The 56,627-nt window shown below is 60.5% G+C and carries 53 protein-coding genes (2 of these 53 running past the window's edge); 23 read left to right on the top strand and 30 right to left on the bottom strand.

Going from position 1 to position 56,627, the window contains the following annotated elements:
- From RY831_RS11165 to prpB, 5 genes are all read right to left on the bottom strand, one after another.
- Window positions 1–1,857, bottom strand: the 5' portion of a protein-coding gene (locus tag RY831_RS11165; protein WP_326506411.1) for a propionate--CoA ligase. 30 nt of this gene lie to the left of the window's left edge; only the first 1,857 of its 1,887 coding nucleotides appear in the window; it begins with the start codon at window positions 1,855–1,857; its stop codon lies beyond the left edge, outside the window.
- A gap of 150 nt (window positions 1,858–2,007) precedes the next feature.
- Entirely contained in the window at window positions 2,008–3,198 is a 1,191-nt protein-coding gene (gene prpF / locus RY831_RS11160; protein WP_326506410.1) for a 2-methylaconitate cis-trans isomerase PrpF, read from the bottom strand.
- Window positions 3,199–3,442: 244 nt separating this feature from the next.
- A complete protein-coding gene (acnD, locus tag RY831_RS11155) occupies window positions 3,443–6,058 on the bottom strand; it encodes a Fe/S-dependent 2-methylisocitrate dehydratase AcnD (protein ID WP_326506409.1) in 2,616 nt (871 codons plus the stop codon).
- Window positions 6,059–6,139: 81 nt separating this feature from the next.
- Window positions 6,140–7,294 carry a bifunctional 2-methylcitrate synthase/citrate synthase gene (gene prpC / locus RY831_RS11150; protein ID WP_326506408.1) on the bottom strand — a complete coding sequence of 385 codons (1,155 nt, stop codon included), beginning with the start codon at window positions 7,292–7,294 and terminating at the stop codon, window positions 6,140–6,142.
- Window positions 7,295–7,350: 56 nt separating this feature from the next.
- Window positions 7,351–8,241 carry a methylisocitrate lyase gene (prpB, locus tag RY831_RS11145; RefSeq protein WP_326506407.1) on the bottom strand — a complete coding sequence of 297 codons (891 nt, stop codon included), beginning with the start codon at window positions 8,239–8,241 and terminating at the stop codon, window positions 7,351–7,353.
- A gap of 212 nt (window positions 8,242–8,453) precedes the next feature.
- On the opposite strand from prpB, the gene prpR reads away from it, so the two are divergent.
- Together prpR and RY831_RS11135 are read left to right on the top strand one after the other, a co-directional pair.
- Window positions 8,454–10,064, top strand: coding sequence for a propionate catabolism operon regulatory protein PrpR (prpR, locus tag RY831_RS11140; RefSeq protein WP_326506406.1), 1,611 nt, complete (start codon window positions 8,454–8,456; stop codon window positions 10,062–10,064).
- 106 nt (window positions 10,065–10,170) lie between these two features.
- On the top strand, window positions 10,171–10,356 hold the full coding sequence (locus RY831_RS11135; protein ID WP_326506405.1) for a DUF1289 domain-containing protein: 186 nt from the start codon (window positions 10,171–10,173) through the stop codon (window positions 10,354–10,356).
- Window positions 10,357–10,400: 44 nt separating this feature from the next.
- Here RY831_RS11135 and cls read toward each other — a convergent pair whose 3' ends face one another.
- Window positions 10,401–11,681 carry a cardiolipin synthase gene (cls, locus tag RY831_RS11130; RefSeq protein WP_326506404.1) on the bottom strand — a complete coding sequence of 427 codons (1,281 nt, stop codon included), beginning with the start codon at window positions 11,679–11,681 and terminating at the stop codon, window positions 10,401–10,403.
- A gap of 405 nt (window positions 11,682–12,086) precedes the next feature.
- Here cls and RY831_RS11125 point away from each other — a divergent pair, with 405 nt between their 5' ends.
- Entirely contained in the window at window positions 12,087–12,401 is a 315-nt protein-coding gene (locus tag RY831_RS11125) for a DUF6973 domain-containing protein (protein ID WP_326506403.1), read from the top strand.
- Between the two features lie 124 nt (window positions 12,402–12,525).
- Window positions 12,526–12,879 (top strand): hypothetical protein, encoded by a 354-nt coding sequence (locus RY831_RS11120; RefSeq protein WP_326506402.1) that lies wholly within the window; start codon window positions 12,526–12,528, stop codon window positions 12,877–12,879.
- 49 nt (window positions 12,880–12,928) lie between these two features.
- On the opposite strand, the gene RY831_RS11115 is transcribed toward RY831_RS11120, so the two are convergent.
- The 5 genes from RY831_RS11115 to glnA all read right to left on the bottom strand — a co-directional run bounded on the left by RY831_RS11115 (window position 12,929) and on the right by glnA (window position 18,256).
- On the bottom strand, window positions 12,929–13,153 hold the full coding sequence (locus RY831_RS11115) for a hypothetical protein (protein ID WP_326506401.1): 225 nt from the start codon (window positions 13,151–13,153) through the stop codon (window positions 12,929–12,931).
- A 167-nt stretch (window positions 13,154–13,320) separates the two neighbouring features.
- Window positions 13,321–14,937, bottom strand: coding sequence for a nitrogen regulation protein NR(I) (ntrC, locus tag RY831_RS11110; RefSeq protein WP_326506400.1), 1,617 nt, complete (start codon window positions 14,935–14,937; stop codon window positions 13,321–13,323).
- Between the two features lie 59 nt (window positions 14,938–14,996).
- Window positions 14,997–16,079: a nitrogen regulation protein NR(II) gene (gene glnL, locus RY831_RS11105; protein ID WP_326506399.1), complete on the bottom strand. Its 1,083-nt coding sequence runs from the start codon at window positions 16,077–16,079 to the stop codon at window positions 14,997–14,999.
- A gap of 77 nt (window positions 16,080–16,156) precedes the next feature.
- On the bottom strand, window positions 16,157–16,675 hold the full coding sequence (locus RY831_RS11100) for a DUF4124 domain-containing protein (RefSeq protein WP_326506398.1): 519 nt from the start codon (window positions 16,673–16,675) through the stop codon (window positions 16,157–16,159).
- Between the two features lie 165 nt (window positions 16,676–16,840).
- Window positions 16,841–18,256 (bottom strand): type I glutamate--ammonia ligase, encoded by a 1,416-nt coding sequence (gene glnA / locus RY831_RS11095; protein WP_326506397.1) that lies wholly within the window; start codon window positions 18,254–18,256, stop codon window positions 16,841–16,843.
- Window positions 18,257–18,677: 421 nt separating this feature from the next.
- Between glnA and RY831_RS11090 the strand changes: the two genes are divergently transcribed.
- On the top strand, window positions 18,678–19,130 hold the full coding sequence (locus tag RY831_RS11090) for a rhodanese-like domain-containing protein (RefSeq protein ID WP_326506396.1): 453 nt from the start codon (window positions 18,678–18,680) through the stop codon (window positions 19,128–19,130).
- Window positions 19,131–19,156: 26 nt separating this feature from the next.
- Here RY831_RS11090 and RY831_RS11085 read toward each other — a convergent pair whose 3' ends face one another.
- The 4 genes from RY831_RS11085 to orn all read right to left on the bottom strand — a co-directional run bounded on the left by RY831_RS11085 (window position 19,157) and on the right by orn (window position 24,065).
- A complete protein-coding gene (locus tag RY831_RS11085; protein ID WP_326506436.1) occupies window positions 19,157–20,494 on the bottom strand; it encodes a TAXI family TRAP transporter solute-binding subunit in 1,338 nt (445 codons plus the stop codon).
- 136 nt (window positions 20,495–20,630) lie between these two features.
- The gene (locus RY831_RS11080; RefSeq protein WP_326506395.1) at window positions 20,631–21,200 is read right to left on the bottom strand and encodes a hypothetical protein; all 570 of its coding nucleotides are present in this window, start codon (window positions 21,198–21,200) and stop codon (window positions 20,631–20,633) included.
- Between the two features lie 522 nt (window positions 21,201–21,722).
- Window positions 21,723–23,390 carry a peptide chain release factor 3 gene (locus RY831_RS11075; RefSeq protein WP_326506394.1) on the bottom strand — a complete coding sequence of 556 codons (1,668 nt, stop codon included), beginning with the start codon at window positions 23,388–23,390 and terminating at the stop codon, window positions 21,723–21,725.
- A gap of 87 nt (window positions 23,391–23,477) precedes the next feature.
- Complete coding sequence (gene orn / locus RY831_RS11070) at window positions 23,478–24,065, bottom strand: oligoribonuclease (RefSeq protein ID WP_326506393.1); 588 nt, start codon at window positions 24,063–24,065, stop codon at window positions 23,478–23,480.
- Between the two features lie 43 nt (window positions 24,066–24,108).
- Here orn and RY831_RS11065 point away from each other — a divergent pair, with 43 nt between their 5' ends.
- The 5 genes from RY831_RS11065 to ppnP all read left to right on the top strand — a co-directional run bounded on the left by RY831_RS11065 (window position 24,109) and on the right by ppnP (window position 29,062).
- On the top strand, window positions 24,109–25,368 hold the full coding sequence (locus RY831_RS11065; RefSeq protein ID WP_326506392.1) for a M48 family metallopeptidase: 1,260 nt from the start codon (window positions 24,109–24,111) through the stop codon (window positions 25,366–25,368).
- Between the two features lie 9 nt (window positions 25,369–25,377).
- Window positions 25,378–26,268 (top strand): ribosome small subunit-dependent GTPase A, encoded by an 891-nt coding sequence (gene rsgA, locus RY831_RS11060; RefSeq protein WP_326506391.1) that lies wholly within the window; start codon window positions 25,378–25,380, stop codon window positions 26,266–26,268.
- 114 nt (window positions 26,269–26,382) lie between these two features.
- On the top strand, window positions 26,383–27,300 hold the full coding sequence (gene argF / locus RY831_RS11055; protein ID WP_326506390.1) for an ornithine carbamoyltransferase: 918 nt from the start codon (window positions 26,383–26,385) through the stop codon (window positions 27,298–27,300).
- A gap of 78 nt (window positions 27,301–27,378) precedes the next feature.
- Window positions 27,379–28,716 carry an argininosuccinate synthase gene (argG, locus tag RY831_RS11050; protein ID WP_326506389.1) on the top strand — a complete coding sequence of 446 codons (1,338 nt, stop codon included), beginning with the start codon at window positions 27,379–27,381 and terminating at the stop codon, window positions 28,714–28,716.
- Between the two features lie 25 nt (window positions 28,717–28,741).
- Entirely contained in the window at window positions 28,742–29,062 is a 321-nt protein-coding gene (gene ppnP, locus RY831_RS11045; RefSeq protein WP_326506388.1) for a pyrimidine/purine nucleoside phosphorylase, read from the top strand.
- A 75-nt stretch (window positions 29,063–29,137) separates the two neighbouring features.
- On the opposite strand, the gene murB is transcribed toward ppnP, so the two are convergent.
- A complete protein-coding gene (gene murB / locus RY831_RS11040; protein WP_326506387.1) occupies window positions 29,138–30,166 on the bottom strand; it encodes a UDP-N-acetylmuramate dehydrogenase in 1,029 nt (342 codons plus the stop codon).
- A gap of 145 nt (window positions 30,167–30,311) precedes the next feature.
- Between murB and RY831_RS11035 the strand changes: the two genes are divergently transcribed.
- Together RY831_RS11035 and RY831_RS11030 are read left to right on the top strand one after the other, a co-directional pair.
- Window positions 30,312–30,797 (top strand): YajQ family cyclic di-GMP-binding protein, encoded by a 486-nt coding sequence (locus RY831_RS11035; RefSeq protein WP_326506386.1) that lies wholly within the window; start codon window positions 30,312–30,314, stop codon window positions 30,795–30,797.
- Between the two features lie 74 nt (window positions 30,798–30,871).
- Complete coding sequence (locus RY831_RS11030) at window positions 30,872–31,507, top strand: TIGR02281 family clan AA aspartic protease (RefSeq protein WP_326506385.1); 636 nt, start codon at window positions 30,872–30,874, stop codon at window positions 31,505–31,507.
- Between the two features lie 122 nt (window positions 31,508–31,629).
- Here the strand turns inward: RY831_RS11030 and aroG are convergent, their stop codons facing one another.
- Complete coding sequence (aroG, locus tag RY831_RS11025) at window positions 31,630–32,694, bottom strand: 3-deoxy-7-phosphoheptulonate synthase AroG (RefSeq protein WP_326506384.1); 1,065 nt, start codon at window positions 32,692–32,694, stop codon at window positions 31,630–31,632.
- On the opposite strand from aroG, the gene RY831_RS11020 reads away from it, so the two are divergent.
- The 5 genes from RY831_RS11020 (at window position 32,693) to RY831_RS11000 (ending at window position 37,552) form a co-directional block, all read left to right on the top strand.
- Window positions 32,693–32,956 carry a hypothetical protein gene (locus RY831_RS11020; protein WP_326506383.1) on the top strand — a complete coding sequence of 88 codons (264 nt, stop codon included), beginning with the start codon at window positions 32,693–32,695 and terminating at the stop codon, window positions 32,954–32,956. The two genes, aroG and RY831_RS11020, sit on opposite strands and share 2 nt — an antisense overlap.
- Before the next feature lie 1,185 nt (window positions 32,957–34,141).
- Window positions 34,142–35,377: a polyhydroxyalkanoate depolymerase gene (locus tag RY831_RS11015; RefSeq protein WP_326506382.1), complete on the top strand. Its 1,236-nt coding sequence runs from the start codon at window positions 34,142–34,144 to the stop codon at window positions 35,375–35,377.
- A 163-nt stretch (window positions 35,378–35,540) separates the two neighbouring features.
- A complete protein-coding gene (gene rsxB, locus RY831_RS11010; protein WP_437126254.1) occupies window positions 35,541–36,344 on the top strand; it encodes an electron transport complex subunit RsxB in 804 nt (267 codons plus the stop codon).
- Complete coding sequence (gene nth / locus RY831_RS11005; protein ID WP_326506381.1) at window positions 36,341–36,991, top strand: endonuclease III; 651 nt, start codon at window positions 36,341–36,343, stop codon at window positions 36,989–36,991. The genes rsxB and nth overlap by 4 nt, the downstream gene beginning before the upstream one ends.
- 138 nt (window positions 36,992–37,129) lie before the next feature.
- The gene (locus RY831_RS11000; RefSeq protein WP_326506380.1) at window positions 37,130–37,552 is read left to right on the top strand and encodes a DUF1841 family protein; all 423 of its coding nucleotides are present in this window, start codon (window positions 37,130–37,132) and stop codon (window positions 37,550–37,552) included.
- 70 nt (window positions 37,553–37,622) lie between these two features.
- Here RY831_RS11000 and RY831_RS10995 read toward each other — a convergent pair whose 3' ends face one another.
- The 6 genes from RY831_RS10995 to RY831_RS10970 form a co-directional block, all read right to left on the bottom strand.
- Entirely contained in the window at window positions 37,623–38,129 is a 507-nt protein-coding gene (locus RY831_RS10995) for an Hsp20/alpha crystallin family protein (protein ID WP_326506379.1), read from the bottom strand.
- 87 nt (window positions 38,130–38,216) lie between these two features.
- A complete protein-coding gene (locus RY831_RS10990) occupies window positions 38,217–38,600 on the bottom strand; it encodes an Hsp20/alpha crystallin family protein (protein ID WP_326506378.1) in 384 nt (127 codons plus the stop codon).
- A gap of 71 nt (window positions 38,601–38,671) precedes the next feature.
- Complete coding sequence (locus RY831_RS10985; RefSeq protein ID WP_326506377.1) at window positions 38,672–39,112, bottom strand: Hsp20/alpha crystallin family protein; 441 nt, start codon at window positions 39,110–39,112, stop codon at window positions 38,672–38,674.
- 259 nt (window positions 39,113–39,371) lie between these two features.
- Entirely contained in the window at window positions 39,372–39,713 is a 342-nt protein-coding gene (locus RY831_RS10980; protein ID WP_326506376.1) for a c-type cytochrome, read from the bottom strand.
- 12 nt (window positions 39,714–39,725) lie between these two features.
- Complete coding sequence (locus RY831_RS10975) at window positions 39,726–40,046, bottom strand: c-type cytochrome (protein WP_326506375.1); 321 nt, start codon at window positions 40,044–40,046, stop codon at window positions 39,726–39,728.
- A 271-nt stretch (window positions 40,047–40,317) separates the two neighbouring features.
- Window positions 40,318–42,366, bottom strand: coding sequence for a transporter-like protein (locus tag RY831_RS10970; protein ID WP_326506374.1), 2,049 nt, complete (start codon window positions 42,364–42,366; stop codon window positions 40,318–40,320).
- Window positions 42,367–42,598: 232 nt separating this feature from the next.
- Between RY831_RS10970 and RY831_RS10965 the strand changes: the two genes are divergently transcribed.
- From RY831_RS10965 to RY831_RS10955, 3 genes are read left to right on the top strand one after another with little or no spacing between them, the layout of a single operon-like run.
- A complete protein-coding gene (locus RY831_RS10965; RefSeq protein ID WP_326506373.1) occupies window positions 42,599–43,453 on the top strand; it encodes an AAA family ATPase in 855 nt (284 codons plus the stop codon).
- 41 nt (window positions 43,454–43,494) lie between these two features.
- Window positions 43,495–44,118, top strand: a complete 624-nt coding sequence (locus RY831_RS10960; RefSeq protein ID WP_326506372.1) for a GNAT family N-acetyltransferase — start codon at window positions 43,495–43,497, stop codon at window positions 44,116–44,118.
- Window positions 44,108–45,277: a vWA domain-containing protein gene (locus tag RY831_RS10955; protein WP_326506371.1), complete on the top strand. Its 1,170-nt coding sequence runs from the start codon at window positions 44,108–44,110 to the stop codon at window positions 45,275–45,277. Before RY831_RS10960 ends, RY831_RS10955 begins: the two co-directional genes overlap by 11 nt.
- 38 nt (window positions 45,278–45,315) lie before the next feature.
- Here the strand turns inward: RY831_RS10955 and RY831_RS10950 are convergent, their stop codons facing one another.
- Window positions 45,316–46,149, bottom strand: coding sequence for a response regulator (locus tag RY831_RS10950; protein WP_326506370.1), 834 nt, complete (start codon window positions 46,147–46,149; stop codon window positions 45,316–45,318).
- Window positions 46,150–46,476: 327 nt separating this feature from the next.
- Here RY831_RS10950 and RY831_RS10945 point away from each other — a divergent pair, with 327 nt between their 5' ends.
- The 3 genes from RY831_RS10945 to parC are packed head-to-tail and all read left to right on the top strand — an operon-like array spanning window position 46,477 to window position 51,578.
- The gene (locus RY831_RS10945; RefSeq protein WP_326506369.1) at window positions 46,477–48,465 is read left to right on the top strand and encodes a DNA topoisomerase IV subunit B; all 1,989 of its coding nucleotides are present in this window, start codon (window positions 46,477–46,479) and stop codon (window positions 48,463–48,465) included.
- Between the two features lie 10 nt (window positions 48,466–48,475).
- On the top strand, window positions 48,476–49,249 hold the full coding sequence (locus RY831_RS10940; protein WP_326506368.1) for a lytic transglycosylase domain-containing protein: 774 nt from the start codon (window positions 48,476–48,478) through the stop codon (window positions 49,247–49,249).
- A gap of 13 nt (window positions 49,250–49,262) precedes the next feature.
- On the top strand, window positions 49,263–51,578 hold the full coding sequence (parC, locus tag RY831_RS10935; RefSeq protein WP_326506367.1) for a DNA topoisomerase IV subunit A: 2,316 nt from the start codon (window positions 49,263–49,265) through the stop codon (window positions 51,576–51,578).
- Window positions 51,579–51,766: 188 nt separating this feature from the next.
- Here parC and RY831_RS10930 read toward each other — a convergent pair whose 3' ends face one another.
- The 6 genes from RY831_RS10930 to RY831_RS10905 all read right to left on the bottom strand — a co-directional run.
- Window positions 51,767–52,960, bottom strand: coding sequence for an aminotransferase-like domain-containing protein (locus tag RY831_RS10930; protein ID WP_326506366.1), 1,194 nt, complete (start codon window positions 52,958–52,960; stop codon window positions 51,767–51,769).
- Between the two features lie 248 nt (window positions 52,961–53,208).
- Window positions 53,209–54,042 (bottom strand): PhzF family phenazine biosynthesis protein, encoded by an 834-nt coding sequence (locus tag RY831_RS10925; RefSeq protein ID WP_326506365.1) that lies wholly within the window; start codon window positions 54,040–54,042, stop codon window positions 53,209–53,211.
- A 19-nt stretch (window positions 54,043–54,061) separates the two neighbouring features.
- Window positions 54,062–54,520, bottom strand: a complete 459-nt coding sequence (locus RY831_RS10920; RefSeq protein ID WP_326506364.1) for a RidA family protein — start codon at window positions 54,518–54,520, stop codon at window positions 54,062–54,064.
- Window positions 54,521–54,575: 55 nt separating this feature from the next.
- The gene (locus tag RY831_RS10915; RefSeq protein ID WP_326506363.1) at window positions 54,576–55,484 is read right to left on the bottom strand and encodes a DMT family transporter; all 909 of its coding nucleotides are present in this window, start codon (window positions 55,482–55,484) and stop codon (window positions 54,576–54,578) included.
- Between the two features lie 25 nt (window positions 55,485–55,509).
- Window positions 55,510–56,100: a LysE family translocator gene (locus tag RY831_RS10910; RefSeq protein ID WP_326506362.1), complete on the bottom strand. Its 591-nt coding sequence runs from the start codon at window positions 56,098–56,100 to the stop codon at window positions 55,510–55,512.
- Window positions 56,101–56,110: 10 nt separating this feature from the next.
- Window positions 56,111–56,627, bottom strand: partial view of a threonine dehydratase gene (locus tag RY831_RS10905; protein WP_326506361.1) — the 3' portion only. 473 nt of this gene lie beyond the right edge of the window; only the last 517 of its 990 coding nucleotides appear in the window; the start codon falls outside the window, past its right edge — the gene reads right to left on this strand; it ends in the stop codon at window positions 56,111–56,113.

Raw genomic sequence — 56,627 nt, 5'->3', positions numbered from 1 at the left:
CAGGCTGGAGGGATCCTCGATCGTAGTCAGGTCCCCCGGATCGCGGCCTTCGCAGATGGCCTGTATCGAGCGGCGCAGCAGCTTGCCCGAGCGCGTCTTCGGCAGCAGCGACACGAAATGCACCCGCGCCGGCCGCCCGACCGCACCAAGCTGCTTGTCGACCACCGCCATCACTTCTGCTTCCAACGCCTTGCGTCCTTCCGGGGTCGCCGCCGCGTCGGCATTCTTCAGGATCGCGAAGGCCACCGCCACCTGTCCCTTGATCTTGTCCTCGACGCCCACCACCGCGACTTCAGACACGTTCGGATGGCTGGAGATGCTTTCCTCGATTTCGCGCGTGCCGAGCCGGTGGCCGGCGACGTTGATCACGTCGTCGGTACGGCCGAGGATGAAGTAGTAGCCGTCGGCATCGCGAATACCCCAGTCGAAGGTGGAATACACCGGCTCACGGAAATTCGACCAGTAGGTCTTTACGAAACGCTCATCGTCGCCGTACACCGTCTGCATGCAGCCCGGTGGCAGAGGCCCCTCGATGACCACCACGCCCTTTTCGTTCGGCCCGCATTCGGCGCCGGTGGATTCATTGAGCAGCTTGACCTTGTAGCCGAACATCGGCACGCCGGGACTGCCGAGGCGCGTCGGCTTGTCGTCGACGCCCTTGGCCACCGACAGTATGGGCCAGCCGGTCTCGGTCTGCCAGTAGTTGTCGATCACCGGTACGCCGAGTTCATTGGCGATCCAGGACGAGGTCGGTTCATCCAGCGGTTCTCCGGCGAGGTACAGCGCCTTTAGTGAAGACAGGTCATGCTTGCGCATGAACTCGGTCGGCTGCTTCTTCAGGACCCTTACCGCGGTCGGCGCGGAGAACATGCGCGTAACTCTGTATTTCTCGACGATGCTCCACCAGATGCCGGCGTCGGGCCGGATCGGTAAGCCTTCGTACATCACGGTCGCCATGCCGGCGATCAGCGGGCCGTATACGATGTAGGAATGGCCGACCACCCAGCCGATATCCGAGGTGGAAAAATAGGTCTCGCCCGGATTGCCGCAGAAGATGTGCTTCATCGATGCTGCCAGCGCAACCGCATAGCCGCCGACATCGCGCTGCACGCCCTTGGGCTTGCCGGTGGTGCCGGAGGTGTAGAGGATGTAGGACGTCTCGTTCGATTCCAGCCAGGTGACCGGCACCTGCGCCTGCATGTGCCGGTCGCGCAGCGCCGCATAATCGACATCCCGGCCCTCGGTGATCTGCATGCCCGCCAGGCCGCGATCGACCAGCAGCACATGCGCGGGCTTGTGCTGCGCGAGGCGGATCGCTTCGTCGAGCAGGGGCTTGTACTCGACCACCTTGCCGCCGCGCGAACCGGCATCGGCGGACACGATGAGCACCGGCTTCGCATCGTCGATGCGCGTGGCTAGGCTGTTGGCGGCGAAACCGCCGAACACCACCGAATGGATCGCGCCGATGCGCGCGCAGGCCAGCATGGCAAATGCCGCTTCGGCAATCATCGGCATGTAGATCAGCACGCGGTCGCCCCGGCCCACGCCGAGCGATTGCATCATCGCCGCCGCGCGCATGACTTCGCTCTGCAGTTCGCGGAAGCTGTAGACCTTCTCGCTATTGGTTTCGGTGGAGATCGCGATCAGCGCCGGCTTGTCGCCCTGCGTCTGCACCCAGCGGTCGACCGCGTTGTGGCACAGGTTGGTGGTGCCGCCGGCGAACCATTTGGTGAACGGCGGCTTCGAATAATCGAGCACTTTCGAGTAAGGCTGCCGCCAGTCGATCCGCTTCGCTTCCTGATCCCAGAATTGCTCCGGGTGATCGACCGAATGCTGGTAGAAATCTGCAAAGTTCATGGCGTCTCCATCGTGGTTTTATAGTTTCAGTTTGGATGAACCGGCTTACTGCGGACTTACGTGAAAGGCATGCCGGAGGCTCAAGAAAAAAGCGCAGCGGGTTTTGTTTCCGCTGCGCTTTTGTTGATGCCATCCAAGATTCGCCGATGCTCAGAATGCATCGCCCGGCACGCGCACCCAGCCTTCCATCAGCACACGGGCGCTGCGGCTCATGATGGCCTTGGTCACGCTCCATTCGTCATTGATCCGCTCCGCCTGCGCGCCGACACGCAAGGTGCCGGACGGGTGGCCGAAGCGCACCGCCGTGCGTTCGCCGCCGCCTGCCGCGAGATTGACCAGCGTGCCGGGAATCGCCGCCGCGGTACCGATGGCAACCGCCGCCGTGCCCATCATCGCATGGTGCAGTTTGCCCATCGACAGCGCGCGCACCAGCAGGTCGATATCGCTCTCCTTCACTTCCTTGCCGCTCGACGAGACGTAAGCCGCGGGCTTGGCAACGAAGGCCACCTTCGGCGTATGCTGGCGCTTGGCCGCTTCGTCGACATTCTTGATGAGTCCCATGCGCACCGCGCCAAAGGCGCGGATGGTCTCGAACATGGCCAATGCCTTGGCGTCGCCGTTGATCGCATCCTGTAGCTCGGTGCCGGTGTAGCCGATGGCTTCCGCATTCACGAAAATGGTCGGTATGCCGGCATTGATCATGGTCGCCTTCAGCGTGCCGATGCCTGGCACCTCGAGGTCGTCGACCAGATTGCCGGTCGGGAACATCGAACCGCCCGCACCTTCTTCCTCGGCCGCGGGGTCCATGAATTCCAGCTGCACTTCCGCCGCGGGAAACGTCACGCCGTCGAGTTCGAAGTCGCCGGTTTCCTGCACTTCGCCGTTGGTGATCGGCACATGCGAAATGATGGTCTTGCCGATGTTGGCCTGCCAGATGCGTACCGTTGCGACGCCGTTGTGCGGAATGCGTTCGGCGTCGATCAGGCCGTTGCTGATGGCGAATGGCCCGACCGCCGAAGACAGGTTGCCGCAGTTGCCGCTCCAGTCGACGAAGGCCTTGTCGATCGAGACCTGTCCGAACAGGTAATCGACATCATGGTCCGCCCTGCTGCTCTTGGCGACGATCACGGCCTTGCTGGTGCTGGAAGTCGCGGCGCCCATGCCGTCGATCTGCTTGCCGTAGGGATCGGGGCTGCCGATGACGCGCATCAGCAAGGCATCGCGCGCCGCGCCAGGCGCCTGCGCCGATTCCGGCAGGTCCTGCAGGCGGAAGAACACGCCTTTGCTGGTGCCGCCGCGCATGTAGGTGGCGGGGATTTTGATTTGGGGTAGGTGGGGCATGGATGTTGTCCTTCGTAGGGCAGTTTCTCGAGGCGCTGCTGTTGCACCGCTTCTTTCGGATTAGCTAGTTTGATGGGTCAGTGCGCCAAACCAATACAGGCCGCTCCCCTCTCCCGCCTGCGGGAGAGGGGATCCTTTCTCCGTATCTAAAATTTCAAATTCACTACCTGGATCAAAACTCGATCTGCTTTACCTCTGTTCCTTAAAGAGGACGAGTGAAGCGGAGCAAACCAAGCCTGACCAATCAAGCCGCTTTCGCCTCCGACTCCAGGAAGTCCTGCGCAAACCGCTGCAGCACGCCGCCGGCTTCATAGATCGACACTTCCTCGCCGGTATCGAGCCTGCAGGTCACCGGTACTTCCACGCGTTCGCCGTTCTTGCGATAAATAACCAGCGTCAGGTCGGCGCGCGCCTTGCGCTCGCCGATCACGTCGAAGGTCTCGGTGCCGTCGATGCCAAGGGTCAGGCGGTTGACGCCCGGCTTGAACTCCAGCGGCAGCACGCCCATGCCGATCAGGTTGGTGCGGTGGATACGCTCGAAGCCTTCGGCGACGATGGCTTCCACGCCGGCCAGGCGTACGCCCTTGGCTGCCCAGTCGCGAGAAGATCCCTGCCCGTAGTCGGCGCCGGCGATCACGATCAGCGGTTGCTTGCGCTCCATGTAGGTTTCGATCGCTTCCCACATGCGCGTGACCTGGCCTTCCGGCTCGATGCGGGCCAGCGAACCCGGCTTCACCGTGCCGTCGGCATTGCGCACCATCTCGTTCTTCAGCGTCGGATTGGCGAAGGTGGCGCGTTGGGTCGTCAGGTGGTCGCCGCGGTGGGTCGCGTAGGAATTGAAGTCTTCTTCCGGCAGGCCCATCTTCGCCAGGTACTCGCCCGCGGCGCTGCTCGGCAGGATCGCATTCGACGGCGACAGGTGGTCGGTGGTGATGTTGTCGCCGAGGACCGCCAGCGGACGCATGCCCTTGAGCGTGCGCGGATTGGCCGCGAGCGCGCCCTGCCCTTCCTTGTCCCAGTAAGGCGGACGGCGGATGTAGGTGCTCATCGGACGCCAGTCGTACAGGGGCTTGATGCCTTCGGTGACCGCCGCCTTCTTCTCGAACATCGGAATGTAGACGTTGCGGAACTGTTCCGGCTTGACGCTGGATTTGACGATGGCATCGATCTCTTCATCGGTCGGCCAAAGGTCCTTGAGCATAATCGGCTTGCCGTTGGCATCGGTGCCGAAGGCGTCGCGCTCGATGTCGAAGCGGATGGTGCCGGCCAGCGCGTAGGCTACTACCAGCGGCGGCGACGCGAGGAAGGCTTGCTTCGCATACGGATGGATGCGGCCGTCGAAGTTGCGGTTACCGGAAAGCACGGCAGTCGCGTACAGGTCGCGGTCGATGATCTCCTGCTGGATTTTCGGATCGAGCGCGCCCGACATGCCGTTGCAGGTGGTGCAGGCGAAGGCCACGATGCCGAAGCCGAGCTTTTCCAGTTCGCCTTTCAGCCCCGCGTCGTCCAGGTACAGCTCCACGGCCTTCGATCCCGGCGCCAGCGAACTCTTCACCCAGGGCTTGCGGGTCAGGCCGAGGCGGTTGGCGTTGCGCGCCAAGAGACCTGCGGCGATCACGTTGCGCGGATTGCTGGTGTTGGTGCAACTGGTGATGGCGGCGATGATGACCGCGCCGTCCGGCATCTGGCCCGGGACTTCTTCCCACTTGCCGGCGATGCCCTTGACGGCCAGGTCGGTGGTCGCCACCCGCGCATGCGGATTGGACGGGCCGGCCATGTTGCGCACGACGGACGACAGGTCGAACGTGAGCGAGCGCTCGTACTGCGCATTCTTCAGCGTGTCGGACCAGAGCCCGGTTTCCTTCGCATAGATTTCAACCAGCTTCACATTCTCATCCGGGCGGCCGGTGAGTTTCAGGTATTCGAGGGTCTGCTCGTCGATCGAGAACATCGCCGCGGTGGCGCCGTATTCCGGCGCCATGTTGGAGATAGTCGCGCGGTCGCCCAGCGTCAGCGATTTCGCGCCGTCGCCGTGGAACTCGAGGTAGGCGCCGACAACCTTCGACTTGCGCAGGAACTCGGTGAGCGCCAGCACGATGTCGGTGGCGGTGATGCCCGGCTGGCGCTTGCCGGTCAGCTCCACGCCGATGATTTCCGGCAGGCGCATCCAGGAGGCGCGGCCGAGCATGACGTTCTCGGCTTCCAGGCCGCCGACGCCGACCGCGATCACGCCCAGCGCATCGACGTGCGGGGTGTGGCTGTCGGTGCCGACCAGGGTATCTGGGAATGCCACGCCATCCTTCGCATGCACTACCGGCGACATCTTCTCCAGATTGATCTGGTGCATGATGCCGTTGCCGGCGGGGATCACGTCGACGTTCTTGAACGCCAGCTTGGTCCATTCGATGAAATGGAAACGGTCTTCGTTGCGGCGATCCTCGATCGCGCGGTTCTTCTCGAAGGCCTGCGGGTCGAAGCCGCCGCACTCGACCGACAGCGAATGGTCGACGATGAGCTGCACCGGCACCACGGGATTGACCTTGGCGGGGTCGCCGCCCTGCTTGGCGATCGCATCGCGCAGGCCGGCAAGGTCGACCAGCGCGGTCTGTCCCAGGATGTCGTGGCAGACCACGCGCGCGGGGAACCACGGGAAGTCGCGCTCGCGCTTGACCTCGACGATCTGTTTCAGGCAATCGACCAGGATGGTCGGATCGCAGCGGCGCACCAGGTTCTCGGCATGCACGCGCGAGGTATAGGGCAGCTTGTCCCAGGCACCCGGCTGGATGGACTCGACCGCGGCGCGCGCATCGAAATAGTCCAGTGACGTGCCCGGCAGGGGCTTGCGGTAGGCGGTATTCATGGCTGATCTGAGTGAGTGTGTTCTGGATGGGGCGCCAGCAATGAAGTCGCTGCTGGCACCCGCCTTGACTTGAAACCGGATTTACTTGCGTTCGCCGATCGGAACGAACTTCAGGTCTTCCGGGCCGACATAGTTGGCGCTCGGGCGGATGATCTTGTTGTCGATGCGCTGCTCGATGATATGCGCGGCCCAGCCCGAGGTGCGCGCGATGACGAACAGCGGCGTAAACATCGCGGTCGGCACGCCCATCATGTGGTAAGACACGGCGGAAAACCAGTCGAGGTTGGGGAACATCTTCTTGATGTCCCACATCACGCTTTCCAGGCGCTCGGCGATGTCGAACATCTTGGACGAGCCTGCTTCATTCGACAGCTTGCGCGCGACTTCCTTGATCACCTTGTTGCGCGGGTCGGAGATGGTGTACACCGGATGGCCGAAGCCGATCACCACTTCCTTGTTTTCCACGCGGCGGCGGATGTCGGCTTCCGCCTCGTCCGGATTGTCGTAGCGCTTCTGGATCTCGAACGCGACTTCATTGGCGCCGCCGTGCTTGGGGCCGCGCAGCGCGCCGATGGCGCCGGTGATCGCGGAATACATGTCGGAGCCGGTGCCGGCGACGACGCGCCCGGTGAAGGTCGATGCATTGAACTCATGCTCCGCATACAGGATCAGCGAGGTATGCATGGCGCGCTCCCACGACTCGTTCGGCTTGTGGCCGTGCAGCAGGTGCAGGAAATGGCCGCCGATGGAATCATCGTCGGTCTCGGTCTCGATGCGCCGGCCGTTATGGCTGAAGTGATACCAGTACAGCAGCATCGAGCCCAGCGATGCCATCAGGCGGTCGGCGATGTCGCGCGCGCCGGGCGTGTTGTGGTCGTCCTTCTCCGGCAGCACGCATCCCAGCACCGAAACGCCGGTGCGCATCACGTCCATCGGATGCGAGGAAGCCGGCAGCGTTTCGAGCGCTGCCTTCACATTGGCCGGCAGGCCGCGCAGCGACTTGAGCTTGGCCTTGTAGCCCCTCAATTCCGCCTCGGTGGGCAGCTTGCCGTGTACCAGCAGATAGGCAATTTCTTCGAATTCGCAGGCATCGGCGACATCGAGGATGTCATAGCCGCGGTAATGCAGGTCGTTGCCGGTCTTGCCGACCGTGCAGAGCGCGGTGTTGCCCGCGGTGACGCCGGACAGGGCGACGGATTTCTTCGGCTTGAAGCCGGTGGCTTGCTGTTCGCTCATACAAAAGTCTCCAGGGATGGGTTGTACGTTTATTCGATTATTTGGTTATCTGGCGATTATTTCGCTTTTTGCTGCGCGAAGAGCGCATCGAGCTTCTGTTCGAAGTCGTGGTAGTTGATGCGGTCGTAAAGTTCCATGCGGGTCTGCATGGTGTCGACCACATTCTTTTGCGTGCCGTCGCGGCGGATTGCGGCATACACGTTTTCGGCCGCCTTGTTCATCGCGCGGAAGGCCGACAGCGGATACAGCACCAGGCCGACATCCACGCTCTTGAGTTCCTCCACCGTGTACAGCGGCGTCGCGCCGAATTCGGTGATGTTGGCCAGCACCGGCACCTTCACCGCGTCGGCGAAGGTCTTGTACATCTCCAGCTTGGTGATGGCTTCGGGGAAGATCATGTCGGCGCCGGCTTCGACGCAGGCCTGGGCGCGGTCGAGCGCGGCTTCCAGGCCCTCTACGGCGAGCGCATCGGTGCGCGCCATGATCACGAAGTTCTCATCGGTGCGGGCATCGACCGCCGCCTTGATGCGGTCCACCATTTCCTGCTTGGAAACGATTTCCTTGTTCGGGCGATGGCCGCAGCGCTTGGCGCCGACCTGGTCTTCGATATGGATCGCGGCGGCGCCGAACTTGATCATGGACTTCACGGTGCGCGCGACGTTGAAGGCGGAAGAGCCGAATCCGGTATCGACGTCGACCAGCAGCGGCAAGTCGCAGACATCGGTGATGCGGCGCACGTCGGTCAGCACGTCGTCGAGGTTGGAAATGCCGAGGTCGGGCAAGCCGAGCGAACCGGCGGCCACGCCGCCGCCGGACAGGTAGATGGCGCGATAGCCGGCGCGCTTGGCCAGCAGGGCATGGTTGGCATTGATGGCACCGACCACCTGCAACGGGGATTCTTCTTTGACCGCCTTGCGGAAGGCGGCGCCTGCGGATTGGAGACTCATGGATTGATTCACCTGTTGGATGTTTCATGGAACTGCGACTGCATGCTGAATTGCAAAGCCCATGCCATAGTCGAACAGAGTATGCGCCGGTTTATTTTTCATTTAGATTTCAATCGCTTATAAAGCTTTCGTCTTGGATGTGAAAACGTTCATCGCCACTTGCAACGTTTCATTCTGCGTTACACTTGAAACACTGAAACGGAACGAAACACATGCGAACCCGCAGCCATTCCCTCCCCGATCCGAACGACAAGCCGGTCATCTGGACTGTCGCCATTTCCCGCCTGTCCGATCTGTTCCGGGACATCACGCTGGAATTCGACGAACGGGCCAGCATCGAACCCATTCACCTCGGCTTCGAGGATGCGGTACGCCATATCCGCGAGCGCATGGAAAACGAGCGCTGCGACGCCGTGATCGCCGCCGGCTCCAACGCCGCCTACCTGAAGAGCCGCCTGTCGCTGCCGGTGGTCATCGCCAAGGCCAGCGGCTTTGACGTGATGCAGGCGCTGGCCCGCGCCCGCAAGATCACGGCCGATATCGGCATGATCAGCTACCAGGAAACCATGCCGGAACTGAGCGAATTCCAGGACACCTTTGGCCTGAAGATCCTGCAGCGCACCTATGCGACCGAGGAAGATGCGCGGGCCCAGATCAACGAAATGAAGGCCGCCGGCATCAAGGCCATCGTCGGCGCCGGTCTTATCACCGACCTGGCCGAGGAAGCCGGCCTGGCCGGCGTGTTCGTCTATTCCGCGGCATCGATCCGCCGCGCCTTCGAGGATGCGCTGGAAATCGCCCGCTTCACCCGCCTGGAATCCGGCCGCGCCCGCGCCAACCCGCTGGCCGATGCGCTGCGCGCCAAGCATGGCCTGGCCGATCTTCGCGGCGAATCGGCCGCGATGCAGCGGGTGCGGCAAGCCATCGTGCTGTTCGCCAAGTCGCCGGCGACCGTGCTGATCCAGGGCGAGACCGGCACCGGCAAGGAGCTGGCGGCCCAGGCAATACACCGCGAAAGCCAGCGCGCGCGCCAAGCCTTCGTCGCCATCAACTGCGGCGCGGTGGCCGAATCGCTGCTGGAGTCGGAACTGTTCGGCTACGAGGAAGGCGCATTTACCGGTTCGCGCCGCGGCGGGCATGCCGGCCTGTTCGAAGCGGCCAATCGCGGCACGCTGTTCCTCGACGAGATCGGTGAAATGCCGCTGCCCCTGCAGACCCGCCTGCTGCGCGTGCTGGAGGAACGGGAGGTGGTGCGGGTGGGCGGCACGCGGCCGGTTCCGGTGAATGTGCGCATCATCAGCGCGACCCATTGCGACCTCGACCAGCGCGTCAGGGATGGCCGTTTCCGGGCCGACCTGTTCTACCGGCTGGCGGTGCTGCGGCTGACCCTGCCGCCGCTGCGCGAACGCAGGGACGACCTGGTGGCGCTGGCGGAATGGGGCTTGAAGAATGCGCTGGCCGCACTGGGCGCCCGGCCGCATGCCAACCTGCATGCGGAACTGCTCGCCTGCGCCCCGCTACTGGAAAATTACGCCTGGCCGGGCAATGTGCGGGAACTGCGCAACCTGATGGAGCGGCTTGCGCTGTTCCTTGCCGCCGAACCGCTGCAGGCACTGTCGCCGAGTTTCATTGCGGCAGCCGCTCCCGAACTCGGCGCGCCGGCAGTGCCGCCCATGGAAAAGACGGCGGCACAGACTGCGCCGCCATCGGGGGAATCGCTGGCTCAGGTGCTGGCGCGGTTCAACGGCAACCGCGAAGCGGCGGCGAGGCATCTCGGCATCAGCCGCACCACCTTGTGGCGCAGGCTCGGCCGCGGCGAATGAAAACCGGCTCGGACGCAACACCGCAGGCCGGCATGCATCAGCCCGATAGGCGCAGACACCCGGTCCGGGCTATCATTGCCGCTTGATGTCCAAAGGCATTTCTTTCATGCAAAACAAGTCCCGCCCCGACACGCCCTGTGTCGCCGTCTGCTCAACCACCTTCGATGACGTCTGCCGCGGCTGCGGACGCACCGTCGCGGAGGTCGCCAACTGGGTGTTCATGACGGAAGAGGAAAAGGAAAGGGTCTGGACGCGCATCACTGCGGAGGGCTATCCACGCCGCCAGTCATAAAGATCATGCAGGCTGCCTGAGGACAGTCATCGGACCTACCATATCTATAGCTGCTTGCCGAACAGTGACATCGCATGTTCGAAAATCTTTTCCTGCAGCGGCCTCGACTTCCACTCCTCCAGCGTGATGCGGCGCGAACGCGCGACATCCTGCTCGAACTCCGCCGTCATCTCCTCCGCGAAATTCGCGTCGTAGATGTTGAGATTGGCTTCATCATTGAGCCTGAACGAACGGTTGTCGAAATTGGTGGAACCTGTCGACACGAGAAAGCCGTCCACGATCATGATCTTGCAGTGAAACATGGTCGGCTGGTATTCATGGATCTCGATTCCCGCTTCCAGCAGCCTTCCCCAGCGCGCCCGCGATGCGCGCCGCACGATTTCGGTATCGATGTACTTTCCCGGCGTGATGATGCGTATCTTTACGCCACGCCGGGCGGCTGCGACCAGCGCGTCGACAGAAAGATCGTCAGGAACGAAATACGAGTTCGCCAGCAGTATCGTCTGCCGGGCCGATGCGATCGACAGCAGATACATCAGGTGCATGCTTTCGCTGCCGCCGGTCGGTGAGCTGCTGAACATCTGGGCAAGCACCTTCCCCTTGGGCTCGATGTGCGGAAAGTATTCGGCAGCATGCAGGACGCGCCCGTTGGCCTTGACCCAGTTATCGAGAAAGACGGCCTGGAATTCCGATACCGCCGGCCCCTCGACGCGGAAGTGCGAGTCGCGCCAGTGGTCCTTGTCCTGCGCATCGCCGTCCCAAAGGTCGGCGATGCCGACGCCGCCGGTAAAGGCGACCTGTCCGTCGACGACCAGCAGCTTGCGGTGGGTGCGGTTGTTCATGCGGGTGAGATTGGCCCAGTGCGGCTCGTGATAGCGCTCGACCTCGACGCCGCTGTCGCGCAACCGGGCCAGCATCTCGTCATCCATCTTGGCGCTGCCTATCCAGTCGAGCAGCACATGCACCTTCACGCCGGCGCGCGCGCGTTCGCTCAAGGCATCGCTGAAGGCCTTGCCGATATGGCCGGACCAGTAGATATAGGTTTCGAAGGTGATGGTGTGCTTCGCCGAGCGTATCGCCGCCAGCATCGAAGGAAAGATCTCGCGTCCGTTTTCCAGGTGCTCGACCTTGTTGCCTTCCATGATGGTCGGGCCGAGCAGCACGCCCATCGAACGCAGGAACTGCGGATCGGTCACCGCGTACAGGCTTTCGACCTGCGTCTGGATTTTCTTCTCGCCTTCATTGAAATTGGCGACGAGGATCGTCACGACGGCCGTCAGCGCGATCGCAATGATGATGTGGAATATGCTGAAATGCCTTTTCACCTGTCCGCCTTCCTGACGGCGCGGGGAATGCTATCGGCTGCACCTGAAGACAGGCCTGCCGATACTGCCTTATACCAATCCCAAGCTATTCCATAACGTAAGATGGCGTCTTCTTCTGCCGCCAGCGTTGCGCTCGTCTTCCATAGCCCCGCTATGCATTACTGATCCGCACTTCGGCCTTGCTAGACGAGAAAATCCTTCGATCTCATCTGCTATGTCATGACTTTTGATTGGCATTAACCCGACGTACGCCCTCGGTCCAATACAGCGAAATGCTGTGCAGCCATCGTATTACCTTGATTAAATGATTGTGTTGATGATTATCATTCTGATAACATTCAACCCAAAACAAGCTGTCCATATAACAACACAGCTGGATTTCCCGACTCTCCGCAACGAGGCACTATGTCACTATCTGTGTATGACCAATTTAAACAACTTACACCTTCCGAACAACAGTACATCACTGTATATCCCCATCACGCATTTGCGATAAAAAACTCAAAGGAAGCAGCATTTGAAGAGACGAAAAGGCGTTTCGGATTCAATGGTCGCAACGACCAGTCGGATGCGTTTCGCCATTGCTTCTGGTCTGCCGTACTTGCACGTGAAATTGGCTACGCCGGTGCACTCCGGTTCACTACGGCTCATGAATCATCGCCACTCAATTCGAAGATTGAAAAAGAAATGGATCTTCATAATAACGGCGTGGGTCTTTGAATTGGAAGAACTGGAACCTCTAAGTCAATGTTAAGTCAGCGGTGTATGGCAGCGCTGATAAGTGGTCAATTCAAAGTCCTGGCTAAATGAAGGTAGCAAGATGCGATCTAAGTTTTGGAGCCTGTTGGCGACGATAAGCTTGTTTGGATGTTCCCCACCTCCAGTAGCAGAACAAGCAAAGCTTTTGGGTACGAGAGAATTCTCTAAAGAGGAGTGGTCTGTAGCGAGTCAAGAGAAAAGAGGGGAAATGGTATTTTCTTTCCTTTCCCGACACGACTTTAAATCCCTTACGTCCAACAGAGTCAAGGAGCTTCTCGGAACGCCCACTGGATATTACGACTACGAAGAGAATCCTTCATATCTTGTTGGAACAAGCTCCGTCGAAAGCGAATTTGGCAGGGGGTATCTGTTGGCATTTATCGCAGAGAAGACCTCGGGGAAGATTATGGCTGTGAAAATCATCCCCGAACCAAGGTAATCGATCCTGTGTTAGAGCGAGCTGTCAAAAGCTGCAGCTTTACCGTCCGCTATCCGGTTTCATATCGGCACCATGCATAAATACGCTTCTTTTTCGCCTTGGCCGCGTTGCGTTCGTCAATCATGGTTCCGTTACGGATTCCGTCTTGAACTGACATCTTATCCTTGCAGTTCAAGAAACCCATTACTGGATTTGTCATGTGCTGATTAGTATCGGGCGTTAAAGTATCCGCTTTTAAACCTTGTGCATCGGCGATCAGCAGCTTGCAATGCATGTGATCGTTCCATACGCGCGAGATTCGCCCAGTGCGGCTCATAATAGCGCTCGACTTCCACGCCGCTATCGAGAAGCTGGGCAAGCATCTCCTCATTTATCACACCGGACCGTAGCGGCGAACGCACGGCCCGGCAAGAGACCGAACCGGCGCGGGACGCCCCGGCCCTACTCGTCCTTGGCGCCATCGATCCCCAGCTCATGAATCTTCCTGGTGATAGTATTGCGCCCGATGCCGAGACGGATCGCCGCATCGTTCTTGCGGCCGTGCGTATGCTTGAGCGCGGTTTTGATCAACGCGGATTCGAACTGGCGTCCCAATGCATCCATCACTTCCGGTTGCCCCGCCGCCAGCATGCTGGCGGCTTCCGACTCCAGCAGCGCAATCCAGCCCGCCTTGTCCGCGCCGTTGCCGGCGGTGCCGGTGGTGCCTGAGGCGTGACCGTTGAACGGACCGGGTTGATTGGGCGCCGCTGCCGGCACATAAGCACCGGCGCTGAACTGCGGGGCAGCCGGCGCCGAGTCGATCGACAGCGGCGCCGACGGCATCTGCGGCACCGGCAGCGGCACGGATGACGGCGTCGTGTTATTCGCCGCGGCCGATGTTGATGCGGGTGCCGCCGCATATTCCTGGCCATGCGTCAGTTCATGCGGAAGATCCTTGATTTCCACCGTCTGCCCCGGTGCCATCACGGTAATCCAGTTGCACAGGTTTTCCAGCTGGCGGACGTTGCCCGGCAACTCCAGATTGGCGAGGAACTGCATCGCGCCCTCCGACATGCGCTTGGCTTCGACGCCCAATTGTTTGGCGCTCTGCGCCAAAAAGTGGCGCGTCAGAATGGGGATATCCTCGCGCCGCTCCCTCAAACTGGGCAGGCGCAGCCGGATCACGTTGAGGCGGTGATACAAGTCCTCGCGGAACAACCCTTCCTTGACGCGCTGCTCAAGGTTCTGGTGCGTGGCGGCGATGACCCGCACGTTCGCCTTCAGCGGCTGATGTCCGCCGACGCGATAGAAATGCCCGTCGGAGAGCACGCGCAGCAGGCGTGTCTGCAAGTCGAACGGCATGTCGCCGATTTCATCGAGGAATAGCGTGCCGTTTTCCGCCTGCTCGAAGCGTCCGCGCCGCGTCGCCTGCGCACCGGTGAACGCGCCGCGCTCATGGCCGAACAGTTCTGACTCCAGCAGGTCCTTGGGAATGGCGGCGGTATTGAGAGCGATGTAGGGCTGGGTCGCGCGCGGGCTGTGCTTGTGCAGCGCGCGCGCCACCAGCTCCTTGCCCGAGCCCGACTCGCCGGTGATCAGCACCGTCACGTTCGATTGCGAAAGTCGGCCGATGGCGCGGAACACATCCTGCATCGCCGGCGCCTGCCCAAGAATTTCGGGCGTTTCGGCCGATACCTGCTCCACGCCCGACTCGCGCAGGCTTTCTTCAAGCGCCCGGCGAATCAGCTCGACGGCCTTGTCAATGTCGAACGGCTTGGCGAGGTACTCGAATGCGCCGCCCTGGAAAGCGGCGACGGCTGAGTCCAGATCGGAGAATGCGGTGATGACGATGACGGGCAGGCCGGGATGCTTTGCCTTGACGGCCTGCAGCAGTTCCAGGCCGGATTCTCCCGGCATGCGGATGTCGGACACCAGCACCTGCGGCACGCTGGTCTGCAGGGCATCCAGCGCCTCTCGCGCATTGGAGAAACTCTTGGTGGCGAGGTTTTCGCGGGCAAGGGCCTTCTCCAGTACCCAGCGAATTGATTCATCGTCATCGACAATCCAGATTGGCTTCATATAGTCTTATGCGTCCCGCGTGGTAAGGCATTAATCAAAGCCGGCCCCGATGAATGGACTCAGGGCAGCGGTATCAAAATCCTGAAGTCGGTGCATCCCGGTTTGCTCGTGCATTCGATCACTCCCATATGCTGCTGAACGAATGTCTGCGCAAGCGTCAGGCCCAATCCGCTTCCGCCCTCGCGTCCCGAAACCAGCGGATAAAAGATGCGGTCCTGGATGTCAGGCGGGATGCCCGGTCCATTGTCGACAATATGCAAGTCTAATGCCAGCCTGTAACGAATCTTCGCCAGCGTCACCTGGCGCGCGACCCGCGTCTGCAATGTGATTTGTGCATCGCCGCCCTTGATCTGCTTCGACAGTGCCTGCGCCGCGTTGTGGGCGATGTTCAGGACGGCCTGGATCAGCTGCTCCTTGTCGCCGCGGAATTCCGGCACCGACAGATCATAGTCGCGCTTGATGCTCAGCCCCTGAGGGAATTCGGCCATGATCAGGCTGCGCACGCGCTCGCAGACTTCATGGATGTTGACGTCGCCGACGATATGCGGCCGCCTGTGCGGCGCCAGCAGGCGGTCGACCAGGGTCTGCAGCCGGTCGGCCTCCTTGATGATGACCTGCGTGTATTCGCGCAGCTCCTTGAGCTGCCGTTCGGGCAGCTCGAACTCGAGCAGCTGCGCCGCGCCGCGGATGCCACCGAGCGGATTCTTGATTTCATGCGCGAGATTGCGGATGAGCTCCTTGTTGGCCTGGCTCTGGTCGAGCAGCCGCTCTTCCCGGTCCAGCTTGAGCTGCTGCACGTTTTCGCGCAGCTCGATCAGCACCGGCGTTTCCGGATTGTCCACGGCGGTGACGATCACATGCACCTGCAGCGCTTCCCGCCCTGCCCGCTCCAGCGTCAGGTCGAGGCGCTTGTCGGCGAAACGATGCTGGAGCGCTTCCTCGAATACATCGGCGAGATGGTCGCCGTTGAGGAAAAGGTCGCCCAGGCGCTGCGAAACCAGCGCCTTGACCGAACTTTCGAACAGGTTCTCCGCGGCGGCATTGGCATAGACGATGCGGCTGTCGGAGTCGAGGATGATGACTGCGGACGACAGCAGTTCAAGTCCTTCAAGGGAATGGCGGGGAGTGGATTGGGATGTCATGAAAAGTAAAGGGCTGCATTCGCAGCCCCTATTATGCAAACGTCGTACCCGAAAAGCGATACACGATGACGGTCGTCTTACTTGAGGTTGCCGATCTCGCGCTTGAGTGCCTCGATATTCTTTTCCGTGCGGCCGATGTCGTCCTTCATGGCCGCGACCCGCTCCTGGTAGCGGGCGAAGTTGCGCTCATCGCCGCGGCGTTCCGGCTCGCCATTGTTGAAATCCTTCTTCAGGCCGGCCAGCTTCTGTTCCTCGCTGCGCATTTCATCCAGCAGGATCTGGCGCCTGTCGTTGTCCCGGGTTTTCTGGGTATCGCTATCGACCCGAGGAAAATCGGACGGGGAATTCGACGGCTTGGCTGCGGCAGTCGTCTGCACGACCGGCCTGCGCGCCGCGGCGGCGGCGGAGGGCGGCGCCGGAATCATCGTGATACCCGGGAGATCGATCTTCTTGCAGCCCTTGGTCAAGCCGGTGTTCTTGTATTCCTTCTTGCCGGATTCATCCACGCAGAGAAAGACCTCGCTCTGCGCAAAAGCACTTCCAGCGCTTCCGGCAATGCCTGCAGCAAGCCACAGGCCCAAAAATAGTTGTTTCATAATATTTCTGCTTGGAAACAGTAAAGGCAGCTACAAGTTTATGGCAAGAAACAGGCCTTTACAAACATTCGATTCAGAACGTCTTATAGCACAACAGTTCCTGCAAACAAAAAAGGGAAAGCCGAAGCTTTCCCTTTGTTACAACACTTCAATCAGCGTGGCTGATTACAGCGAATAGTACATATCGAACTCGATCGGATGAGTCGTCATGCGGAAGCGCTGGACTTCCTGCATTTTCAGCTCGATGTAGGCATCGATCATTGTGTCGCTGAAGACTCCGCCGCGTGTCAGGAACTCGCGGTCCTTGTCGAGATACTCGAGCGCTTGGTCGAGCGACGAGCAGACGGTCGGGATCAGCTTGTCTTCTTCCGGCGGCAGGTGGTACAGGTCCTTCGATGCTGCCTCGCCCGGGTGAATCTTGTTCTGAACGCCATCCAGGCCGGCCATCATCAGTGCCGAGAAGCACAGGTACGGATTGGACAGCGGGTCCGGGAAGCGTGCTTCCACGCGACGGCCCTTCGGATTGGCGACGTGCGGAATACGGATCGAAGCGGAGCGGTTTTTCGCCGAGTAAGCCAGCTTGACCGGAGCTTCAAAGCCGGGAACCAGACGCTTGTAGGAGTTGGTGCCCGGGTTGGTGATCGCGTTCAGCGCGCGTGCATGCTTGATGATGCCGCCGATGTAGTACAGCGCGAAATCGGACAGGCCGGCATAGCCGTCGCCTGCGAACAGGTTCTGGCCGTCTTTCCAGATCGACTGGTGTACGTGCATGCCCGAGCCGTTGTCGCCGACCAGCGGCTTCGGCATGAAGGTTGCGGTCTTGCCGTAGGTGTGGGCGACGTTCCAGATCACGTACTTCAGGTTCTGTGTCCAGTCCGCGCGCTCGACCAGGGTCGAGAACTTGGTGCCGAGTTCGTTCTGGCCTGCGCCGGCGACTTCGTGGTGGTGAACTTCGACCGGGATGCCCATGGCTTCGAGAATCAGGGACATTTCCGAACGCATGTCCTGGAAGCTGTCGACCGGGGGAACCGGGAAATAGCCGCCCTTGACGGTCGGACGGTGGCCGGTGTTGCCGCCTTCGAGGTCCTTGCCTGTGCTCCAGGAAGCTTCTTCGGAATTGATCTTGACGAAGCAACCGGACATGTCGATCTTCCAGCGGACGCTGTCGAAGATGAAGAATTCGGGTTCCGGGCCGAAGTAGGCTGTGTCGCCCAGGCCGGAAGACTTCAGATACGCTTCGGCGCGCTTGGCGATGGAGCGCGGATCGCGGTCGTAGCCCTTGCCGTCTGCGGGTTCGATGACGTCACACTGCATGAACATCGTCGTCTCTTCCATGAAGGGATCGATGTTGGCTGTGTTCGGATCAGGCATGAGCAGCATGTCGGAAGCTTCGATACCCTTCCAGCCGGCGATGGAGGAGCCGTCGAATGCATGGCCTGCTTCGAACTTGTCCATACCGAACTGCGAAACGGGAACAGTAACGTGCTGCTCCTTGCCTCGGGTGTCTGCAAAACGAAAATCAACGAATTTGACTTCGTTGTCTTTCGCCATCTTCAAGACCTCTGCGGCCGTACGTGCCATGCGAATCTCCTAAAATGAGCAATTGATGCGTTGGTTATGCAATTGGGTTGAGCCGACACTGTTCGCAGTAACGCGAGGGCAGCGGTACACATCGAAGTGCGACCAGAACTCAGCCCGGAATGATAGCAGATTCCATGCCACCAACTTGAGAAATGACAAACCCGCCGCACCGGCATGATGCAGGCTAAATAGCGAAAATAGTGCGCATTTGTAAGCTTTTTCTCAACAAAAATGCTCAAGCATAACTCACCAAAAAAGTGCGCCCCGTCTCCCATGCACGTTTTTGGTGAGAAGTGATTTTACTTGGTTTATTTTTGCACCGTTCGAGTGCATCCAGATGAATGCAATTGCTGCAAAGTCGGAAGGCTGCGCGATTCGATAAAATAGGCAAATTCTCATCTCCGACATCTGGTTCGACATCATGGAAATTCTTGCCAAGGCACGGGAACGCGGCCAGCAAAACGCTCTTCCCTACGCAGGCGCGGTAACGCCGGCCGAAGCTTATGAACTGCTTCGCACCGATCCGCGCGTGAAGCTCGTTGATGTGCGCACCAACGCCGAACGCGACTGGGTCGGCCGGGTTGTCATTCCGGAAACCCAGCATGCGGCAGTGCAATGGAACACCTATCCCGGCAGCGTGCAGAATCCCGCATTCATGGAGGAGCTCTCGCGTGTCGCCGAAAAGGAGAACGTGCTGCTGTTCCTCTGCCGCTCCGGCGTGCGTTCGCGCCACGCCGCCAAGTTGGCCACCGAGAGCGGTTATGCCCATTGCTTCGACATCCTGGAAGGTTTCGAGGGCGACAAGGATGCGGAAGGACACCGCAAGACCGTGGGTGGCTGGTGCAAGGCAGGATTGCCTTGGGCCGGGGCCTGAGTTGATTCGCCGCCGGGTCCGAGGGTTTAGGGTGCCGTCTTTTCCATCAAGCCCGCGATGCGGCGCCGGACGAAATTGATGTGACTGCGCAAGCCATAGAGCTCGTCGGCGAACGACAGCGGTATTGAAATCCGATTGACACGCTCCTCGATGTCGTTGAGGCGCTGCAGCTGCGCCGGATACACTTGCGCATGCTTTTCCGGCGGCACGTCCTCGATTTCCTGCTCCACCGCGCGCAGCTGCCCGTACCAGCGGTACACGCGCGAGCGCACCTTCCAGACATACAGCGGTGGAATGATGCGCGACAGCGGCAGAATGAGCGCGCCCAGCGCGACCACCACCACCCACATCCGTTCGAAGAAATTCGCCAGCCAGAACGGCAGGTAGCGCTGCAGCAGCGGCTGTCCATTTTTATAAAACTTCTCGGCTGCGGGCGATACCGGTATCTCGGTATAGCTGGCCGTCGGAAATTCGCCACGCCTGCTGAACCAGCCCGAATTGCCGTGAATGTCAGCCGCCGACTGCACGAAGAGATTCACCACCGCGGGATGCAGGTCTTCGCGCGCGACCAGGGTCGCCGTCGGCGCGATCAGGTGATAGTCCTTGGGTGGAAGATCGCGCCCGAGATCGACGATGCCTCTTGGCAGAACCACATGCGACAGGAACGGGAAGCGGCGGGTGTAGGCTTCCGCTTGTGAAAAATCGAAGAGCTTGATGCCTGGCGTCTGCAGCAGCATCTGAATGAGAGGCGCATCCGGCGCCGAACTGAACACCAGGCCATCGATGCGGCCTGCCAGCAGTTCCACGGTGGCCGGCGTGTCTTCCAGCATCTCCAAGCGTACGTCACCGGCTTCCATGCCATTCACAGACAGAATCTTTCTAAAGAGTTCGGGCACGCCGGTGCCTTCCGGGCCGACATTGATTCTCAAGCCTTTGAGCTGCGTCAGCTGGTTGACGTTCTTCGCGCTGCGCAGGAAGATCCATACCGGTTCGGTGAACAGGCTTCCGAGCGACACCAGGCCGCTGCGTTCGGCGGCCTGGTGTTCGCCCGATCCGCTTTGAACGAAGGCGATGTCCACTCCCGACTCGGGATCATTGAGGCGCTGCATATTTTCACCGGACCCCAGCGACGGCTTCTGCACGACGCGGATGTCATATCGTGCCAACGCGCCCGCATATTTCTTTCCGAGCGTTTCATAGGCACTGTTTTCCTGTCCGGTTGACAGGGTGACGGCAGATGGCGGCGACGGATCGACCAGCCAGTAGGCGAGCACGCAGGTTGCGAGGATGGCAATGGCTGCCGGACCGGCCGCGATCAGAAAATCACGCAGGGAAAAGCGCGTGAACTTGAGCATCTTGGGCATGCGCGAGCGAAAGGATTTCATGGGGCGACACGATGCCAAGAAACCCCTTCCAACGCAAGCTTCGGAGAACGCAGCCGGTTACCAGATGTGACTTGATCCCGTCATGGGCCGCATGACGGACGCGAAGAAAGTCCGCTTAGTGATAATTCGCGGATGAACGATCGGCATGCATGGATGGCAAGCCGGTGCGCGGCTGGCGGACTTTCCATTGTCTCGATGTCTCCGACAGGCTTTGCGCAGCGATGCCGAACCAGTCCTCGACGGTAAGCAGATGGCGCGCCATCGGCAGCAGTTCGCGTTCCTCGCGATCCAGGCGAGTCGACACATGCCGGCAATACAGTTCCATCGAGTTGCAAAGTTCCCCTGCCCTCGCCAATCCGTGGTCGAACGCGGCGGACAATTGCTCCCCGACCGCGCGCAGGATGCCGGTGGCTTTCGATCCCAGGCTTTCCAGGTCTGCGACCAGCACTTCGGCGTCACGCCCGAAGCGGCGCAGCGTCGGCATCACGTAGCGTTCGATCTTTCGGCTGCGGCAAAAATGCTCGAAATGCATGAGTCTGTTGAACGTCGCATCGAGCGTGGCAAAGTCGAGCCGCTGCATGCCTTTCCATGCGTTCTCCATATGCTGCTGCAGCCGCCCCAGCATATGGCGTGCTTTGTCCTGCTCGGCAGCGATAGCGATAATGGAATAGGTTGCAGTCAGCATGGGGGCCTCTGATGATGTATAGCGGAATAAGCTGTGCTTCTAGCAAGGTGAATGTCGGCTGGACCGATTTTTCGAAGGCCCGATTCAGATAATCGACCCTCGACGCGGCAGTAAATTCATTGCAACCCTGACGCATGTTCTATCGGGTTTAGGAGCCATCCGCCGATGAGCGCCGCAGGGTACCTTCTCGGTCCGAGGCAATGAGAAATTCCAGCACAGGATGCCCGGAAACTTCATGAAAACAAGACACGAAAAAGGCAGGTTTGAAAACGTGCGGTGAGTATAGGGGCCTGCCCTCGCACCTGTTTGATATGCCACAAATTGTGCGCCAAGTTGGAGCTATCTATCGGCATATTCCATTCAACAAATGTTATCTGCCGTGAACGTGTTCAATCGCTGTAGTTTTTCAATGCTTTCATATTGAAAAAACCTGGAATTCGGTTCAAACCGTTTTGACGAGCAATGAAAAAGCCGGCGGTACGTATCGTAGCGCCGGCTTTGCGGTGACTGCGGAAAAGCGGATCAGCCCACTTTCACCGCATGCTCGCGCGTGGCATGGAAGGTCAGTTGCGGCCAGCGCTCCTGCGTCAGCTTCAGGTTGACGCCCGAGGTGGCGAGATAGGCCATGTTATTGGCGGCATCGTAGGCGACATTGGCGCCTGCCGACGACCTTTCAAAATCGGCGAGCGCCTTCTTGTCGTCGCTCGAGATCCAGCGCGCACTGCTGATGCTGGTGCCTTCAAATACCGCGTCCACGCCATACTCGTTGAGCAGGCGGCTCGCCACCACTTCGAACTGCAGCACACCGACTGCGCCCAGGATCAGGTCGCCGCCATGCACCGGCTTGAACACCTGGACCGCACCTTCTTCGCCCAGCTGCTGCAAGCCCTTGTGCAGTTGCTTGATCTTGAGCGGATTGCGGATGCGCACCATGCGGAAGAAATCCGGCGCGAAATATGGAATGCCGGTGAACTGCAGCTGTTCGCCTTCGGAAAAACTGTCACCGATCTGCATATTGCCGTGGTTGGGCAAGCCGATGATGTCGCCCGCAAAAGCCTCTTCCACCTGCTCGCGGCTCGATGCCATGAAGGTCACCACGCTTGACACCTTGATCTCCCGGTTCAGGCGCAGGTGCTTGACCTTCATGCCGCGCTCGAAGCGCCCCGAACAGACTCGCAGGAAGGCGATGCGATCGCGGTGCGCAGGGTCCATGTTGGCCTGGATCTTGAACACGAAGCCCGAGAACGGCGCTTCCACCGGCGTGACGGCACGCACCGAAGCATCGCGCGGGCGCGGCGCCGGCGCCCAGTCAAGCAATGCGTTCAGAATTTCACGCACGCCGAAGTTGTTGATGGCGGAACCGAAGAACACCGGCGTCTGCGTGCCGGCCAGAAAGGCTTCCAGGTCGAACGGATGCGACGCGCCGTGCACCAGTTCGACTTCCATCTTCAGCTGCTCGATTTCAAGCGGGAACATCTCCGACAGCCGCGGATTATCAATGCCCTTGACGACTTCGAATTCCTGGTCTGCCCGTTCCGAGCCCGCCTTGAACAGCAGGATTTCATCGCGCAGAAGGTGATAGACGCCGCGGAAATTCTTGCCCATGCCGATCGGCCAGGTGACCGGCGCGCACTGTATCTTCAGTACCGATTCGACTTCATCGAGCAGTTCCAGCGGATCGCGCGTTTCGCGGTCCATCTTGTTCATGAAGGTCAGGATGGGCGTGGCGCGCATGCGGCAGACGTTGAGCAGCTTGATCGTCTGCTCTTCCACGCCCTTGGCGGCGTCGATCACCATCAGCGCCGAGTCCACTGCTGTCAGCACGCGATAGGTATCCTCGGAAAAGTCCTGGTGGCCGGGGGTGTCAAGCAGGTTGACCACGTGGTCGCGGTATTCGAACTGCATCACCGAGCTCGCCACGGAAATGCCGCGCTGCTTTTCGATTTCCATCCAGTCCGAGGTCGCGTGCCGGCCGCTCTTGCGCGCCTTGACCGTGCCGGCCAGCTGAATCGCGCCGGAGAACAGCAGGAGTTTTTCAGTGAGCGTGGTCTTGCCCGCATCCGGGTGGGAAATGATGCCGAAGGTACGGCGACGCGCGACTTCCCTTGCGATGAGTTCGGCAGGAACCTTCCGGGTATCCGCGATGTTGTCGACCGCTTCGGTCGACGGGGTATCAGGTACTGAGGCCATGTTTCGGCTCTTAAAAAACGGTGTGTCGGGGCTTGCCCGGCGAAGCCGGCAAGCGGATGCTTGGGAATTCGGGAAACCTGCGGAGCGTCAAGCCTTGATGAAATGCTCGCGGTAATAGCGCAGTTCTTCTATCGATTCGATGATGTCGGCCAGCGCGGTATGCTTTTGATGCTTCTTGAAACCCGAGGAAATTTCCGGCTTCCAGCGACGGCAGAGTTCCTTCAGGGTCGACACGTCAAGATTGCGGTAATGGAAGAATGCCTCCAGCTTGGGCATGCCGCGCACCATGAAGCGACGGTCCTGGCAGATCGAATTGCCGCACATCGGCGATTTGCCTGCGGGAACGTGGCGCTTGAGAAACTCGATCAGCGTAGTTTCGGCATCCGCCTCGCTGACTGTCGACGCCTTGACACGGTCGATCAGTCCGGAACGCCCGTGCGTGCCCTTGTTCCAGGCGTCCATCTTGTCCAGTACCTCATCCGGTTGATGAATTGCAAACACCGGGCCTTCGGCAAGAATATTCAATTCCGCATCCGTGACCACGCAGGCAACTTCGATGATGCGGTCGCTGTCGGGGTCGAGTCCGGTCATTTCCATGTCTACCCAGACAAGATTGAATTCGTTCGGGCGTACGGGCGCGGACGGAGCGGCATTTGTTTCAATAGCTTGTGACATAATCTAAATCCTCAGTAATTCGCCATTTTCTCACAGGCACAGCATGTCTTCACTCGCGTTTTCGGTATTGTTCGTCGGTTTTCTGGTTGTGACGCTGATCGTCCGCTTCTGGCTGGGTTCCCGTCATATCAGGCATGTGATCGCCCACCGCGGCGCGGTGCCGGCCGAATTCGCGGAGAAAATCCCGTTGCATGCGCACCAGAAGGCGGCCGACTATACCGTTGCCCGGACCAAGCTGGGCCTTGTCACGCTGCTTGTCAATGCAGGCGTCCTGATCGGCTTCACCCTGCTTGGCGGCCTGCAGTGGCTGGCGGTGACGCTATTCAACCTGACCGGCCCCGGCATGCTGCACCAGCTTGCCCTGCTCGCCGCATTCGCAGTTATTTCCGGCTTGGTAGAACTGCCGTTCGATTACTACAAGCAATTCGTGCTGGAAGCGAAATTCGGCTTCAACAAGATGACGCTCGGCCTGTTCATCTCCGACATGGTCAAGAATACGCTGGTCGGCATCGTGATCGGATTACCGCTGATCTGGGTCATCCTGACCCTGATGGATAAGTCCGGCAGCCTGTGGTGGTTCTATGCGTGGCTGGTCTGGACCGGCTTCCAGCTGCTGATGCTGGTCCTGTACCCGACCGTCATCGCGCCTCTCTTCAACAAGTTCACGCCGCTGCAGGACGAGAGCCTGCGCTCCCGCATCGAGAACCTGATGCAGCGCGTCGGCTTCGCCTCCAAGGGACTGTTCGTGATGGACGGCTCCAAGCGCAGCGCGCACGGCAATGCATACTTTTCCGGCTTCGGCGCCGCCAAGCGCATCGTCTTCTTCGACACGCTGCTGGCCCGCCTGGGGCCGCAGGAAATCGAAGCCGTTCTTGCACATGAACTCGGCCATTTCAAGCTCAGGCACATCATCAAGCGCATCATCGTGATGTTCGGCGTATCGCTCGGCCTGCTGGCCCTGCTTGGCTATCTGAAGACGCAGGCATGGTTCTACACCGGGCTGGGTGTCGATCCGATGCTCCTGACCAGCAACGACGCGATGGCGCTGATCCTGTTCATGCTGGCATTGCCCGTCTTCACTTTCCTGCTGTCGCCGCTGACCTCGATCACTTCGCGCAAGCATGAATTCGAGGCGGATGCCTTCGCCGCGAAACATACCAATGCGCAGGACCTGGTGTCGGCGCTGGTCAAGCTGTACGAAGACAATGCCTCGACCCTGACTCCCGATCCGCTGCACTCAGCGTTCTACGACTCGCATCCGCCGGCCAGCATACGGATTCATCACCTGTTGGCCAGCCGGTAGAGCGCCCACATGACAAGAGAACAAGGAACCGTCATCGCGGCGCACGGCAGGCATTACCTGGTGCAGGCCGGCGAACACAAAGTGCAATGCGTAACCCGCGGCAAGAAAAGCGATGTGGCAACCGGAGACATCGTCCACTGGAAGCGGACCTCGCCCGATCAGGGCGTCATCGAATCGATCGCCGAGCGCAAGACCCTTCTCTATCGTTCCGACCAGTACAAATCGAAGCTGCTCGCCGCCAACGTCACCCAGCTGTTTATCGTGGTGGCCACGCAGCCAGGCTTTTCCGACGACCTGGTGTCGCGTGCGCTGGTCGCAGCCGAAGCAGGAGGAATTGCAGCCCATATCATCCTCAACAAGGTTGATATCGAGGAATTGCTGGCCCCGACGCGACAGCGGCTCGCTATGTATGCCAATCTCGGTTACCCGGTTCATGAATTGTCGGCCAAGAGCATGCCGGAACAAGCCAAGGAACTGCTGCAACCGCTGATGCAGGGTCAGTCGAGCATCCTGATCGGCCAGTCCGGCATGGGAAAGTCTTCGCTTATCAACCTGCTGGTGCCGGATGCCGAACTGGCGACGCGCGAAATCTCCGCGGCGCTCAATTCCGGCAAGCACACGACCACATTCACCCGCCTGTTCATGACCGGAAACGACACGGCCATCATCGATTCGCCGGGTTTCCAGGAATTCGGCCTCTATCATTTGAGCGAAGGCATGCTGGAGCGTGCTTTCCGGGAATTCGGCCCGCACTTGGGGCATTGCAAGTTCTACAACTGCCACCACCTGACCGAACCGGGCTGCGCCGTGCTGGGCGCGGTTGAGGCCGGTGAAATTGCACCGCTGCGGCATGCGCTCTATCAGCAGCTCGTGCATGAATCCTCGCAAAAGCTTTATTAAGAGGCAACGGCTGCTTCAGCCGGTTATCTTTTCGATACAAAATCTCTTATAATTGAACGAGTTACAACAATCCGGCGGCAAGAGCCAACCCAGCACTTGCCGCCGTTTTCATTCATGTCCATCAAACATTTCCTGCAGTTTTCCGACTTCACGCTCGACGAGTTCGACCATGTGATTGAACGCGCACGCCTCATCAAGCAAAAGTTCAAGAACTATGAGCCGTACCATCCGCTGGTCGACCGGACGCTGGTCATGGTGTTCGAAAAGAACTCGACGCGCACGCGCCTTTCCTTCGAAGCCGGCATGCACCAGCTCGGCGGCGCGGCCATCTACCTCAACACCCGCGACAGCCAGCTCGGCCGCGGAGAACCGGTGGAAGATGCGGCCCAGGTCATGTCCCGCATGTGCGACATCATCATGGTGCGCACCTTCGGCCAGGACATCATCGAACGCTTTGCCGGCAGTTCGCGCGTTCCGGTCATCAACGGCCTGACCAACGAACACCATCCCTGCCAGGTGCTGGCCGACGTCTTCACCTACATCGAATACCGCGGCTCCATCAAGGGCAGGACAGTGGCCTGGATCGGCGACGCGAACAACATGCTCTACTCCTGGCTGCAGGCAGCCGAGGTATTCGATTTCCATGTGAACGTGTCCACACCCAAGGGCTATGAAATCAACCCTGACCTGGTTACCCCTGGCAACGGCAACTACACCTTCTTCGCCAACCCTTCGGATGCCTGCGCAGGCGCGGACCTCGTGACCACCGACGTCTGGACCAGCATGGGATACGAGGAAGAAAACGCGGCGCGGCTGAAGGCTTTCGACGGCTGGATCGTCGATGGCGAAAAAATGAAGCGCGCCAATGCCGATGCCCTGTTCATGCATTGCCTGCCGGCGCACCGGGGCGAGGAAGTCGCCGCGGAAGTGATCGACGGACCGCAGTCGGTCGTGTGGGACGAAGCCGAGAACCGTCTGCACGTGCAAAAGGCCCTGCTTGAATATCTGGTGCTGGGCAGGCTGGCAGGCTGACCGACGCCGCCAGATCAGCCCACCCGGTGCCCATTACCCAAATCCATCATCCCAGTTCCATCTAGCGAAGCAGAAATCATGTCGACCATACTTCAGTCCGTACCCGTCAATCAGAAAGTGGGCATCGCCTTCTCCGGCGGCCTCGATACCAGCGCAGCCCTGCACTGGATGCGCCAGAAAGGCGCCATTCCGTACGCCTACACCGCCAACCTGGGCCAGCCGGACGAGCCCGACTACGAAGCGATTCCGAAGAAGGCCAAGCAGTACGGCGCCGAACAGGCGCGCCTGATCGATTGCCGCGAACAGCTGGTCGCCGAAGGTATCGCCGCGCTGCAGAGCGGGGCCTTCCACATCTCGACCGCCGGCATCACCTACTTCAACACGACGCCGCTGGGCCGCGCGGTCACCGGCACCATGCTGGTTGCCGCCATGCAGGAAGATCAGGTCGACATCTGGGGCGACGGCAGCACCTTCAAAGGCAACGACATCGAGCGCTTCTACCGCTACGGCCTGCTGGTCAATCCGTCCCTGCGCATTTACAAGCCCTGGCTCGACGACCGCTTCATCCAGGAACTCGGCGGCCGCAAGGAAATGTCGGAATTCCTGATCAAGTCCGGCTTTGACTACAAGATGTCGGTCGAAAAGGCCTACTCGACCGACTCCAACATGCTGGGCGCCACCCACGAGGCAAAAGATCTCGAACACCTCAACAGCGGCATGAAAATCGTCGAGCCGATCATGGGCGTCGCCTTCTGGCGCGACGACGTCGAAGTCAAGCGCGAGGAAGTCAGTGTCCGCTTCGAGGAAGGACGCCCGGTCGCGCTGAACGGCATCACCTTCGCGAACCAGGTCGACCTGATCATGGAAGCCAACCGCATCGGCGGCCGCCACGGTCTCGGCATGAGCGACCAGATCGAAAACCGCATCATCGAGGCCAAGAGCCGCGGCATCTACGAAGCCCCCGGACTGGCACTGCTGTTCATCGCCTACGAGCGTCTCGTTACCGGCATTCACAACGAAGACACGATCGAGCAATACCGCGACAACGGACGCAAGCTCGGCCGCCTGCTGTACCAGGGCCGCTGGTTCGATCCGCAGGCGATCATGCTGCGCGAAGCGTCCCAGCGCTGGGTCGCGCGCGCCGTCACCGGCGAAGTCACGATCGAACTGCGTCGCGGCAATGACTATTCGATTCTCAATACCGAGTCGGCCAACCTTACCTACAAGCCGGAGCGCCTTACCATGGAAAAAGGCGAAGGCGCGTTCACGCCGCAGGACCGCATCGGCCAGCTGACCATGCGCAACCTCGACATCACCGACACGCGCGACAAGCTGGGCATCTACAGCAATGCCGGCCTGCTCGGTTCGAACTCTTCCGTGGGCCTGCCGCGCCTCGGCAAGGATGGCGACAAATAACAACAAATTCTTCGGATAGAACACCATGACCACACAATTCGACAATGTATCCGTCGTCAAGAAGGCCAATCTCTACTTCGACGGCAAGTGCGTTTCCCATACCGTGCTGTTTGCCGACGGCACCCGCAAGACCATCGGCGTCATCTTTCCGTCGTCGCTGACCTTCAACACCGGCGCGCCGGAAGTCATGGAGATCAATGCGGGCAAGTGCCGCATCCGCCTGAAGGGGGAAGAGGCATGGAACACCTATGAAGGCGGCCAGAGCTTCAACGTGCCCGGCAATTCCAGCTTCGATATCGAGACCCTGGAAACGCTCGACTACGTCTGCCACTTCGTTGCGGCTTGAATCGAAGACAGCGAACGCGGCAAAATAAAAAGGCGATCAGTTGATCGCCTTTTTTGTGCCCGTATCCTTTTGTGTTTATACAAAGACAGGTTCGGGTTCCAGCGCCACGCCGAACTTCTCCCGCACGTCGGCCTGTATCGCCGCGGCCAGTTCCGCGATCTCTCTTCCGCTCGCTCCGCCGCGATTGACCAGCACCAGCGCCTGCTTCTCGTAGACGCCGGCGGCGCCGATGCTCTTGCCTTTCCAGCCAGCCCGATCGATCAGCCAGCCGGCCGCCAGCTTATAGCTGCCATCGGCCTGCGCATGGCTGACCAGGTCGGGACAACGCGCCAGCAAGGCATCGCGCGCAGCTTGCGTCACTACCGGATTCTTGAAGAAGCTGCCCGCGTTGCCGATCACCGCGGGGTCAGGCAGCTTGCGGGCGCGGATGGCAACGATGGCATCGCTGACCTGCCGCGCGGACGGCTGCTCGATGCCGTGCGCGGCCAATTCTTGCGCCACGTCGGCATACCGGACGTTCGCCTCCCACTGCCTGGGCAGGGCAAACGTGACATCGAGAATTACCGCGCGATCGCGCAGGGCATGCTTGAAGATGCTGTCGCGGTAACCGAAACGGCATGCGCCGCGGTCGAGAGTGAAGGTCTTTCCCTCGACCATGTCGAAGGCGGTCAGCGAATGGAACCGGTCCTTGAGTTCCACGCCGTAGGCGCCGATGTTCTGGATCGGAGACGCGCCCACGCTTCCTGGAATCAGCGATAGGTTTTCAAGTCCGGGAAACCCGTGTTCCAGCGTCCACAGTACAAGGCGATGCCAGTTTTCGCCTGCCGCCGCCCTGATGTAAAACGCGTCATCATCTTCGCCGACGAGTTCGATCCCGCTGGTCGCCATGTGCAGCACCAGGCCGTCGAAATCTCCGGTCAGCAGCAGATTGCTGCCGCCGCCCAGCACCAGCCGCGGCAAGGCTGCCAACGCACCGTCACGCGCAACCGCTTCCAGCATTGCTGTTGACGAAATCTTCATGTACGCGGCGGTGGCGGCGTCGATACCGAAGGTATTGAGGCTGCGAAGCGAAAAACTGCGTTGAATCGAAAGGTCTGCGCTCATAGGGCTGGCATTATAGAGGCTGCATAAACTAGCCACCCGATTTTTTGTCGGCTAGAATGGGCCGGTGTTTTCAGCATGACAAGCTCGATAAGAACAAGAATAGCCGGGCATGTTTTTCCAACCAATTTCGCAAGTGAGATTTGCCATGCCATCTTTTGATGTTGTATCCGAAGCCAATATTGTTGAAGTGAAAAATGCGGTCGATCAGTCGAACAAGGAAATCACCACCCGTTTCGACTTCAAGGGCAGCGACGCACGCGTCGAGCAGAAGGAACGCGAACTGACCGCCTATGCCGACAGCGAGTTCCAGCTGGGACAGGTGCGCGACGTCCTGACCGGCAAGATGGTCAAGCGCAACGTCGATGTGCGCTTTCTCGACCTCGGCAAGATCGAGAAGATCGGCGGCGACAAGGTCAAGCAGGTAATCAAGATCCGCAACGGCATTGAATCCGACATGGCCAAGAAGATTGTTCGCATCATCAAGGACAGCAAGATGAAGGTGCAGGCCAGCATCCAGGGCGATGCGGTGCGCGTCACCGGTGCCAAGCGCGACGACCTGCAATCCGCAATGGCGATGCTGCGCAAGGAAATGACCGACCTGCCCCTGGAATTCAACAATTTCCGCGACTGATCGCGGCTAGACCCAAAGGAAGGCAGGCAGGCCTGCCGGTCCCGCTTACCCATTACGGTTCGACATCCGACATCATGCGCGCCCTCTTCCTCTCCGCAAGCCTGCTTTCCTGCGTCACCGCTGTCCAGGCCGCGGACATCAGCGTGGTCGGGCTGTTCCCGAACAAGGCCGTCCTGGTCATCGACGGTGGTTCGCCCAAGACCTATGCGGTCGGCGCCACGATTGTCGATGGCGTCAAGCTGGTTGCCGCAAGCGACTCCAGCGCAACCATCGAGAGCAATGGCAAGCGCCAGACCATTGCCATCGGCGACCATGTGAACCGTACCCCCGCATCCTCCGGACGTTCCAGCGCCACCCTGCAGGCCGACGGCCGCGGGCATTACATGGTGCAGGGACAGATCAATGGTGGCAGCGTGCGGATGCTCCTGGACACGGGGGCCACGATGATTGCAATGCCGGCATCGGAGGCCGTGCGGCTGGGGATCGATTACCGCAAGGGCCAAGTGGCCTATCTGAATACGGCAAACGGAACGGTGCAGGCTTACCAGGTCAAGCTCAATACCGTGAAAGTCGGCGACATCGAGATCAACCAGGTAGATGCGGTGGTTCAGGAGCAAGGCTTGCCGTTGATCCTGCTCGGCATGTCCTTCCTGAACCGGACCGAGATGCGGCGCGACGGCCAGCAGATGGTACTGACCAAGCGCTTCTGAACCGCGGTGCAGGGTTCAGGCTTCAATCACCAGGAGCAGTCGGGCGCATCAGGGTAAAGTCCGGACAACGCCGAATCACCGGCGACCAGGGTCGCCGGCCGCTTTACCCGTCAAATTATTCATTATTCGCGATCTTCCTTCAGACGGCGCTGCTTCACCGCCTCTGCCAGGCCTTCCAGCACCTTCACGCTGGCATCCCAGTCGATGCAGCCGTCGGTGACCGACTGGCCGTAGGTCAGTTCCTTGCCGGGAACCAGATCCTGGCGGCCTGCTACCAGATGCGACTCGACCATGACGCCGACGATGCGGGTATCACCTTCGGCCACCTGGCGCGCGATGTCCGCGCATACCGGCACCTGGTTTTCCGGCTTCTTGGAGCTGTTGGCATGGGAAGCATCGATCATCAGGCGCGAAGCCAGGCCACTGGCGGCGATTTCCTTGCAGGCGGCATCGACGCTGGCGGCATCGTAATTCGGCGCCTTCCCGCCGCGCAGGATGATATGGCAATCCTCGTTGCCGCTGGTCGAGACAATGGCGGAATGCCCGCCCTTGGTGACCGACAGGAAGTGGTGCGGCTGCGACGCCGCCTTGATTGCATCGACGGCGATCTTGATGTTGCCGTCGGTTCCGTTCTTGAAACCGACCGGGCATGAAAGGCCTGAGGCGAGCTCGCGATGCACCTGGGATTCGGTCGTGCGGGCACCGATCGCGCCCCAGCTGATCAGGTCGGCAACGTATTGCGGGCTGATCACGTCAAGGAATTCCGTTCCCGCCGGCAGGCCGAGTTCATTGATGTTCAGGAGCAGCTCGCGCGCCATGCGCAGACCGTCATTGATGCGGAAGCTGTTGTCCATGTAAGGATCGTTGATCAGTCCCTTCCACCCGACCGTGGTGCGCGGCTTCTCGAAATACACGCGCATGATGATTTCAAGCTCGCCGGCGAAGCGCTCGCGCTCCTTGATCAGGCGGTTTGCATATTCCATTGCCGCTTTCGGATCATGGATCGAACACGGACCGATGACGACCATCATGCGGTCATCCTGGCCATGAAGAATGCGATGCAGCGCGGTGCGGGCGCCGGCCGTGGTGTTGGCGACCTTGTCGGAGCCGGAGAATTCGCGGATGAGATGTGAAGGAGGAATCAGTTCTTTCATTTCTCTGATGCGAAGGTCATCGGTGCGCGGCATGTTCATTCTCCAGGTAAAAGTTTTCAATACGGTACAAATGAAAAAACCGCCATCACTGGCGGTTTTTCTAGGATTCGGTTTGGCTCTTTTATTCGTGCGCTTACCGCTTCTCCACCGCCTTGGGGCTGGAATAGCTAAAGTAAAAATAAAAGTAAAAGCGCGCGAAAGTCATGTTTTGCAGCTGATAGAGGACTGGTTGCGAGCAATGGTGCAGCAATTCAAGAAATTTGGCAAGCCGTACCGCATATTTCACCACATGTGAAAAAACGCTATCCGATTTTCTTGCCTCCTGCGTATGTCATGCCATGCAATTCAAGGACTTATTTTCAAGCCTATTTCGCGCCCCATTCCGCAATGGTCTTCGATGTGATGACTCCGGATTTCACAACCCTTGCACCTTCGGTATCGAACCGATAGTTGCGCGGCTTTTCACCATGTCACTTCGGCTCGATGGCGTAGCGCAACTGCTTGCGACACGTGCCGCCGATTGCCCAGGCATGGCCGGCCGCCCAGAGCGCTTCCGAACCTTGTTTATTATTGCCACTGTTTCAGGGAATTCTCGACTCTGTGGAAATCGTAATGAAATTCAAGTGCTTCTTCCTGCCCCGGTTATCGGCTGCAGGAGATCCATACCCTACACGCTTGCTCACGGGATATTCATTTCATCGAATTCTTTTCATGCCTGACTCCCGCAGACTATTCGTATGTCATGCGAGCCACCTACTTGTTGGCAACAGCGCGTGGTGTCGTTGCGCACCGAACAGCTAGCACCAAGTATTGGTTGTCGACCTTATCTATCGACACCGCTTTCCACCGCGCACACCGGTAAAAATTACATGCTACCGGCTTGGGAATCGATTGACGCTTGCTTGCCAACAACGAATTCTGCTATCGATCCGTCGCTTCGATGGTTTTGCAGCATAAAGCGTACCGCAGACTGCATTATTCAAGATGGCATGGCTTATGCTTTTATCCCGATATCTCGTTAAACGACAGCAGGAGTTTATTAGCAATGCGAGCCCATGCTTATGTAATTCCTGGAGATGTCCGTTTAAGGCAAGGCTAGTGTTAGCCAAGCACTGAGTTGTGGGGAGCAAACGACAAAGAGTGGCTGCCATTGCAGGAAAAACAACATATCTTTAAAAAGAGCTTGTTGCAGAGCCGCACCGTGTCACCATATATGTGGCGAAGGCATCAATCGGTTTATTGCATCAGGTGCGGTCTTACAGTTTCATGCTATGTTACTTAACGGAAATTTGAGTCGGGCAAGCAGCGGACGTGATGGGCGATAAATTGTTTTACCTGCAAGAAGTCATGCAAACGTCTTACATACGAACGCACGAACTATTTTTTTTCAAAAGTCGGCAAAATTGCCTTTGATGCATTGCACTGCGGAAAATTTCTATTCAGAATCTAGCGACACCGGTCACACCTCGAAGAGGCCAATATGCTTTATCAATTTCATGAATTAAACCGGACCTTCCTGAACCCGCTCATCCAATGGGCGGAAGCGTCTGCCAAACTGTTCACCAACCCGGTTTCGCCTCTTGCTCATACGCCGTACGCGCAGCGCATCGCAGCCGGCTACGAATTGCTGTACCGGCTTGGCAAGGATTACGAGAAGCCGGAGTTCGGGATCAGGACGGTTCCTGTTGCCGGGAAATCCGTCGGCGTATACGAAGAAATTGCGGAGCAGAAACCGTTCTGCCGCCTTATTCATTTCAAGAAAGACCTGAGCGACAAGCAGTTCGCCGATCTGAAGCAGCCTACCGTGCTGCTGGTCGCGCCGCTTTCGGGACATCACTCCACCCTGCTGCGTGATACGGTGCGTGCGCTGCTATCCGAGCATGACGTATACATCACCGACTGGACCGATGCGCGCATGGTGCCGCTTTCCGAAGGCGCCTTCCATTTGCATGACTACATCTACTACGTGCAGGATTTCATCCGGCGCCTCGGTCCCGACGTGCATGTCATCTCCGTCTGCCAGCCGACCGTCCCGGTGCTGGCCGCCATCTCGCTGATGGCCAGCGCCAACGATCCGAAGCTGCCCAAGACCATGACCATGATGGGTGGCCCGATCGATCCGCGCAAGTCGCCGACGGCAGTCAACGACCTGGCAACCGAGAAGCCCTTCTCCTGGTTCGAGACAAAGGTGATCTACAGCGTGCCGGCGAACTATCCCGGCTTCGGGCGCAAGGTCTACCCGGGTTTCCTTCAGCATGCAGGCTTCGTCGCCATGAACCCCGGCCGCCATGCGCAGAGCCACTGGGACTTCTACATGCACCTGCGTGAAGGCGACAACGAGTCGGCTGAAGAGCATCGCAAGTTCTACGATGAATACAATGCGGTGCTCGACATGCCGGCCGAGTATTACCTGGAAACGATCAAGACCGTATTCCAGGAGTTCAGCCTGCCGAAAGGCACTTGGGAAGTCGAAGGCAAGCTCGTGCGCCCCCAGGATATCAAGTCGGTGGCGCTGTTCACCATCGAAGGCGAACTCGACGACATTTCCGGCACCGGGCAGACGCAGGCGGCGCACGATCTGTGCTCGAGTATCCCGAAAGCAAAGAAGCAGCACTTTACCGCACCCAAGTGCGGGCACTACGGCATCTTTTCCGGCCGGCGCTGGCGTGAAATGATTTGCCCGAAGATCGGCGAGTTCATCAGGTCGCATGCCTGACGGCTCCGGCGGCCCTGGTTCCTTGGTCTCTTAGCCGCCTTCCGCATCCATCGCTTTTCGGCTTCAACAAGGCCGTCCACCATGGTGGACGGCTTTTTTATTTGTGGCGTGGCCGGTTTCCCCGGATAATCCTGTTTTTCATTGCATACCCCCGTTGTCCGTCGTGTCCTTTCCACCTTCCCTTGCCGATCAGCTCGAAGATCTGTTGCCGCAGACACAGTGCACGAAATGCGGCTATCCGGCATGCAGGCCGTATGCCGAAGCGATGGCAACAGGTGATGCCGCCCATAACCAATGTCCGCCCGGCGGCATGGACGGCGTCGCGCGCCTGGCGTCCCTGCTGGGCAAGCCGATCATTCCACTCAATCCCGCCAATGGCATTGAACGCCCAAGGCCGGTGGCCGTGATCGACGAAACGCTTTGCATCGGCTGTACCCTGTGCATCCAGGCTTGCCCGGTGGATGCCATCGTCGGCGCGGCCAAGCAGATGCATACCGTCGTGCCCGCCTTGTGCACCGGCTGCGACCTTTGCGTTGCACCCTGCCCTGTCGATTGCATCGCCATGGTCGATGTCACTTCCGGACGTACCGGCTGGGCAGCATGGTCCCGGGAGCAAGCCGATGCGGCGAGAGCGCGCCATGAGTTCCGCACGTCGCGTCTGCGGCGGGAAAAGGAAGAAAATGACGCCCGTCTCGCCGCAAAGGCGGCGGCAAAACTGAAAGCCGTTGAAAGCGAACCGGCACTGTCGCCCGAAGAAAGGGCGGCGCAGGACCGCAAGAAGGCAATCATCCAGGCCGCGATGGAGCGAGCCCGACTGCAGAAGGAAAAAATGGCGGCTATGGCGACTGCGACGGGTGCGGCATCCCGCCCTACCGGACTGGACGATGTTTCCGCGGGAGTGCGCAAGCAGATCGCCGACGTCAATCACAAGATGGAAACCCAAGCCCGAGCCAAAGACAAGCAATGAATGCAGAAAAACGCCTGGAGATCTTCAGACGCTTTCATGAAGCGAACCCGCATCCGACGACGGAACTGGAGTACACGACGCCCTTCGAGCTGCTGATCGCGGTCATTCTGTCGGCGCAGGCTACCGATGTCTCGGTGAACAAGGCCACGCGGCGGCTATATCCAGTCGCCAATACGCCGGCCGCCATCCATGCGCTTGGCGTGGAAAACCTCGAAAATTATATTCGCACGATAGGCTTGTACCGCACCAAGGCGAAGAACGTGATCGAAACATGCCGCATCCTCGTCGAGCAGCACGGCGGCGAAGTCCCTCGCTCGCGGGAAGCCTTGCAGGCCCTTCCCGGCGTGGGCCGGAAGACTGCCAACGTTGTGCTGAACACCGCGTTCGGCGAGGCAACGATCGCGGTCGACACGCACATCTTCCGCGTTTCCAACCGGACCAATATCGCGCCGGGCAAGGATGTCGACGAGGTCGAGCGGAAGCTGCTGAAATTCGTGCCCCCGGACTTCCGGCATGATGCCCATCACTGGCTCATCCTGCACGGCCGCTATACCTGCATTGCACGCAAGCCGCAGTGCTGGAACTGCATCATTGCCGACCTGTGTGAATACAAGGACAAGACGCCGCTGCCGGAAAAAGGCGTCTGATCAGGCGGCCGGGACTCGATCCACGCAGCAAGGGCGAGACAAGAAACTGCCTACCGCATTAACGCGCCGCCCGCCCCTTGCATAAACGTTTTCAGCACCCATCTCCGGTCCACACCTTAAAGCCCGAATTGGATCTCCATGTTTACCCCCTCCCAGCATGATGTACGGCGCTTTTTTTGCGAAACCTACCGCAAGGTCCGCGCCAATGAAATTCTCACGCCGCTGGAGGCGATAGCCCGCGACTGGATCATTCAGCACGACGAGTATGCGGATGCGCTGGCCAAAGTGGAAGATGCGCTGGCCGCAGACTATTCGGTGGAACGCGGACAGAGCAATCCTTTCTTGCACCTGTCGATGCACCTGTCTATCGCAGAACAGATTTCGATCGACCAGCCGCCGGGCATCCGCGCTGCCTTTTTGGGCTTGGCGCAGCGGCTCGGATCCGAGCACGACGCCCATCACCAGATGATGGAGTGCCTTGGCGAAATGATCTGGAATTCGCAGCGCAGCGGATTGCCGCCGGATGGAGCGGCGTATATCGAGTGCGTGAAGCGGCGCTGAGCCGCCGGTTTTTCAATCCGGCAGCTCAGTTCATCAGCAGTGCTGAATCCATGGTAGCGCGAGCCGCCGTTCAATCGACCCGGATCGTGGTCTTGCGCGGTTTTTCGAGTTCCGCCTTGGGCAGTTCGATCCGCAATACGCCATTGCGGTAGCTTGCCTGCGCCTTGTCTGCAATCACCGCGACAGGCAAAGGCACCACGCGCCGGAAGCTGCCGTACGCACATTGCAGGACGCGATATCTGCCGTCGGTATTCTCCTGCTCGAAGCGCTTTTCGCCATGGACGATCAGTGCGCCGTCCTGCATTTCGATATCGAGGTCGTTCTTGTCCATGCCGGGCACTTCCAGCCTGACGACCACCTTGCCCTCGTCTTCGAACAGATCGGCACCCAGCATCGACCAGGTGCCGGACGGGATGAAGAACGCATCGTCGACCTGCGTCCTCAACGGCATGTTCGTATTGCTGCCCGGCCGGAAGCCGGTCAAGGCGGTTGAAGCCGATTGCCTCATATGTTGCCAGCCTTCCGCAACCGAGTCCCAAAACCCGGAAATGCCTTGCTTGATTTCATCCAGTTTCATTTGGACGTCCTTTCTCGCTGATTCGCTAGTTGATTGATTGCTGAAGTGATGCGGCATGATCCGGCTGCCGCATGCCGGCATCCGTTGTTAGGCAACGGAAATTTCGATCTTGCGCGGTTGCGCATGCTCCGCCTTGGGTATGCGCAGCTTCAGGACGCCATGTCTGAATTCCGCCACCGATTTCTCGCCATCCAGTTCACGGGACAGCGAAAAAACCCGCCGATAGCGCGGCACTCGTACTTCCGCGTGGCTGGACTCCATGCCTTCCGGCGTGGCGAGACGCACTTCGCCTTCAATGGTCAGGCTGTCGGATTCCAGCTGCAGAGTCAGGTTTTCCTTGGGAACGCCTGGCAGGTCGGCGAGCAACGTGATGCCCGATGCGTCTTCGAAGACATCCACAGGCGGCAGGAGTGCCGCTTCGGCGGAAGTGTTTTCCTGGGAACGATTGGCCATGCTGTTGTTTGCATTCATGATGAATCCTCCTGCTGATATTGCTGATATTGCTGATATTGCTGATATTGCTGATATTGCCGGTATTTCTGCTACTGCACGGCGATGCGGCGCGCTTCTGAAGATTCCCGCCGCTTGATGCTGATCTGAAGCACGCCGTCGCGGTATTGGGCGGTGACGCCATCCGGATTCACATCATCGTCGGGCAGGCTGATGACGCGGCGGAAGCGTCCTGCGAAGCGTTCCTTGAGATGCACGGATGTGCGCTCCTCGCGCGGCGGCAGATCGGATTGCCGCTCACCGGCAATGGTCAGGACGCTGCGCTCCAGGCTGACGTCGATGGATTTCGGGTCGAGCCCCGGAACGAAGGCATAGAATTCAAGCGACTGCGGAGTTCGCCCGACATTGAGAGCCGGGAAACTTCCCGCGCCGGTGCCGCGTATGTTCGGCACATTGTCGAATGCCTGCTGTATCTCGCGTTGCAACCGGTCGAACTCGGCAAAGATATCGCGAGGAAACATGGAGCTATACATGATTGTGTCCTCCGTGAATGGTGAAGATATTCACTCGGGCCGCGCGGGCCCACTCGCAGAATTGATATGCGGACGGAAGACAAGGATTTCAACAGGCAGGCGTTCGGGGCTCGTACGCGGAACGGGGAAAGGAGAGAGCAGAGGCGGAACAAGCCGGCAGAAAGCTTGCGGCAAACAAAAAAGCCACGGTACCGTGGCTTTTTGAGGGGCTTTACAAGCAGTTATCCGGCAATGATGCCAGCCGGATGAAACATGCTGCTTACTTGCGCAGGACCAGCGTACCCGGCAGGCTGTGCAGGTAAGCCGCGATATTCTGGATATCCTGGCGTGACAGCGGCTTGGCCTGTGCGCCCATGATCGCGTTGCCTCGGCCGTTGGCGCCGTCGCCGCCCCGCTTGTAGGCGATCAGCGACATTTCGAGGTAATCCTGATGCTGACCGGCCAGCTTTGGATAGCTGGGATCGATAGGCGTGTTGTAATCCTTGCCGTGGCAGGATGCGCAGTTGTATTTTTCCGCTGCGGCCTTGCCTGCTTCGACATTGCCGCCGGCGATCGCATTGCAAGATGCCAGCAAGGCAGCGACTGCAAAAATCCGTTTCATTGTCCGTCTCCCTTATTTCTGCTGAGCGTAGTAAGCCGCGACATCGGCGATGTCCTGGTCGGTCAGGCCCGCCGCAATACCACGCATGCTGGGATGCTTGCGCTCGCCTTTCTTGTACGCATTCAAGGCGCTCTCGATATATTTGGCCGACTGGCCGCCGATCATCGGCACCTGATAGACCTCGGGGAATGTCGCTTTATAGCCAGGAATGCCATGGCAACCGATGCACATCGCCACCTTGTTTTCCGCCGCCTTGGGGTTGCCCACCACGTCGGCTGCAGCAGCGAGATTGGCAATACCCGCGAGCGCGAGAAGCGCAAAGATTTTTTTCATGATAGCTGGGGTTATTAATATGAATATTCAAAACTTATCCGCAAGGGATGGCTTGCCTTGCCAGCTCTGCTGAAGACCGAGGGGGAGAACCACAGCGGAAACACGCCGGACCGGTCAAACCTGATCGCTTACGGATAGATTTTGCATGCGACACCGCCGTCTCCGCCGGGTGTTGCTTTCACGCACCAAAACCGCTTAATTCTACATTAAGACTTTGGAGCAGTCCATGTCGTACGTTCAGCCATGCGAAATGAACTGCTCCGCGCGGCCATCAACGGTCCGAACCCGTCCTTCTTTCGCTTTCTTCGGCGCCAGTGTCGTGTTCCTGCAACCTCGGCTGCGCCTGGATGGGTGCGACACGGGGATGGCGCTCCGGAAGGAGGAATTTCCAGGGGGCCGCAGCCAGACGGCGCAGCACCGCCCAGACGACGATGCGCCGCTTGCGCAACGGAATATCGCGTGCGCGCAGCGCGAGACCCAGCGCGCATGCAAAACCGACGCCGACGTTGAGCAAACCGGTTACCAGGACGCCGCCGGCCGCAAGCCAGAAGGCGGGTGTGGCGAGGGCTTCCCAGCCGAGGCTGGCCGCGGCGGCGGTCAGCGTGCCGGCAGCCAGGGTGACATGTCGCACCTCGAGCGGCATGCCGAAGAACTGCAGCAGCACCGGAGACATGCCCAGCAGCAGGGCCAGCGTCAGCAGGCCGGCGATATGCGCAAAACGGGCCTCCAGCCAGCGCGCGAACCTTTCCGAACGCATCGCCCCCAGCACATGGACCAGGCGGCGGTGATGCGCAAGAACGTCGCGCAGCTTGCGCAGCGCGAACCAGTTGTCGGCGAAGCCCGCCGCCAGGCTGGAAAGCCACAGCAGAATGCCGGTGAATGCGGCATAGAGCGGAGTTGGCCCGATCAGGGAAAGCGACTCGATGGCGGATGCCGCCTTGTTCGCCTGCATGCTTGGCGCACCGGCGATCAGCATCCAACCCAGCGCAATGACCAGCATCACGGGAATGACGGCGCTCAGGTTGCCGAATACGGCTGCCGCCTGCGACCGCAGCACGGAGGCAATTTCATCCAGCAGCCGGCGCAGATCCTCGACCGAGTCCAGCGCGTGCATCTTCGCCGCCAGCGCGGAGCCGGTCACGGCGGGCTGCGTCGCCGCCAGCGTTCCGCCGACCGCGGAGATGGCAAGGAAGCTGGCGGCATAATTCATGGATGCGAATGCACCTTCGAAAAAGCGCGCCGCTCCACCCGCCGGAAGCAGTCCCTTGACCATTACGGTGACCGACGCCGCCGCCCCGCCCCGCCAGGCCGACTTGAAGATGGAACGGTATGCGACATCATCGCGTGCGACATACCTCTCGCCGCGGTCGGCGTTGCGCTCCACCATTTTCCTTGCCAGCAGCGAAAAGCTGCGCCTGAAAAGGCCGTGCACGGATGAACGCCGATGATGCGCTTCGATCAGGTCGACCAGCAAGGCATGGATCTGGTCCGAGGACTGCTCGGCCGCAAGGGCCGAGCGCAGATCGATGAGTAGTGTCATGCGTACCAGCTGGGCGCGCATGCGCTCCACCTTGTACACCAGTCCGACCGAGACGCCATGCTCGTCGAGATGTGCGTAAATGCGGTCGGTCTGCGCCTGGCAGACCGCGATCAGCATGCGCACGCTGCGCAATGCGCCCGCATCGCGCGGACTCGCCGCCAGGTATTTTTCCAGTTCGCGCCGCAGCGCCATGAAGGGCGTGGCCTGCAGCGGGATGTGCGGCTCCAGGCGCTGCCGGAACTCCGCGCTGATGCCGGTCGAAATGATCATGGTCACGAGATAGACCAGCGCTTCGTCGACCTGCTGCTGCACGCCATGTGAAATGCCGTCATCGGCGCACAATTTCCAGATGCGGCGAAGCGTTGCCTGGTCGAGGCCTAGGAGCCATTCGGCATCGGATGCGTCCTTAAACATCGCCGCGAACAGGGTCGACATATCCTGTTTCGCAGCGGTGTTCGGCAGCGCCAGGCGCGAGAGTCGTTCGCCCAATTCGCTGAAGAAGGCGGGTTCGCGCGGCAGGCCGGTGGCGCAGAACAAGTCGGGGCCGATTGCCTCGCGCAGGGTTTTCTGCAGGGTCGCTTGCACTATCCTCTTGACGTCGCGATTGCCGTCTAGCCAGTCGAGCAGGAAATGGGTGCGCTGCTGCTTGGCCCGGCGCTCCACGTCGGCCACATCCCTGCCCGGACGGATATGCGTCGGCGGACGGCGCAGCCAGATGCCGATGTCGATCATCCAGTTGGCGCGCTCGCTCCAGGAAGCGAAAGGACTGGCCCGGCGCATGAGGGCCTCGATTTGCGGAATGTAGCGAAGTTGATGTTCGTTGTGTTGCGGTGACGTGCGCCGAAAACGACGCCACATCACCCTTAGCTTCATCAGGGATATTTTCATTGTTCGTGGCTATTTGAAAGGAAAAGGCCATAACGGCGGCCTATGCTCCACTACGCCAGCTTTCTGCCGGGCTGCGGTTTCTCGCTTATACTTGTTTGTATTTTCTTCCTGAAGATGACATGCCATGCGACAAGAAACGCGCTTCGAAGGTTCCCAGAATTACGTTGCCACGCAGGATCTGAAACTGGCGGTCAATGCCGCTCTTACGCTGCAGCGGCCGCTGCTGATCAAGGGCGAGCCGGGCACCGGCAAGACCATGCTGGCGGAGGAAGTGGCAGCGGCGCTCGGCATGCCGCTGCTGCAGTGGCACATCAAGTCCACCACCAAGGCGCAGCAGGGCCTGTATGAATACGACGCGGTGTCGCGCCTGCGTGATTCGCAGCTGGGCGACGAGCGGGTCAAGGACATTCACAACTACATCGTCAAGGGCGTGCTGTGGCAAGCCTTCACTTCGGACCAGCAGGTCGTGCTGCTGATCGACGAGATCGACAAGGCCGACATCGAATTCCCCAATGACCTGCTGCGCGAACTCGACCGCATGGAATTCTATGTGTATGAAACGCGCGAGATGGTCAAAGCCAAGAACCGTCCCCTGGTCATCATCACTTCCAACAATGAGAAGGAATTGCCGGACGCTTTCCTGCGCCGCTGCTTCTTCCACTACATCAAATTCCCGGACCGGGACACGATGCAACAGATCGTCGATGTGCACTTCCCCCAGCTGAAGAAGGAATTGCTGGCGCAGGCGCTGCAGACCTTCTATGAAGTGCGCGAGGTGGCGGGCTTGAAGAAGAAACCGTCGACATCGGAGCTGCTGGACTGGCTCAAGCTGCTGCTGGCCGAAGACATTCCTCCCGAAGCGCTGCGCAGCAAGGATGCGAAGAATATCGTGCCGCCGCTGCACGGCGCGCTGCTCAAGAACGAACAGGATGTGCACCTGTTCGAGCGCCTGGTGTTTATGTCGCGCACCAACCGCTGATTTCACGATCAGCCGATCTTTGAAAGCATAGAGCTCCGCCCATGAGTTTCGTTGAACAAGTCACGCTGCAAGGCAGGCATGCCACGCTGGAACCGCTGGGGCCTCAGCACGAGGAAGAGATTCGGTCCGCCGTTCGCGACGGCGAGCTGTGGAAGCTGTTCTTCACCACGGTCCCGGCTCCGGAAGGCGTGACCGGCTATATCTCGCAGCTGCTGGCATTGCGCGAGCGCGGACTGGCCTTCCCGTTCGCGGTGCGCGACACCGCGAGCGGCAAAGTCATCGGCGGAACGCGTTATCTGAATATCGATGCGGCCAACCGCCGCGTCGAGGTCGGCGGCACCTGGTATGCGAAGCGTATGCAGCGCACCGCCGTGAACACTGAATGCAAGTTGCTGCTGCTCGGCCATGCCTTCGAACAGCTCGACTGCATCGCCGTCGAGTTCCGCACCGACTGGTTCAACAAGCGCTCGCAGGCCGCCATCGAACGCCTCGGCGCCAAGCGCGACGGCGTGCTGCGCAACCACATGATCATGGCGGACGGCCGCGTGCGCGACACGGTGGTGTACAGCATCATCCGTAGCGAATGGCCGGGCGTGAAGACCAACCTGCAGTTCAAGCTTGAATCCGGATCAGGATCGGAAGCGGGAGGCAGCCATGCTGATTGATTTCTTCTTCACGCTCAAGGACGCGAAGATTCCGGTATCGATCAAGGAATTCCTGATCCTGCTGGAAGCGATGCAGAAGGATGTCATCAATCCTTCGCTCGACGAATTCTATTTCCTGTCGCGCACCACGCTGGTCAAGGACGAGGCGCATTATGACAAGTTCGACAAGGCCTTCGGCCTGTACTTCCGCGGCATCGACGCCATCTTCGAGAAGCATCCGGAGATTCCGCTGGAGTGGCTGCAGAAGCGCATGGAACGCGAACTCACGCCGGAACAGAAGGCCGCCATCGAGAAGTTCGGCTACGACAAGCTGATGGACCGGCTGAAGGAACTGCTCAAGGAACAGAAGGAGCGCCACGAAGGCGGCAGCAAGTGGATAGGCACCGGCGGCACCTCGCCCTTCGGCAACGGCGGCCAGAATCCGGAAGGCATCCGCATCGGCGGCGAAGGCGGCAACCGCTCCGCAGTCAAGGTCTGGGAAGCACGCTCCTACCGCGACTACGACGACGAGCGCGAACTCGGCACACGCAATATCAAGGTCGCGCTGCGCCGCCTGCGCAAGTTCGCGCGGGAAGGGGCGGAAGAGGAACTCGCGCTCGACGACACCATCCGCGCCACGGCCAACAATGCCGGCTATCTCGACATCAAGATGCAGCCGGAGCGCAAGAACAATATCAAGGTGCTGATGCTGCTCGACGTCGGCGGCACCATGGACGACCACATCGCACGCACCGAGGAATTGTTTTCCGCGGCGAAGACCGAGTTCAAGAACATGGAGTTCTTCTACTTCCACAACTGCGTCTACGAATACCTGTGGAAGAACAACCGCCGCCGCCACGCGGAACGGTTTCCGACCTGGGACATCCTGCGCAAGTATCCGCCTGACACCAAGCTGATTTTCGTCGGCGATGCCACCATGAGTCCCTACGAGATCCTGCAGCCCGGAGGCTCGGTCGAGTACAACAACGAGGAAGCCGGCGCGGAATGGCTGCAGCGCTTCACCAGCACCTTCCCGAAATTCATCTGGCTCAATCCGGAACCGGAAGGCCTGTGGCAGTATCGGCAATCGATTTCGGTGATACGGCAGCTGATGAACAACCGCATGTTCCCGGTGACGATAGAAGGCCTGGAGCGCGGCATGCGCATGCTGAGCAAATAACGGCCTTCGTGCCCGCCGCTCCCCGGCGCCGCAGACGGTCAGCGCGTGTCGGGCAGGTACTTCTTCAGCACCGCAACGAGATGATGGTTTGCGATCGGCTTGTTGAGAAAACCTTCGACGCCGACATAGCGCGCCTGCTGCCTGTCGTATTCTTCCGGCTTGCCGAGCAGGAGAATGACCGTCGTCCTGACCGGCGAATCCTTTTCCTTGATGCCCCAGCACAGGCGATACGGGTCGATGCCCGGTGTCGACGTGTTGATCAGGACCACCGCCATCGGAATCGACCTGCACAGCTCGACAGCAGTGACTTCATCGCCGGCCCACAAGACAGGGGTACGCTGTCGTGCCAGGAGTTCCGACAGGTAATCGCGCGAAGCGCTGTTCCTGTCGATGACCAGGACGGCGCCATTGGTCGGAATTGCGCTGCGCAGGCGTTCGTATTCGGCCGGATCGGTAAGGTCGATGTCCGGCCTCGGGCGGCGCCGGCGCTCCGCCACGGTGACGACATCCGCTGCTTCCAGTCGCGACAAGGCATCGGCGCGCCGTTCGATCAGCCGGTCCAGGAGTTCGAACAGGGCATCCCAGCTGAACGGCGCCTCGATGCGGGGATAGTCGAGCTGCACCGCCGGCTGTCCCACCAGCAGCGCCGGCCGCAGCTCGGACGGACGCCAGTGGGCCAGCGCGGCCAGCGCGCCGAGGTTCGAGGCGGCGGCAATATGCAGATCCGGGTCCTGCAGGTTATCGTCTTCCAGCCGGACGTAACCGCACCCCCTGCCCTGCCTGGCGGCAAATGCAGTATCGAAGGCGACGGCTTCCTGGAGACCGAATCCCAGCAAGCGTACGGTGAATGGGAAACTTTGGGCGGGCATCATGTTGCATTCTATAAATATTTTTTCCAATTGCAATAGATAACCGGAATTACGTCAGGCGGGCACGGTCGGATACGAAGACGGCGTGGAAAAACGACGTCTGGCATTGCATCTTTCGCAATTCCGCCCGAAGCTTCGATGCCGGCAGGGTCGAATCTCAATGGCTCAGCAAGGTTGCATAAGAGCCGGCTATCCCCATATACCGTAAGCGGGTTCGCCAAATCCGCCGGCATCAAGTCCTCGCCGGCCCTCAATTTTCATTAGAATGCTGTGGGACTTATGTTTAAATACCTTCCCTTCGGCAATCCCCATTTTTGATGTCTTCATTGCATGGCCACTAAAAAATCCTCCGCCTCCGATTACAGCGAATCGTCGATCCGGGTCTTGAAAGGCCTGGAGCCGGTAAAGCAGCGGCCGGGCATGTACACCCGCACCGAGAATCCGCTGCACATCATCCAGGAAGTCATTGACAATGCTTCCGACGAAGCGCTCGGCGGCTACGGCAAGAACATCATCGTCACGCTCAATGCCGACGGCAGCGTCAGCGTCGAGGACGATGGCCGCGGCATCCCGGTCGGCCTGCACCCCGAAGAGAAAGTGCCGACGGTGGAAATCGTCTTTACCCGCCTGCATGCGGGCGGCAAGTTCGACAAGGGCTCCGGCGGCGCCTATTCCTTCTCCGGCGGCCTGCATGGCGTGGGCGTGTCGGTAACCAATGCCCTCTCCACCCGCCTTGAAATATCCGTATGGCGCGAAGGCGGTTTCCACCAGCTCGTGTTTGCCGATGGCGATGTCGTGCAAAAGCTGAAGTCGCGCCCGCTCGCCAGGGATGAAAAGAAGTCCGGCACCCGGGTCACCGTCTGGCCGAACGGCAAGTATTTCGACTCTCCCGCCATTCCCATGGGCGAATTGCAGCGCCTGCTGCGTTCCAAGGCGGTGCTGCTGCCGGGCGTGAAAGTCACGCTCATCAACGAGAAGAACGGTGATACGCAGACCTGGCAATACGACCAGGGCCTGCGCGGTTATCTGCTGGAATCGCTGGCCCAGGCTTCGCACGCCGACCCGCTGATTCCCCTGTTCGAAGGCCAGCAATATGCGGGCGCGGACACCGAAGGCTTTGCCGAGGGCGAAGGCGCGGCATGGGTCGTGGCATGGACCGAGGATGGCAACGTGGTGCGGGAATCCTACGTCAACCTGATTCCGACTCCGGCGGGCGGCACGCATGAAGCCGGCCTGCGCGAAGGCTTGTTCAACGCCGTCAAGAGCTTCGTCGAGATGCATGCGCTGCTGCCCAAGGGCGTCAAGCTGCTGCCGGAAGACGTGTTCGCCCGCGTTTCCTTCGTGCTGTCGGCCAAGGTGCTCGATCCGCAGTTCCAGGGCCAGATCAAGGAACGCCTGAACTCGCGCGACGCGGTGCGCCTGGTCGCCACCTACACCAAGCCGGCGCTGGAATTGTGGCTGCACCAGCATGTCGACTACGGCAAGAAGCTGGCCGAACTGGTAATCAAGCAGGCGCAGTCACGCCTGCGTTCGGCGCAGAAGGTCGAGAAGAAGAAATCGTCCGGCGTGGCGGTGCTGCCCGGCAAGCTCACCGACTGCGAATCAGACGACATTACCCGCAACGAACTGTTCCTGGTCGAGGGCGATTCCGCCGGCGGCTCGGCCAAGATGGGCCGCGACAAGGAATTCCAGGCCATCCTGCCCCTGCGCGGCAAGGTGCTCAATTCCTGGGAAACCGAGCGCGACCGCCTGTTCGCCAACAACGAGATCCATGACATCGCGGTGGCGATCGGGGTCGACCCGCACGGGCCAAACGATACGCCGGACCTGTCCGGCCTGCGCTACGGCAAGATCTGCATCCTGTCCGATGCGGACGTCGACGGCTCGCACATCCAGGTCCTGCTGCTGACGCTGTTCTTCAAGCATTTCCCGCAACTCATGGCGCGCGGCCACATCTGCGTCGCGCGTCCGCCGCTGTACCGGGTCGATGCGCCGGCGCGCGGCAAGAAGCAGGCGCAGAAGCTGTACGCGCTGGACGACGGCGAACTCGAAGCGATCGAGGACAAGCTGCGCAAGGATGGACTGAAGGACGGCGCGTGGAGCATTTCCCGCTTCAAGGGCCTGGGCGAAATGAATGCCGAGCAGCTGTGGGAAACCACGATGAACCCGGACACCCGCCGCCTGCTGCCGGTGTCGCTTGGCGACTTCGACCTCGCCGCTTCCGAGCTGCGCTTCAACATGCTGATGGGCAAGGGCGAGGCCGCGGCGCGGCGCGCCTGGCTGGAAGAGCACGGCAACGAGGCGGAAGCCGATATCTGAGCGGAGACGCATGAAGAGACTGGCCGCCGTCATTGCCACCCTGTGCATCGCCCTTGCCGCGTCGTCGGCCAGGGCCGACATCTACGGCTACGTCGATGCGGAGGGCATCGCGCACTTTTCCACGGAAAAGCTCGACGAACGCTACCAGCTGTTCCAGCGCGGAACCGCCTCTTTCGATTCGGCGCGGCTTACCCAGCAAGCAACGGCAGCGGAAGCCGCCGATACCCCTCTGGCGCGCTACCTGTCCCGCCATCCGGGCATGGCGCGAGTGGAGCCGCTGCTGAAGGACGCGGCCGAAGAGTTCGGCATCGATCCGGCGCTGTTGAAGGCGGTGATGGCCGCCGAGTCGGCCTTCAATCCGAATGCGGTATCGCCCAAGGGCGCGATCGGCCTGATGCAGATCATGCCCGCCACCGCCGAGCGCTACGGCTTGCAGGGCGACCGCAAGCGCACGCTGGAACAGAAGCTGGCCGATCCGAAAACCAATATCCGGCTGGCGGCGCGCTACCTGCGCGATCTGCACAAGCTCTTTCCGTCGCGGCCGGAACTGGTGATCGCCTCTTACAACGCCGGCGAAGGCGCGGTGCAGAAATACAGGAACAGCATCCCCCCCTATCCGGAAACCCGCAACTACGTGCAGATCGTCAAGCAGTTCTATCAGATCTACAAGCCGGCGGCGCAGTCGCTGACGGTGGCAGCGCTCAGCAATGACATCAGCAGCGCAAAACGCATTCACATGACGATTCCCGGGCGCCGCAACATGCCGGCCTCCGTACTAGAGTGACTCAACAACCACGATGACAGAACAAGCGAACCTGTTTGAAAACATGCCTTCGGGCGACGGCGAAGCGCTGACACTGGCGACCTTCGCCGAACGCGCCTATCTCGATTACGCGATCTCGGTGGTCAAGGGACGCGCCCTGCCCGACGTCAGCGATGGCCAGAAACCGGTGCAGCGCCGCATCCTGTATGCGATGCATGAACTCGGACTGAACGCCGCCGCCAAGCCGCGCAAGTCGGCGGCCGTGGTGGGCGACGTGCTCGGTAAGCTGCACCCGCACGGCGACCAGTCGGTGTACGACGCGCTGGTGCGCATGGCGCAATCGTTCTCGCTGCGCTATCCGCTGATCGACGGCCAGGGCAACTTCGGCTCGCGCGACGGCGACGGCGCGGCGGCGATGCGCTATACCGAAGCCCGCCTGACGCCGATCTCGCGCCTGCTGCTGGATGAGATCGACATGGGCACAGTCGATTTCGCACCCAACTATGACGGCACATCGGAAGAGCCGAAGCTGCTGCCGGCGCGCCTGCCTTTCGTGCTGCTCAACGGCGCCTCCGGCATCGCGGTCGGGCTGGCCACGGAAATCCCCTCCCACAACCTGACCGAGGTGGCAAGGGCCGCGGTGGCAATGATCCGCAACCCCAAGATCACCCATGCGGAACTGATGGAGCTGGTGCCCGGCCCGGATTTCCCTGGCGGCGGCCAGATCATCACCCCGACCTCGGCGATATCGGAAATGTATGAGAACGGCCGCGGCACCCTCAAGGTGCGCGCCCGCTGGAAGATCGAGGACCTGGCGCGCGGCCAGTGGCAGGCGGTGGTCAATGAACTGCCGCCGGGTACTTCGTCGCAGAAGGTGCTAGAGGAAATCGAGGAACTGACCAATCCCAAGGTCAAGACCGGCAAGAAGTCGCTGCTGCCCGAGCAGCTGGCGATGAAGCAGATGGTGCTCGGCGTGCTGGACACGGTGCGCGATGAATCCGGCAAGGATGCGCCGGTGCGCCTGGTGTTCGAGCCGAAATCGAAGAACCAGGACCAGACGGAGTTCATGAACATCCTGCTGGCCAACACCTCGCTGGAAAGCGGCAGCTCGATCAACCTGGTGATGATCGGCGGTGATGGCCGTCCGCGCCAGAAAGGCCTTGGCCACATCCTGCGCGAATGGATCGACTTCCGCTTCGCGACCATCACCCGCCGCACCCAGTTCCGCCTGCGCAAGGTCGACGACCGCATCCATATCCTGGAGGGCCGCGAGGCGGTTCTGCTCAACATCGACAAGGTGATCAGGATCATCCGCGAAGCGGACGAACCGAAGCCGGCGCTGATGCAGGCATTCAAGCTGTCCGACCGCCAGGCCGAAGACATCCTTGAGATCCGCCTGCGCCAATTGGCGCGACTGGAAGCGATCAAGATCCAGCAGGAACTGGACGAGCTGCGCAAGGAAAAGACAACGCTGCACGACCTGCTCGACAACCCGGCCTCGATGAAGCGGCTGGTGATCAAGGAAATCGAAACCGATGCCAAGCAGTTCGGCGATGCGCGCCGCACGCTGATCAAGGAAGCCGAGCGCGCCAGCGTCGAGCAGAAGGTGATCGACGAGCCGGTGACGGTGGTGATTTCGCAGAAAGGCTGGGTACGGGCGCGCGGCGGCCATGGCCACGATCCGGCTCAGTTCGCCTTCAAGGCTGGCGACAGCCTGTACGGCACCTTCGAATGCCGCACCGTCGATACCCTGCTCGCCTTCGGCTCCAACGGCCGCATCTATTCGGTGCCGGTTACCTCGCTACCGGGCGCGCGGGGCGATGGCGTGCCGGTGACCACGCTGGTCGAATTGGCCAGCGGCTCGCGCCTGCTGCACTACTTCGTCGGTCCCGCCGATACCGGGCTGCTGCTGGCATCGACCGCCGGTTACGGCTTCACCGCCAAGGCCGGCGACATGGTCAGCCGCATCAAGGCGGGCAAGTCCTTCCTCACGCTGGATGATGGCGACGAACCGGTCGCGCCGCGGGTGGTGGACAAGAACGCCAGCGCGATTGCCTGTCTGTCGGAAAAAGGACGCCTGCTGGTGTTCGGCCTGGATGAAGTGAAGTATCAGCCTGGCGGCGGGCGCGGCGTCATCCTGATGGAACTGGAGCCCAGCGAGAAACTGCTGGCGGTCCAGCCGATCAGCCAGAAAGGCGTGACCGTGGTGGGCATGGGCCGCGGCGGCAAGGCCCAGGAACTCAGCCTGTCGGCGTCGGTGCTGGCCCCGCATATCGGCAAGCGCGCGCGCAAGGGCAAGAACCTGGAAGCGACCAAGATCAAGCCGGCCGCGCTGATGGCGAATCAGTAATCGTATAAATCCTCGCACGACGACGGGCATCTTTTCTTGCGGGAAGATGCCCGTTTTTCATATCGAAACCTGAGGATCAAAAAGCAAAACGCCCCGGCTCACGGGGCGTTTTCATGTCTGCATCACATCGATCTGGAAGTAGTGCAGGTCTCCGTGCCTGCACAGCCCGCCAAGTCAATCAAGTCAATTCAAAGCTTCGCAGCGATCAGCTTGCCAAGGCGCTCCACGCCTTCGCGGATTTTCGCCGGCGGAACGGTGACGAAGGAGAGGCGCAGCGTGTTCTGCTCCGGCGTGTTCGCATAGAACGGCGCGCCGGGCACGAAGGCCACCAGCTGTTCGATCGATTCGTCGAGCAGCTTGCTGCTGTCGATATGCTTGGGCAGGGTCACCCAGATGAACATGCCGCCTTCCGGCTTCGTCCACGTCACCGACGACGGGAAGAACTCGGTCAGCGCGTCCAGCATCGACTGGCACTGGTCGGCATACAGCTTGCGGATGGTTGGGATATGCTGGGTGAGGAAGCCGTCCTTGATCGCTTCATACACCACCATCTGCGTCAGCGTCGCGGTATGCAGGTCGGCGGCCTGCTTGGCCTGTTCCAGCTTGCGGATCAGCGGCACCGGCGCGACCACGTAGCCGAGGCGGATGCCCGGCGTCAGCACCTTGGAGAAGGAGCCCATGTAGATCACGCCGTTCGGATTCATGGTCAGCAGCTTCTGCAGCGGCTCGCCGCGATAGCTGAGGGCGCCGTACGGATCGTCTTCGATCAGCGGCAGGCCGAGGCGCGCGCAGGCTTCGACCAGCGCGATGCGGCGCTCGGCCGGCATGGTGCGGCCGGTGGGATTCTGGAAATTCGGCAATGCATACAGCAGGCGCGCTCCCTGCGCCAGGCCGTCGATGTGCTGCGGCAGCAGGCCGTTTTCATCGGTCGGCACGGAAACGAATTCGGGACGGTAGACGGAAAAGGCCTGCAGTGCGCCCAGGTAGCTCGGCGTCTCGACCAGCACGCGGCTGCCTTCATCGACCAGTACCTTGGCCAGCAGGTCCAGGCCCTGCTGGGAACCGGATACCATCAGGACCTGCTCGGGAATGATCTTGGCGCCGTCGGTGGACAAGGAATCGGCGATCCACTGGCGCAGCGGCAGATAGCCGTCGGTGGGACCGTATTGCAATGCGACCTTGCCCTGCTTCGACAGAACGCTGTCGAAGACCGCACGCATGTGCTCGACAGGGAAGGTTTCAGGCGATGGCAAGCCGCCCGCGAATGAGATCACCTCGGGACGCGCGGTCACCTTCAGGATTTCTCGGATGGCCGAGCTCTGCAGCTGTTCAGCGCGCTCGGAGAATTGCCATTGGATCGGGGTCGGATTTTCCATTTTCATACTTGTCTCACTTGGTTGATGGCAAATGGCGCAACTCGCATTTACCGTACACGCATTCGCCTTTATTAAGACCCGCTTGTGGCGGACTTCTGTCGAACCGGCATCGGGTAGACGCCGGCCGGAATTGAGAATTGTAGTGCATGCGGCCCGGAATGGGCGGTCTTCATTTCAACTGCGGGACTTCCCTGCCCGCTGCATCGATTGGAGTTGTCCGATCGATATTGGCCGGGCCGCCTTTCGAGCTGGATTCACGCAATGATGCTGCCTTCAATGCAACTGACCGCCTGCCCGCCGAGCCAGATGGTGTCGTCCGCATGCGTGATGCGGATATGTCCGTCCCGCCCGATGCAGCGGCCCTGGCGGGCGCGGTAATCGCGCGGACCGCGCCGCTCGCGCAGGTAGAACGCGACCGCCCCGTTGCCGCTGCCGCACACCGGATCTTCAGGCGTGCCTTCATGCGGCGCGAAGGAACGCACTTCCGGGGTATCGCCATCCAGTCCGAACAGAGTGATGCCGTTGGTGCCGACCTGCAGCGCCGCTGCCGCAATGCCTTCCATCGAAGGTTTCAGCGATCGGAGAAGTTCACCGCTGGCCACTTGCCCCGTCAGCCAGACGATGCCGAGGTCAACCGCGACCGGCGTTTCCAGCAAAGGTGCGCCAATTGCCTGTTCAACCATGGAGCGTGCGCTTGCATCCACCGAACGCATGTGCGCCCGGGGCAAGGCGATTGAGATGTCATCTCCGCCTGTTCGCATGCGCACAAGTCCTACGCCGCATTCCTGCACCAGCACGCCGGGCTGCCTGGGCACATAGCCGGACGCCAGCAAGGCGTGCGCAGTGCCGATGGTCGGATGTCCCGCAAACGGCAACTCGCTTCCGGGACAGAAGATTCGCAGCCGATAATCGGCTTCCGGCGTCGTCGGCTCGCAGACGAAGGTGGTTTCCGACAGGTTGGTCCAGCGCGCGATGGCCTGCATCTGTTCAGTCGTCAGGCCGTCGCCATCCAGCACCACGGCAACCGGGTTGCCTTGATAAGGAATGGCGGTGAAGACGTCGACCTGCTTGAAGCGGCGCTGGATCATGGCGATGCCTGAATGAAAATCAAGCGAGTTCTGCGATCAGCTCGATCTCGACGCAGGCACCCAGCGGGATCTGCGCGACGCCGAACGCGGAGCGGGCATGCTTGCCCTGTTCGCCGAAGACCTCGCCGAGCAGTTCGGAGGCACCGTTGGTGACGAGGTGCTGCTCTGTGTACTCCGGTGTCGAGTTCACCAGGCTCATCAGCTTTACGATGCGCTTGACGCGGTTGAGGTCGCCGCCGCAGGCGGCCTGCAACGTGGCCATGAGGTCGATCGCGATGGCGCGCGCGGCCAGCTTGCCTTCGTCCGTCGTCATGGTCTTGCCCAGCTGGCCAACCCAGGGCTTGCCGTCCTTCTTGGCGATATGGCCGGACAGGTAGACGGTATTGCCGGTCTGCGCAAACATCACGTAGGCGGCGGCGGGTGCGGCGACTGCGGGCAGTTCAATATTGAGGGCTTTCAGTTTGTCGTAAAAGGACACGATGGACTCCAGAATAGGTGTGAGGTGAGAAGCGCATTCTAATGGTGCCCGGCGTTCAGCGCCGGATGCCCATGCGCCTGCCGACGGCGACCACCGCGACGACCGCCAGCGCGAACAGGATATTGCGCGCATCCAGCGACTCGCCAAGAATCAGCGCGGCGCCGATGAGCGTCATGAAGGGCTGCAGCAGCTGCACCTGCCCGACGCGCGCGATACCGCCGAGTGCGAGACCTTTATACCAAAAGAAGAACCCAATAAACATCGAAAATAAGGACACATAGCCGAATCCTATCCAGGCCCGGGGTGATGCCTGCACGCCATAGTTCCAGCACAGCCACAACGTGACGGGCAGCAAAATCGGCATGGACAGCAGCAGCGCCCAGCAGATCACCTGCTGCCCGCCCATCTCCTGCGACAGGCGCCCGCCCTCGGCATAGCCCATGGCCGCAGCCACGACGGCGGCAAACAAGGCAAGGTCGGCCAGGTGGAACTCTCCGCCACCTTGCCACAGCGCAAATCCGACCACCAGCGCGCTGCCGGCGACAGCGGCAATCCAGAAGCCGGTCGACGGCCGCTCGCCGAAGCGCAGCGCTCCGAACAGCGCAGTCGCCAGCGGCAGGATGCCGACCACCACCGCGCCGTGCGATGCCGGAACGTAGCGCATGGCGATAGAACTGAAGACCGGGAAACCGATCACCACGCCTAGCGCGGTCACGGCAAGCGCCCGCCACTGCCTCGGCGTCGGGCGAGGCGCGCCGATCCACCAAAGCAGTACGGCGGAGCCGATGGCGGCGACTACCGCCCGGCCCAGCGCCACCAGCACCGGGTTTAGCTCGGCCACCGCCATGCGGGTGAACGGCAGGGTCAGGCTGAAGATGCCAACGCCCACCAGCCCCAGCCACATGCCCCGGCTTTCCTGCATTGCCTGCGTTGCCTGCGTTGCCTGTGTTGTGCTTGCGCCCATGTCGACTTCCTTGAATGTGAGGGTCTTACAGCCAGATGGCGGCGGCGGAATACAGCGTCAGCAAGACCATCACCACGCAGAACAGGCGCTGCCAGCGCGGGTCCGACAGGTAGCGCCGCAGCACGGCGCCGGTGCCGGCCCAGAGGCTCACGCAAGGCAGGTTGATCGCGCAGAAGACAATGCAGAACAGGGTGATGGCGAGCCAGACCGGCTGCACCAGCGGCAGGAAGGCGGAGGCGCCGGTCACCGCCATGACCCACGCCTTGGGGTTGGCGAACTGGAACAGCGCCGCGCCGAGAAACGACATCGGTTTCGCGCTGGACTGCTCGTCCTGGCGGAACGCCATGCTGCGCAGCTGCCACGCAAGATAGACCAGGTAAGCCGAGCCCATTGCCTTCAGCACCAGGTGGATCTCGGGCACGGCAAGAATTAAACTTCCGATGCCGGCCGCGCACAGCGCCAGCAGCACGCCGAAGCCGAAGGTAATGCCGAGCATGTGCGGGATCGAGCGCTGGAAACCGAACAGGATGCCCGACGAGGTCAGCATGATGTTGTTGGGGCCGGGAGTGATCGAGGACACGAAGGCGAACAAGGCCAGCGGCAATAGCGATTCCATGGTGTTCTCCTCAACAAAGCGGTGATTGTCCGGCGTTGGCCGTGAGGATGCGGGCGAACTGGTCATGGTCGACATTGCCGCCACACAGCGGCACGCCTATTTTGCGGCCGGCCAGTCTGTCCTTCTGCTGCATCGCCGCGGCAAGCGCGGCGGCGCCGGCGCCTTCGGCGACATTGTGCGTGGCGATGTAATACAGCCGCATCGCCGCTTCGACTTCCTCGTCGCTCACAGCAACGACATCGTCCGCATATTTCATGATGACTTCGAGCGACCAGTCGTCGGGCACGCGGCAAGCCATGCCGTCGGCGGTCACGGTACCGACCGGCGACTCGATTTTGCGCTTCTGTTCGAACGACAGCTTGTAGGCGAGCGCATGGGCGGATACCACGCCGATGATGCGCGTCGACAGCCCCAGCGCGCGCCGCGCCGCGATCGCACCGCAGATGCCGGAGCCCTGCCCGATCGGCACGAACACGGTGTCGAGCCCGGGTTGCGCGTTGAACAATTCCATCCAGTAGCTGGCCACG

Source organism: Noviherbaspirillum album (assembly GCF_035916955.1).
GTDB classification, from domain to species: domain Bacteria; phylum Pseudomonadota; class Gammaproteobacteria; order Burkholderiales; family Burkholderiaceae_D; genus Noviherbaspirillum; species Noviherbaspirillum album.
Note: the sequence above shows the minus strand (reverse complement) of the source record. Positions and strands in the feature narration are given on the sequence as shown.

What these genes read in the sequence shown, in the direction of transcription:
- prpF (WP_326506410.1), bottom strand. Translation starts at nt 3,198, where the DNA reads ATGCCCCACCTACCCCAAATCAAAATCCCCGCCACCTACATGCGCGGC.
- acnD (WP_326506409.1), bottom strand. Translation starts at nt 6,058, where the DNA reads ATGAATACCGCCTACCGCAAGCCCCTGCCGGGCACGTCACTGGACTAT.
- prpC (WP_326506408.1), bottom strand. Translation starts at nt 7,294, where the DNA reads ATGAGCGAACAGCAAGCCACCGGCTTCAAGCCGAAGAAATCCGTCGCC.
- prpB (WP_326506407.1), bottom strand. Translation starts at nt 8,241, where the DNA reads ATGAGTCTCCAATCCGCAGGCGCCGCCTTCCGCAAGGCGGTCAAAGAA.
- prpR (WP_326506406.1), top strand. Translation starts at nt 8,454, where the DNA reads ATGCGAACCCGCAGCCATTCCCTCCCCGATCCGAACGACAAGCCGGTC.
- RY831_RS11135 (WP_326506405.1), top strand. Translation starts at nt 10,171, where the DNA reads ATGCAAAACAAGTCCCGCCCCGACACGCCCTGTGTCGCCGTCTGCTCA.
- RY831_RS11125 (WP_326506403.1), top strand. Translation starts at nt 12,087, where the DNA reads ATGTCACTATCTGTGTATGACCAATTTAAACAACTTACACCTTCCGAA.
- RY831_RS11115 (WP_326506401.1), bottom strand. Translation starts at nt 13,153, where the DNA reads ATGCATTGCAAGCTGCTGATCGCCGATGCACAAGGTTTAAAAGCGGAT.
- ntrC (WP_326506400.1), bottom strand. Translation starts at nt 14,937, where the DNA reads ATGAAGCCAATCTGGATTGTCGATGACGATGAATCAATTCGCTGGGTA.
- glnL (WP_326506399.1), bottom strand. Translation starts at nt 16,079, where the DNA reads ATGACATCCCAATCCACTCCCCGCCATTCCCTTGAAGGACTTGAACTG.
- RY831_RS11100 (WP_326506398.1), bottom strand. Translation starts at nt 16,675, where the DNA reads ATGAAACAACTATTTTTGGGCCTGTGGCTTGCTGCAGGCATTGCCGGA.
- glnA (WP_326506397.1), bottom strand. Translation starts at nt 18,256, where the DNA reads ATGGCACGTACGGCCGCAGAGGTCTTGAAGATGGCGAAAGACAACGAA.
- RY831_RS11090 (WP_326506396.1), top strand. Translation starts at nt 18,678, where the DNA reads ATGGAAATTCTTGCCAAGGCACGGGAACGCGGCCAGCAAAACGCTCTT.
- RY831_RS11085 (WP_326506436.1), bottom strand. Translation starts at nt 20,494, where the DNA reads ATGCCCAAGATGCTCAAGTTCACGCGCTTTTCCCTGCGTGATTTTCTG.
- RY831_RS11080 (WP_326506395.1), bottom strand. Translation starts at nt 21,200, where the DNA reads ATGCTGACTGCAACCTATTCCATTATCGCTATCGCTGCCGAGCAGGAC.
- RY831_RS11075 (WP_326506394.1), bottom strand. Translation starts at nt 23,390, where the DNA reads ATGGCCTCAGTACCTGATACCCCGTCGACCGAAGCGGTCGACAACATC.
- orn (WP_326506393.1), bottom strand. Translation starts at nt 24,065, where the DNA reads ATGTCACAAGCTATTGAAACAAATGCCGCTCCGTCCGCGCCCGTACGC.
- RY831_RS11065 (WP_326506392.1), top strand. Translation starts at nt 24,109, where the DNA reads ATGTCTTCACTCGCGTTTTCGGTATTGTTCGTCGGTTTTCTGGTTGTG.
- rsgA (WP_326506391.1), top strand. Translation starts at nt 25,378, where the DNA reads ATGACAAGAGAACAAGGAACCGTCATCGCGGCGCACGGCAGGCATTAC.
- argF (WP_326506390.1), top strand. Translation starts at nt 26,383, where the DNA reads ATGTCCATCAAACATTTCCTGCAGTTTTCCGACTTCACGCTCGACGAG.
- argG (WP_326506389.1), top strand. Translation starts at nt 27,379, where the DNA reads ATGTCGACCATACTTCAGTCCGTACCCGTCAATCAGAAAGTGGGCATC.
- ppnP (WP_326506388.1), top strand. Translation starts at nt 28,742, where the DNA reads ATGACCACACAATTCGACAATGTATCCGTCGTCAAGAAGGCCAATCTC.
- murB (WP_326506387.1), bottom strand. Translation starts at nt 30,166, where the DNA reads ATGAGCGCAGACCTTTCGATTCAACGCAGTTTTTCGCTTCGCAGCCTC.
- RY831_RS11035 (WP_326506386.1), top strand. Translation starts at nt 30,312, where the DNA reads ATGCCATCTTTTGATGTTGTATCCGAAGCCAATATTGTTGAAGTGAAA.
- RY831_RS11030 (WP_326506385.1), top strand. Translation starts at nt 30,872, where the DNA reads ATGCGCGCCCTCTTCCTCTCCGCAAGCCTGCTTTCCTGCGTCACCGCT.
- RY831_RS11020 (WP_326506383.1), top strand. Translation starts at nt 32,693, where the DNA reads ATGTTCATTCTCCAGGTAAAAGTTTTCAATACGGTACAAATGAAAAAA.
- aroG (WP_326506384.1), bottom strand. Translation starts at nt 32,694, where the DNA reads ATGCCGCGCACCGATGACCTTCGCATCAGAGAAATGAAAGAACTGATT.
- RY831_RS11015 (WP_326506382.1), top strand. Translation starts at nt 34,142, where the DNA reads ATGCTTTATCAATTTCATGAATTAAACCGGACCTTCCTGAACCCGCTC.
- nth (WP_326506381.1), top strand. Translation starts at nt 36,341, where the DNA reads ATGAATGCAGAAAAACGCCTGGAGATCTTCAGACGCTTTCATGAAGCG.
- RY831_RS11000 (WP_326506380.1), top strand. Translation starts at nt 37,130, where the DNA reads ATGTTTACCCCCTCCCAGCATGATGTACGGCGCTTTTTTTGCGAAACC.
- RY831_RS10995 (WP_326506379.1), bottom strand. Translation starts at nt 38,129, where the DNA reads ATGAAACTGGATGAAATCAAGCAAGGCATTTCCGGGTTTTGGGACTCG.
- RY831_RS10990 (WP_326506378.1), bottom strand. Translation starts at nt 38,600, where the DNA reads ATGAATGCAAACAACAGCATGGCCAATCGTTCCCAGGAAAACACTTCC.
- RY831_RS10985 (WP_326506377.1), bottom strand. Translation starts at nt 39,112, where the DNA reads ATGTATAGCTCCATGTTTCCTCGCGATATCTTTGCCGAGTTCGACCGG.
- RY831_RS10980 (WP_326506376.1), bottom strand. Translation starts at nt 39,713, where the DNA reads ATGAAACGGATTTTTGCAGTCGCTGCCTTGCTGGCATCTTGCAATGCG.
- RY831_RS10975 (WP_326506375.1), bottom strand. Translation starts at nt 40,046, where the DNA reads ATGAAAAAAATCTTTGCGCTTCTCGCGCTCGCGGGTATTGCCAATCTC.
- RY831_RS10970 (WP_326506374.1), bottom strand. Translation starts at nt 42,366, where the DNA reads ATGCGCCGGGCCAGTCCTTTCGCTTCCTGGAGCGAGCGCGCCAACTGG.
- RY831_RS10965 (WP_326506373.1), top strand. Translation starts at nt 42,599, where the DNA reads ATGCGACAAGAAACGCGCTTCGAAGGTTCCCAGAATTACGTTGCCACG.
- RY831_RS10960 (WP_326506372.1), top strand. Translation starts at nt 43,495, where the DNA reads ATGAGTTTCGTTGAACAAGTCACGCTGCAAGGCAGGCATGCCACGCTG.
- RY831_RS10955 (WP_326506371.1), top strand. Translation starts at nt 44,108, where the DNA reads ATGCTGATTGATTTCTTCTTCACGCTCAAGGACGCGAAGATTCCGGTA.
- RY831_RS10950 (WP_326506370.1), bottom strand. Translation starts at nt 46,149, where the DNA reads ATGATGCCCGCCCAAAGTTTCCCATTCACCGTACGCTTGCTGGGATTC.
- RY831_RS10945 (WP_326506369.1), top strand. Translation starts at nt 46,477, where the DNA reads ATGGCCACTAAAAAATCCTCCGCCTCCGATTACAGCGAATCGTCGATC.
- RY831_RS10940 (WP_326506368.1), top strand. Translation starts at nt 48,476, where the DNA reads ATGAAGAGACTGGCCGCCGTCATTGCCACCCTGTGCATCGCCCTTGCC.
- parC (WP_326506367.1), top strand. Translation starts at nt 49,263, where the DNA reads ATGACAGAACAAGCGAACCTGTTTGAAAACATGCCTTCGGGCGACGGC.
- RY831_RS10930 (WP_326506366.1), bottom strand. Translation starts at nt 52,960, where the DNA reads ATGAAAATGGAAAATCCGACCCCGATCCAATGGCAATTCTCCGAGCGC.
- RY831_RS10925 (WP_326506365.1), bottom strand. Translation starts at nt 54,042, where the DNA reads ATGATCCAGCGCCGCTTCAAGCAGGTCGACGTCTTCACCGCCATTCCT.
- RY831_RS10915 (WP_326506363.1), bottom strand. Translation starts at nt 55,484, where the DNA reads ATGGGCGCAAGCACAACACAGGCAACGCAGGCAACGCAGGCAATGCAG.
- RY831_RS10910 (WP_326506362.1), bottom strand. Translation starts at nt 56,100, where the DNA reads ATGGAATCGCTATTGCCGCTGGCCTTGTTCGCCTTCGTGTCCTCGATC.